Source organism: Achromobacter animicus, assembly GCF_040775605.1.
Taxonomy (GTDB): domain Bacteria; phylum Pseudomonadota; class Gammaproteobacteria; order Burkholderiales; family Burkholderiaceae_B; genus Achromobacter; species Achromobacter animicus.
Window position 1 is genome coordinate 3,172,832 of sequence record NZ_JAYGJK010000001.1, and the last position, 57,088, is coordinate 3,229,919.

At 65.1% G+C, this 57,088-nt stretch carries 54 protein-coding genes (1 of these 54 only partly in view); 33 read left to right on the top strand and 21 right to left on the bottom strand.

Annotation, left to right across the window (positions count from 1 at the left end):
* Positions 1-216: 216 nt before the first annotated feature.
* The 20 genes from kdgD (at position 217) to AB3147_RS14440 (ending at position 20,864) form a co-directional block, all read left to right on the top strand.
* Positions 217-1,131 carry a 5-dehydro-4-deoxyglucarate dehydratase gene (gene kdgD / locus AB3147_RS14345; protein ID WP_218343955.1) on the top strand — a complete coding sequence of 305 codons (915 nt, stop codon included), beginning with the start codon at positions 217-219 and terminating at the stop codon, positions 1,129-1,131.
* Positions 1,132-1,394: 263 nt separating this feature from the next.
* Complete coding sequence (locus AB3147_RS14350; RefSeq protein ID WP_175136454.1) at positions 1,395-2,120, top strand: FadR/GntR family transcriptional regulator; 726 nt, start codon at positions 1,395-1,397, stop codon at positions 2,118-2,120.
* 388 nt (positions 2,121-2,508) lie between these two features.
* Positions 2,509-3,525 carry an amino acid ABC transporter substrate-binding protein gene (locus AB3147_RS14355; protein ID WP_175121457.1) on the top strand — a complete coding sequence of 339 codons (1,017 nt, stop codon included), beginning with the start codon at positions 2,509-2,511 and terminating at the stop codon, positions 3,523-3,525.
* A gap of 96 nt (positions 3,526-3,621) precedes the next feature.
* Complete coding sequence (locus AB3147_RS14360) at positions 3,622-4,830, top strand: aminotransferase class I/II-fold pyridoxal phosphate-dependent enzyme (RefSeq protein ID WP_367352212.1); 1,209 nt, start codon at positions 3,622-3,624, stop codon at positions 4,828-4,830.
* A 30-nt stretch (positions 4,831-4,860) separates the two neighbouring features.
* Positions 4,861-6,024, top strand: a complete 1,164-nt coding sequence (locus AB3147_RS14365; protein WP_175136775.1) for an amino acid ABC transporter permease — start codon at positions 4,861-4,863, stop codon at positions 6,022-6,024.
* Position 6,025: 1 nt separating this feature from the next.
* Entirely contained in the window at positions 6,026-7,126 is a 1,101-nt protein-coding gene (locus tag AB3147_RS14370) for an amino acid ABC transporter permease (RefSeq protein ID WP_218343958.1), read from the top strand.
* A gap of 18 nt (positions 7,127-7,144) precedes the next feature.
* Complete coding sequence (locus tag AB3147_RS14375) at positions 7,145-7,885, top strand: amino acid ABC transporter ATP-binding protein (protein WP_367352213.1); 741 nt, start codon at positions 7,145-7,147, stop codon at positions 7,883-7,885.
* 292 nt (positions 7,886-8,177) lie between these two features.
* The gene (locus AB3147_RS14380) at positions 8,178-9,047 is read left to right on the top strand and encodes a VOC family protein (RefSeq protein WP_367352214.1); all 870 of its coding nucleotides are present in this window, start codon (positions 8,178-8,180) and stop codon (positions 9,045-9,047) included.
* Position 9,048: 1 nt separating this feature from the next.
* A complete protein-coding gene (locus AB3147_RS14385; protein ID WP_367352215.1) occupies positions 9,049-10,158 on the top strand; it encodes a M14 family metallopeptidase in 1,110 nt (369 codons plus the stop codon).
* 35 nt (positions 10,159-10,193) lie between these two features.
* Positions 10,194-11,207, top strand: a complete 1,014-nt coding sequence (locus AB3147_RS14390) for a quinone oxidoreductase family protein (RefSeq protein WP_367352216.1) — start codon at positions 10,194-10,196, stop codon at positions 11,205-11,207.
* Positions 11,204-11,626 (top strand): PaaI family thioesterase, encoded by a 423-nt coding sequence (locus AB3147_RS14395; protein ID WP_367352217.1) that lies wholly within the window; start codon positions 11,204-11,206, stop codon positions 11,624-11,626. The genes AB3147_RS14390 and AB3147_RS14395 overlap by 4 nt, the downstream gene beginning before the upstream one ends.
* A 29-nt stretch (positions 11,627-11,655) precedes the next feature.
* On the top strand, positions 11,656-13,302 hold the full coding sequence (locus AB3147_RS14400) for an ABC transporter substrate-binding protein (RefSeq protein WP_367352218.1): 1,647 nt from the start codon (positions 11,656-11,658) through the stop codon (positions 13,300-13,302).
* 7 nt (positions 13,303-13,309) lie between these two features.
* Complete coding sequence (locus AB3147_RS14405; protein ID WP_175121449.1) at positions 13,310-14,281, top strand: ABC transporter permease; 972 nt, start codon at positions 13,310-13,312, stop codon at positions 14,279-14,281.
* Position 14,282: 1 nt separating this feature from the next.
* Positions 14,283-15,170: an ABC transporter permease gene (locus AB3147_RS14410; protein WP_367352219.1), complete on the top strand. Its 888-nt coding sequence runs from the start codon at positions 14,283-14,285 to the stop codon at positions 15,168-15,170.
* Positions 15,171-15,196: 26 nt separating this feature from the next.
* Positions 15,197-16,738, top strand: coding sequence for a class I adenylate-forming enzyme family protein (locus AB3147_RS14415; RefSeq protein WP_367352220.1), 1,542 nt, complete (start codon positions 15,197-15,199; stop codon positions 16,736-16,738).
* A complete protein-coding gene (locus AB3147_RS14420) occupies positions 16,735-17,508 on the top strand; it encodes an SDR family oxidoreductase (protein ID WP_367352221.1) in 774 nt (257 codons plus the stop codon). The genes AB3147_RS14415 and AB3147_RS14420 overlap by 4 nt, the downstream gene beginning before the upstream one ends.
* Positions 17,509-17,649: 141 nt before the next feature.
* Entirely contained in the window at positions 17,650-18,207 is a 558-nt protein-coding gene (locus AB3147_RS14425) for a carboxymuconolactone decarboxylase family protein (protein WP_105239048.1), read from the top strand.
* A 22-nt stretch (positions 18,208-18,229) separates the two neighbouring features.
* Positions 18,230-19,027, top strand: coding sequence for an ABC transporter ATP-binding protein (locus tag AB3147_RS14430; protein WP_175136445.1), 798 nt, complete (start codon positions 18,230-18,232; stop codon positions 19,025-19,027).
* The gene (locus tag AB3147_RS14435) at positions 19,024-19,869 is read left to right on the top strand and encodes an ABC transporter permease (RefSeq protein ID WP_367352222.1); all 846 of its coding nucleotides are present in this window, start codon (positions 19,024-19,026) and stop codon (positions 19,867-19,869) included. The genes AB3147_RS14430 and AB3147_RS14435 overlap by 4 nt, the downstream gene beginning before the upstream one ends.
* A 26-nt stretch (positions 19,870-19,895) precedes the next feature.
* Complete coding sequence (locus AB3147_RS14440; protein WP_367352223.1) at positions 19,896-20,864, top strand: ABC transporter substrate-binding protein; 969 nt, start codon at positions 19,896-19,898, stop codon at positions 20,862-20,864.
* A gap of 7 nt (positions 20,865-20,871) precedes the next feature.
* Here the strand turns inward: AB3147_RS14440 and AB3147_RS14445 are convergent, their stop codons facing one another.
* From AB3147_RS14445 to AB3147_RS14480, 8 genes are all read right to left on the bottom strand, one after another.
* On the bottom strand, positions 20,872-21,960 hold the full coding sequence (locus AB3147_RS14445) for a porin (RefSeq protein WP_367352224.1): 1,089 nt from the start codon (positions 21,958-21,960) through the stop codon (positions 20,872-20,874).
* An 8-nt stretch (positions 21,961-21,968) separates the two neighbouring features.
* Complete coding sequence (locus tag AB3147_RS14450; protein WP_438860976.1) at positions 21,969-23,132, bottom strand: DUF1624 domain-containing protein; 1,164 nt, start codon at positions 23,130-23,132, stop codon at positions 21,969-21,971.
* A gap of 239 nt (positions 23,133-23,371) precedes the next feature.
* Entirely contained in the window at positions 23,372-24,349 is a 978-nt protein-coding gene (locus AB3147_RS14455; protein ID WP_367352225.1) for a Bug family tripartite tricarboxylate transporter substrate binding protein, read from the bottom strand.
* A gap of 94 nt (positions 24,350-24,443) precedes the next feature.
* Positions 24,444-25,331 (bottom strand): HpcH/HpaI aldolase/citrate lyase family protein, encoded by an 888-nt coding sequence (locus AB3147_RS14460; RefSeq protein WP_367352226.1) that lies wholly within the window; start codon positions 25,329-25,331, stop codon positions 24,444-24,446.
* A gap of 11 nt (positions 25,332-25,342) precedes the next feature.
* On the bottom strand, positions 25,343-26,116 hold the full coding sequence (locus AB3147_RS14465; protein ID WP_239213728.1) for an enoyl-CoA hydratase/isomerase family protein: 774 nt from the start codon (positions 26,114-26,116) through the stop codon (positions 25,343-25,345).
* A 1-nt stretch (position 26,117) separates the two neighbouring features.
* Positions 26,118-27,314 (bottom strand): CaiB/BaiF CoA transferase family protein, encoded by a 1,197-nt coding sequence (locus tag AB3147_RS14470; RefSeq protein ID WP_367352227.1) that lies wholly within the window; start codon positions 27,312-27,314, stop codon positions 26,118-26,120.
* Positions 27,315-27,409: 95 nt separating this feature from the next.
* Positions 27,410-28,576, bottom strand: coding sequence for an acyl-CoA dehydrogenase family protein (locus AB3147_RS14475; RefSeq protein WP_367352228.1), 1,167 nt, complete (start codon positions 28,574-28,576; stop codon positions 27,410-27,412).
* 27 nt (positions 28,577-28,603) lie between these two features.
* Positions 28,604-29,113 (bottom strand): MaoC family dehydratase, encoded by a 510-nt coding sequence (locus AB3147_RS14480; protein ID WP_367352229.1) that lies wholly within the window; start codon positions 29,111-29,113, stop codon positions 28,604-28,606.
* Between the two features lie 85 nt (positions 29,114-29,198).
* Here AB3147_RS14480 and AB3147_RS14485 point away from each other — a divergent pair, with 85 nt between their 5' ends.
* The 3 genes from AB3147_RS14485 (at position 29,199) to AB3147_RS14495 (ending at position 33,201) form a co-directional block, all read left to right on the top strand.
* Complete coding sequence (locus AB3147_RS14485; RefSeq protein WP_367352230.1) at positions 29,199-30,221, top strand: NADP-dependent oxidoreductase; 1,023 nt, start codon at positions 29,199-29,201, stop codon at positions 30,219-30,221.
* Complete coding sequence (locus AB3147_RS14490; protein WP_239213733.1) at positions 30,222-30,689, top strand: MarR family winged helix-turn-helix transcriptional regulator; 468 nt, start codon at positions 30,222-30,224, stop codon at positions 30,687-30,689.
* Positions 30,690-30,870: 181 nt separating this feature from the next.
* The gene (locus AB3147_RS14495; RefSeq protein WP_367352231.1) at positions 30,871-33,201 is read left to right on the top strand and encodes a TonB-dependent receptor; all 2,331 of its coding nucleotides are present in this window, start codon (positions 30,871-30,873) and stop codon (positions 33,199-33,201) included.
* Here the strand turns inward: AB3147_RS14495 and AB3147_RS14500 are convergent.
* A complete protein-coding gene (locus tag AB3147_RS14500) occupies positions 33,198-34,502 on the bottom strand; it encodes a sensor histidine kinase (RefSeq protein WP_367352232.1) in 1,305 nt (434 codons plus the stop codon). The genes AB3147_RS14495 and AB3147_RS14500 overlap by 4 nt on opposite strands.
* Positions 34,492-35,175, bottom strand: a complete 684-nt coding sequence (locus AB3147_RS14505; protein ID WP_175136440.1) for a response regulator transcription factor — start codon at positions 35,173-35,175, stop codon at positions 34,492-34,494. The genes AB3147_RS14500 and AB3147_RS14505 overlap by 11 nt, the downstream gene beginning before the upstream one ends.
* 196 nt (positions 35,176-35,371) lie before the next feature.
* Here AB3147_RS14505 and AB3147_RS14510 point away from each other — a divergent pair, with 196 nt between their 5' ends.
* From AB3147_RS14510 to AB3147_RS14530, 5 genes are all read left to right on the top strand, one after another.
* Positions 35,372-36,499, top strand: a complete 1,128-nt coding sequence (locus AB3147_RS14510; protein WP_367352233.1) for an ABC transporter substrate-binding protein — start codon at positions 35,372-35,374, stop codon at positions 36,497-36,499.
* Between the two features lie 6 nt (positions 36,500-36,505).
* Entirely contained in the window at positions 36,506-37,588 is a 1,083-nt protein-coding gene (locus tag AB3147_RS14515; protein WP_367352234.1) for a FecCD family ABC transporter permease, read from the top strand.
* Between the two features lie 30 nt (positions 37,589-37,618).
* Positions 37,619-38,071, top strand: a complete 453-nt coding sequence (gene azu / locus AB3147_RS14520; RefSeq protein ID WP_239213740.1) for an azurin — start codon at positions 37,619-37,621, stop codon at positions 38,069-38,071.
* Positions 38,072-38,073: 2 nt separating this feature from the next.
* On the top strand, positions 38,074-38,865 hold the full coding sequence (locus AB3147_RS14525; protein ID WP_367352235.1) for an ABC transporter ATP-binding protein: 792 nt from the start codon (positions 38,074-38,076) through the stop codon (positions 38,863-38,865).
* 186 nt (positions 38,866-39,051) lie between these two features.
* Positions 39,052-39,996, top strand: coding sequence for a hypothetical protein (locus AB3147_RS14530; RefSeq protein WP_367352236.1), 945 nt, complete (start codon positions 39,052-39,054; stop codon positions 39,994-39,996).
* A gap of 100 nt (positions 39,997-40,096) precedes the next feature.
* Here AB3147_RS14530 and ilvA read toward each other — a convergent pair whose 3' ends face one another.
* Positions 40,097-41,668 carry a threonine ammonia-lyase, biosynthetic gene (ilvA, locus tag AB3147_RS14535; protein WP_175136434.1) on the bottom strand — a complete coding sequence of 524 codons (1,572 nt, stop codon included), beginning with the start codon at positions 41,666-41,668 and terminating at the stop codon, positions 40,097-40,099.
* A gap of 554 nt (positions 41,669-42,222) precedes the next feature.
* Here ilvA and AB3147_RS14540 point away from each other — a divergent pair.
* Positions 42,223-44,451 (top strand): NADP-dependent isocitrate dehydrogenase, encoded by a 2,229-nt coding sequence (locus AB3147_RS14540; RefSeq protein WP_175136433.1) that lies wholly within the window; start codon positions 42,223-42,225, stop codon positions 44,449-44,451.
* A gap of 417 nt (positions 44,452-44,868) precedes the next feature.
* A complete protein-coding gene (locus AB3147_RS14550) occupies positions 44,869-45,171 on the top strand; it encodes a helix-turn-helix domain-containing protein (RefSeq protein WP_175121430.1) in 303 nt (100 codons plus the stop codon).
* A 7-nt stretch (positions 45,172-45,178) separates the two neighbouring features.
* Here AB3147_RS14550 and AB3147_RS14555 read toward each other — a convergent pair whose 3' ends face one another.
* From AB3147_RS14555 to AB3147_RS14585, 7 genes are all read right to left on the bottom strand, one after another.
* On the bottom strand, positions 45,179-45,991 hold the full coding sequence (locus AB3147_RS14555; protein ID WP_367352237.1) for an ABC transporter permease: 813 nt from the start codon (positions 45,989-45,991) through the stop codon (positions 45,179-45,181).
* Positions 45,982-46,626 carry an ABC transporter ATP-binding protein gene (locus AB3147_RS14560; protein WP_367352238.1) on the bottom strand — a complete coding sequence of 215 codons (645 nt, stop codon included), beginning with the start codon at positions 46,624-46,626 and terminating at the stop codon, positions 45,982-45,984. The genes AB3147_RS14555 and AB3147_RS14560 overlap by 10 nt, the downstream gene beginning before the upstream one ends.
* Positions 46,627-46,691: 65 nt before the next feature.
* Positions 46,692-47,444, bottom strand: coding sequence for an amino acid ABC transporter ATP-binding protein (locus AB3147_RS14565; protein WP_175121977.1), 753 nt, complete (start codon positions 47,442-47,444; stop codon positions 46,692-46,694).
* Between the two features lie 31 nt (positions 47,445-47,475).
* Positions 47,476-48,129, bottom strand: a complete 654-nt coding sequence (locus tag AB3147_RS14570) for an amino acid ABC transporter permease (protein WP_367352239.1) — start codon at positions 48,127-48,129, stop codon at positions 47,476-47,478.
* A 130-nt stretch (positions 48,130-48,259) separates the two neighbouring features.
* A complete protein-coding gene (locus AB3147_RS14575) occupies positions 48,260-49,051 on the bottom strand; it encodes an amino acid ABC transporter substrate-binding protein (RefSeq protein WP_218343999.1) in 792 nt (263 codons plus the stop codon).
* 395 nt (positions 49,052-49,446) lie between these two features.
* Complete coding sequence (locus AB3147_RS14580) at positions 49,447-50,316, bottom strand: hypothetical protein (protein WP_367352240.1); 870 nt, start codon at positions 50,314-50,316, stop codon at positions 49,447-49,449.
* A gap of 628 nt (positions 50,317-50,944) precedes the next feature.
* A complete protein-coding gene (locus AB3147_RS14585; RefSeq protein WP_367352241.1) occupies positions 50,945-51,664 on the bottom strand; it encodes a hypothetical protein in 720 nt (239 codons plus the stop codon).
* A 290-nt stretch (positions 51,665-51,954) separates the two neighbouring features.
* Between AB3147_RS14585 and AB3147_RS14590 the strand changes: the two genes are divergently transcribed.
* Positions 51,955-52,617, top strand: a complete 663-nt coding sequence (locus AB3147_RS14590) for a hypothetical protein (RefSeq protein WP_367352242.1) — start codon at positions 51,955-51,957, stop codon at positions 52,615-52,617.
* A gap of 81 nt (positions 52,618-52,698) precedes the next feature.
* Here the strand turns inward: AB3147_RS14590 and AB3147_RS14595 are convergent, their stop codons facing one another.
* From AB3147_RS14595 to AB3147_RS14605, 3 genes are all read right to left on the bottom strand, one after another.
* A complete protein-coding gene (locus AB3147_RS14595; protein ID WP_367352243.1) occupies positions 52,699-53,361 on the bottom strand; it encodes a hypothetical protein in 663 nt (220 codons plus the stop codon).
* 1 nt (position 53,362) lies between these two features.
* Complete coding sequence (locus tag AB3147_RS14600; protein WP_367352244.1) at positions 53,363-54,169, bottom strand: hypothetical protein; 807 nt, start codon at positions 54,167-54,169, stop codon at positions 53,363-53,365.
* 416 nt (positions 54,170-54,585) lie between these two features.
* Positions 54,586-55,764: an alpha-hydroxy acid oxidase gene (locus tag AB3147_RS14605; protein ID WP_367352245.1), complete on the bottom strand. Its 1,179-nt coding sequence runs from the start codon at positions 55,762-55,764 to the stop codon at positions 54,586-54,588.
* Between the two features lie 160 nt (positions 55,765-55,924).
* Here AB3147_RS14605 and AB3147_RS14610 point away from each other — a divergent pair, with 160 nt between their 5' ends.
* The gene (locus AB3147_RS14610) at positions 55,925-56,824 is read left to right on the top strand and encodes a LysR family transcriptional regulator (protein ID WP_367352246.1); all 900 of its coding nucleotides are present in this window, start codon (positions 55,925-55,927) and stop codon (positions 56,822-56,824) included.
* A 131-nt stretch (positions 56,825-56,955) separates the two neighbouring features.
* Positions 56,956-57,088 carry the 5' end (the start) of an RraA family protein gene (locus tag AB3147_RS14615; protein ID WP_239213756.1) on the top strand. 536 nt of this gene lie beyond the right edge of the window, so 133 of the gene's 669 nt are visible here — the first part of the coding sequence; its start codon is at positions 56,956-56,958; its stop codon lies beyond the right edge, outside the window.

Here is a 57,088-nt window from a genome sequence, read left to right on the forward strand (position 1 = left end):
GCACTGAGGATAGCGCGGCGGACTTCTCCGTTCAATATAGGGAAATTCCTAGATTCAAAAGATACATTCGGCTTGTTGTACGACAACATTTCTCCTGGGAAGTCGTTGTATGCCCGACTTATATGTTGTACGATGACTGACATCGCGGATCCAACAACGCCGCGGCCACGGCATACCGCCTTTTCAATACCCATTCCTTATATTTGGAAGACAGCCATGACGACTCCCCAGGAACTCAAAGCCATCGTCTCGGAAGGATTGCTCTCCTTCCCCGTGACCGACTTCGACCAGAACGGCGATTTCAACGCCAAGAGCTATGCGGCTCGTCTGGAATGGCTGGCCCCCTACGGCGCCACCGCCCTGTTCGCCGCGGGCGGCACCGGTGAGTTCTTCTCGCTGGCTCCCGATGAATACTCCGACGTCATCCGCACCGCCGTGCAGACCTGCAAGGGCAAGGTGCCGATCCTGGCCGGCGCCGGCGGCCCCACCCGCACCGCCATCGCTTACGCACAAGAAGCCGAACGCCAAGGCGCCAAGGGCGTCCTGCTGTTGCCCCACTACCTGACCGAAGCTTCGCAGGACGGCATCGCCGCCCACGTCGAGCAGGTCTGCAAGTCGGTCAACATCGGCGTCATCGTCTACAACCGCGCCCAGTCGCGTCTGTCGGCCGACAGTCTGGCCCGGCTGGCTGACCGCTGCCCCAACCTGGTCGGTTTCAAGGACGGTATCGGCGACATCGAATCGATGGTCCGCATCCGCCGCAAGATGGGCGACCGATTCTCGTACCTGGGCGGCCTGCCCACCGCCGAAGTCTACGCAGCCGCCTACCGCGCGCTGGGCGTGCCGGTCTACTCGTCGGCCGTCTTCAACTTCGTGCCCAAGATGGCCATGGAGTTCTACAACGCCATCGCCGCCGGCGACAGCGACACCACCAACCGCCTGCTGGACGATTTCTTCCTGCCGTATCTGGAAATCCGCAACCGCAAGGCTGGCTACGCCGTCAGCATCGTCAAGGCCGGCGCCAAGCTGGTCGGCCACGACGCGGGCCCGGTGCGCGCGCCGCTGACCGACCTGACCGGCGAAGAAATGGAAATGCTGCAAGCGCTGATCAAGAAGTCCGGCGCCGAATAGCCTGTCCGCACTTGACCGTGCGAGACTAGCCGCCAGAACGCCCTCCGCTGGAGGGCGTTTTGCTTCTTGATGCAAAGAAAAGTTGGCGGATTTCGCCCCGTATGTTGTCATATGGCCCCAGTGCATCCTTGCGGTCGCGTGCGGTTCGCGCGGCCGATCCCATCGGGCCGGACACCCGTGGGGCATCAGAGGACCGCGTACACTTGCGGCTGCGCGCCAGGCCGCCAGCCTCGCCCGCAGCGATTTTCCCTATAAGAGAGACAATGCAAACTCCCGCCCGGCCACCCCGCTCGCGCCTGACCGATTTCGTTATCGAGGAACTGACCAAGCGCCTTGATGGGCGCCAGTATCGCGCCGGCGACAAGCTGCCCTCCGAGCACGCGCTGTGCGACGAATTCGAGGTCAGCCGCACCGTCATCCGCGAAGCCGTGGCTTCCATGCGCCTGAGCGGCCGCCTGGTCAGCAAGCCCGGCATCGGTGTTTTCGTGACCGAAGACCGCGAAAAGCCCATCGATTTTGTCGTCGAACCCGCCACGGATCCGCGCTGGGCGCTGCACATCATGGAATTGCGCGCGGGCCTTGAGGTGGAAGCCTGTGGGCTAGCGGCAGAGCGCCGCAGCGCGGCGGATCTGAGCGGCATCGTCGAAGCCTTCGACGCCTTCAACCGCGCTACGCGCGACATGGAAGCCGCCGTCAAGGCCGATTATGAATTCCACCTGTCGATCGCCCGCGCGTCGAACAACCCGCATTTTCCGGCCCTGCTGAAGGCGGCGGTGCGCGACGTCATGCTTGATCTGAACATCAAGCACGGCGGCAAGACGCCCGAAGAACTGGAAACGTACGAAATCCGCAACGTACGTGAACACGAAGCGATCCTGACGGCCATCATGCGCCGCGACCCCGGCGCCGCGCGCGCCGCCATGGCCCGCCACCTGGGCGACAGCATCGCGCGGTACCGCAAGCTGCTGTCTCATCCCCCCGCGATTTAAGCCACGCTCGCGTGCCCTCCCGTAATGCCGATTACGGGAATCCCCTTACTTGTTTACTTGTATGACGGCTGCCATCATACGTCTTATTGCATAACGTAATACGACGCGGCTTCAGTACTGCCAGCGTCTTCCGCGATCCGTAAGACCTGCCGTACCTGTGCCGCCGATGAGCCCCATTCTTACCCTCCGCAGTACGTACCACCCCTACGCCACGCGCATTCACCGGCGCACCGCCTGACCGGCCCCGAGCCGGCGCTTTTCCCCCATTCCCGTACCCCGTCCGAATGCGCGACGCGCCCTCCCCGGCTTGCCGGGGCGGACCCCGCACGCTTGGCCGTTTTCGACCCCTCCGCTTTTCAATCACTTTCGATCCCCAGGAGAAATCTCCATGCGCAAGTTTCTGAGCTCCGCCGTTGCGGCAACCCTGCTGTGCGTCGCGTCCGGCGCACAGGCCGGCGTGACGTTTGACGCCGTCAAGAAAAAGGGCTTCCTGCAGTGCGGGTTTGCCGGCATTCCCGGTTTCTCGGTGCTCGACAGTAAGGGCGAATGGACCGGCCTGGACGTGGACATGTGCCGCGCCGTCGCGGCCGCCATGTTTGGCGATGCCTCCAAGGTCAAGGGCAACGTGCTGACCGCGCAGGCGAAGTTCACGGCGCTGCAGTCCGGCGAGATCGACATGCTGTCGCGCAACACCACGCAGACCCTGACCCGCGACACCACGCTGGGCCTGATCGGCGTGGGCGTGAACTTCTATGACGCCCAGGGCCTGATCGTGAAGAAGGCGATGAACGTCAAGAGCGTGAAGGAACTGGACGGCGCCACCATCTGCGTACAGCCCGGCACCACCACCGAACTGAACCTGGCCGACTACTTCCGTAGCCGCGGCCTGACGTTCAAGCCCGTGCTGGTCGAGAACTACGACGAAAACTTCCGTCTGCTGGAATCGGGCCGCTGCGACGCCTACACCAACGACAAGTCCAATACCGCCGCCAACATGCGCACGCGCCTGGCCAAGCCCGACGACTGGGAAATCCTGACCGAGAACCTGTCCAAGGAACCGCTCGGCCCCATGGTCCGCCAAGGCGACGAGCAGTGGTTCAACGTCGTGCGCTGGTCGCTGAACGCGATGCTGGAAGCCGAGGAATACGGCATCACGTCCAAGAACGTCGATGAAATGTTGAAGAGCACCAACCCGAACGTCCAGCGCATCCTGGGCGTGACGCCGGGCATGGGCAAGAACCTGGGCCTAGACGACAAGTGGGCCTACAACATCATCAAGCAAGTCGGCAATTACGGCGAAAGCTATGACCGCGCCATGGGCAAGGACAGCCCGCTGAAGCTGGACCGCGGCCTGAACAAGCTGTGGACGCAAGGCGGCCTGATGTACGGCTGGCCGGTGCGCTAAGCATCGCTTCCGCGGCTCCGCCCTGCGCGGGGCCGCGCTTCATTTCCCCGGCCTGCGGGCACGCCCGCGCCAGAACACTCTTTACGCAGCAACACCATGAACAGCATCGTCAACGCCCGTCTCAAACAGATCAAACCCTCGCCCAGCATGGCCGCCAAGATCGTCGTGGACGAACTCCGCCGCCAGGGCCGCGAAATCGCCGACTACACGCTGGGCGAGCCCGACATGCCCACGCCCGCGCACATCGCGCGCGCCGGCCAGGAAGCCATCGCGGGCGGCGACATCCGCTACACCAGCCCGAACGGCACCGTGGGTCTGCGCAAAGCCATCGCCAACAGCCTCGAACAGACCGTGGGCGTGCGCTACGGCATGGACCAGATCACCGTAGGCGCCGGCGCCAAGCAGATCATCGCCGCCGCGCTGACCGCCAGCCTGGAGCCGGGTGACGAAGTGATCGTTTGCGCGCCGTACTGGGTTTCCTATCCGGACATGGTGCTGCTGGGCGAAGGCAAGCCTGTCGTCGTCACCGGCCCCGAGTCGCAAGGCTTCAAGCTGGACGCCGCCACACTGGAAGCGGCCATCACGCCGCGCACGCGCTGGCTGATCCTGAATTCGCCCAGCAACCCCAGCGGCGCCGTCTACAGCGCCACCGAGCTGCGCGCGCTGACCGACGTGCTGCTGCGCCATCCGCACGTGTGGATTCTGAGCGACGAGATCTACGCGCCCTTCACGTACAGCGGCCAGACCCACGCCTCGCCCGTGCAGGTCGAACCCAAGCTGGTTGAGCGCACGCTCATCGTCAACGGCATGTCCAAGTCCTACGCCATGACCGGCTGGCGCGTCGGCTACGGCGCCGGCCCTGCCGATTTGATCAAGGCCATGAGCACCGTGATGTCGCAAAGCACCTCGTGCCCCAGCGCGATCTCGCAAGCGGCGGCGCAGGCAGCCCTGGAAGGCGACCAGTCCAGCGTCACGGAAATGGTCGGGATCTTCAAGAAGCGCCGCGACCTCATCGTGAGCCGCCTGAACGCCATCCCCGGCATCTCGTGCGCCATGCCGGACGGCGCGTTCTATGTGTACGCCAACGTGCAGGGCCTGATCGGCAAGAAGGGTCCCGACGGCGAGTTGAGGACGGACCTGGACGTGAGCCTGTTCTTCCTGCGCGAAGCGGGCGTGGCCGTGATCGACGGTGGTTCGTATGGCCTGTCGCCGTATGTGCGCTTCTCGTTCGCGACCTCCACCGAGGTCATCGAGCAAGGCATGGACCGTCTGGCCGTCGCGGTCAGCGCCCTGATGGCGGGCTGAACCGTGGCGCAGCACACCGCTCAACACCCGGTGCAGCGGCCGCCGCGCCGGGTTTCCTGGAACGATCCGGCCACGCGGGCGCTGGTTTACCAGGCGCTGGCCCTGGCGCTCGTCGGGGCCGCCGTCTGGTTCCTGGTCCACAACACGCTGCACAACCTGTCGCTGCGCAACATCGCGACGGGTTTCGGCTTTCTCAACCGCGAGGCCGGCTTTGCCATCGGCGAATCCGTCATCGCCTACACGCCCGCCGACACCTACGGACGGGCCATCTTCGCCGGCATCCTGAACACGCTGCGCGTGGGCCTGCTGGCGCTGATCGCCGCGACCGTCCTGGGCGTCTTCATCGGCATCGGCCGCCTGTCCAAGAACTGGCTGGTCAACAAGATCACCTCGGTGTACGTCGAGGTGATGCGCAACGTGCCGCTGCTGCTGCAGTTGTTTTTCTGGTATGCGCTGATCACCGAGAACATGCCGGGCCCGCGCCAGGCGCATAACCCGCTGCCCGGCGTCTTCATCTCCAACCGCGGCCTCAAGGTGCCGGGACTGGAAGGCGCATCGCTGGACTGGGTGCTATGCGGATTGGGGCTGGCCATCCTGGCGATCATCGCCGTGGGTCATTGGGCCACCAAGCGCCAGGAAGCGACGGGACAGCCGTTCAAACTGGGACGCACGGCGATCGGCCTGCTGGTCGCCTTCCCGGTCATCGGTTGGCTCGCCAGCGGCGCATCGCTGACGCTGGACATGCCCGCGCTCAAGGGCTTCAATTTCGTTGGCGGCCTGACGCTCTCGCCGGAGTTCGTCGCCCTCTTCCTGGGTCTGACCGTCTATACGTCTGCCTTCATAGCCGAAGTTGTGCGCTCGGGCATCCAGGCCGTCAACAACGGCCAGTGGGAAGCCGCCGGTTCGCTGGGTCTGCCGCGCCGGCTGGTGCTGCGTCTGGTGATCCTGCCGCAGGCGTTGCGCGTCATCATCCCGCCGATGACCAGCCAATACCTGAACCTGCTGAAGAACAGCTCGCTGGCGGTGGCCATCGGTTATCCGGACATCGTGTCGGTGGTGAACACCACGCTGAACCAGACGGGCCAGGCCATCGAGGGCATCCTCATCATCATGGCCGCCTATCTCACGGTCAGCCTGTCGATCTCGATATTCATGAACTGGTACAACAAGCGCATCGCGCTGGTGGAGCGTTGAGATGAGCAGCACTACGCAAACCCTGAGCGCCAATGTCGCTCCGCCCGGCGCGCAAACCGGCGCCTGGGCCTGGATGCGGTCGCGCCTGTTCTCCTCGCCGCTCAACATCCTGATCACCGTGCTTCTGGCATGGTGCCTCTTGATGGCCGTGCCGGCGCTGGTGGAATGGGCCTTCATCAAGGCGAGCTTTGACGCCACCAACGCGCAGGAATGCCGCGCCGCGGGCGGCGCCTGCTGGGCGTTCATCGTTGAAAAGCACCGGCTCATCCTGTTCGGCACCTACCCGTTCGACGAGCAATGGCGTCCGCTGATCGCCACCGGCATCCTGATCGCGGTGATCGTGGCCAGCGGCATGCGCCGTTTCTGGAACGGCAAGCTGGCGCTCATCTGGACGCTGGGACTGGCGGCCGTGTCCGTGCTGATGTGGGGCGGCGTGTTGGGCCTGACCTACGTCGAGAACGCCCGTTGGGGCGGCCTGCCGCTGACGCTGATCCTGGCGACCTTCGGCATTGCCTTCGCGTTTCCGATCGGCGTGCTGCTGGCGCTGGGACGCCGCTCGAAGATGCCGGCCATCAAGGCCCTGTGCGTCGTGTACATCGAGCTGATCCGCGGCGTGCCGCTCATCAGCCTGCTGTTCATGTCGTCGGTCATGCTGCCGCTTTTCCTGCCGGAAGGCTTCACCATCGACAAGCTGCTGCGCGCGCAGATCGCGATCATCATGTTTGCCGCGGCGTACATCGCGGAAACGGTGCGCGGCGGCCTGCAGGCGATTCCGAAGGGTCAGTATGAAGGCGCGGATTCGCTGGGCCTGAACTACTGGCAGCAGATGCGCAAGATCATCCTGCCGCAGGCGCTCAAGATCGTGATCCCGCCGCTGGTGGGCATCTTCATCAGCCTGTTCAAGGACACGTCGCTGGTCGTGATCATCGGCATCTTCGATCTGACGCTGGCGGCCAAGGCGGCTCTGTCCGACGCGGCATGGCGAGGTTTCGGGGTGGAGGCCTATCTCTTCATCTCGCTGATCTACTTCGTCTTCTGCTATTCCATGTCCAAATACAGCCGCGCGCTCGAGCAGCGCCTGGCCACCGGGCACGCCCGGTAAACCCGAAGGAGAACAGGCATGTCCGATGCCATCATTCGTCTGCAGGACGTGAACAAGTGGTACGGCCAGTTCCACGTGCTGCGCAACATCAATCTGAACGTCGCCCAGGGCGAGCGCATCGTCGTGTGCGGCCCGTCGGGCTCGGGCAAGTCCACGATGATCCGCTGCATCAACCGGCTGGAGGAACACCAGAAGGGCCAGATCATCGTCGACGGCACCGAGCTGACCAGCGACCTGAAGCACATCGAGACCATCCGCCGCGAAGTCGGCATGGTGTTCCAGCACTTCAATCTGTTCCCGCACCTGACGGTGCTGGAAAACCTGACGCTGGGCCCGATGTGGGTGCTGAAGCAGTCGCGCGCCCAGGCTGAGGCCACGGCCATGAAGTACCTGGAACGCGTCCGCATTCCCGATCAGGCCGCCAAATTCCCCGGCCAGTTGTCCGGCGGGCAGCAGCAGCGCGTGGCGATCGCGCGGTCGCTGTGCATGAATCCGAAGGTCATGCTGTTCGACGAGCCCACGTCGGCGCTGGACCCGGAAATGGTCAAGGAAGTGCTGGACGTGATGGTGACGCTGGCGCAGCAAAGCGGCATGACGATGATCTGCGTGACCCATGAAATGGGTTTTGCGCGCAAGGTGGCGAACCGCGTGATCTTCATGGACCGCGGCGAGATCATCGAGGAAAACAATCCGGACGATTTCTTTGATCATCCGCAGAGCGAACGGACGAAGCTGTTCCTGAGCCAGATCCTGCATTGACGCGGTGAAAAACCGCCAAGCAGTGCTTCAAGCCGCCTTCCTGCAAGGCGGCTTTTTCTTTTGGGGATTCCTTGGCGTCTCCGCAACAAGCGGCCGAAAGAACCAGAACGCGGCGCTGCCGCCCCGCATCCCCCCGGAATGCGTATTAGTGATTTGAATATGCCGCTGCAGCCCCGCTGCGGCCCAGGGGCGCCGAATCAGAAATCAGATATCGACATGAGAATTCAATCGTTCTAGCGCGACGGCGCATCGGCCAGACTGCGTCTTTCTCTAAGCGCATACAGGAATACCGATGTCCCTTCCCTCAGTCACGGGCCTGGACCACTACATCATCCGGGTCAACGACCTGCAGGCGGCGACCGACCGCTACGTCAAGCTGGGTTTCAGCCTGGCCCCGCAGGGCCGGCACCATCGCGGCACGCGCAACCAGACGATCATTCTGGATGCCAACTATCTTGAACTGCTGACGTTCCCCGAAGAACTCAAGGCGCAGTCGCGCTTCGGCGGGTTTGACGATGCGTACGAAGGCCCGGTGGCCACTGCCTTGCAGACCACAGACAGCACGGCCGTGCACACGGAACTGGCGAAGTTGGGCATCGATGCCGAACCGCCCATCAGCGGCGGCCGCCCGGTACATCTGCCTGAGGGCAGTGAAGACGCGGCCTGGAACAACACCCAGTTTCCGGCTGGCCTGCTTGGCGTGCCCGACTTCTTCACCTGCGGCCATCTGACGCGCCATCTGGTTTACCGCCCCCAATGGCAGGACCACGCCAACGGCGCGCGCCGCATCGAGTCCTTGATCGTCGTGCATCCCGAGCCCCGTTCGCTGCGCGCAGGCTACGAGCGCGTCTTCGGCGCCATCGCGACCAGTGATCTGCCCGACGGCGGCCTACAGGTGCGGCGCGGAAGCCTGCGCATCGACTTTCTTGCACCGGCCGCGTTCGAGCAGCGCTATCCGCAGGTTCGCGTGCCCACCGGCCTGCCCGCCGCGTCGCAGGGCGGATGGTTCGCGGGCTCCGTGATCGGCGTTCGGGATCTGGACAAGACACGCGCGCTGTTCGACGCCAACCAGGTGACGTACCGCGCCAACGCGCGCGGCGAACTGGTCGTGGCGCCGGACGACGCCAGCGGCGCGCTGCAGGTCTTCGTGCAGGAGGCGTGACATGAGCCAGCCCCTGCCCGATTACTGGGACTGCTTTGCCAACGACTATTCCTCCGCGCGGCAGGCTTTCGTAGACGATGCGGCCGCGCGCGGGGCCGCGCTGTTCCGCTATGAACACCCCACGCTCAAGGACCCGCAGGGCGACGCGTTGAGCGTGGACGTCGCGATCCTGGGCCGCCGCGATGCGCCGCGCACGCACCTCGCGATCAGCGGCACCCACGGGCTGGAAGGCGCGGCCGGGTCCGCGGTGCAGCGCGCATGGCTGGCCGCCGACGGCGCGAAGCCCCTGCCCGACGACGTGAACGTCGTCCTGGTGCACGCGCTGAACCCGTACGGCTACGCCCACGATACCCGCACCACCGAAAACAACGTCGACCTGAATCGCAACTTCGTCGACCACACGCGACCCTATCCCGCCAATCCGCATTACGCGACGCTGCATCCGCACCTGATCCCGGCGCAATGGACCGAGGCCACGCACGAGGCCGCCGCGCAGGCGCTGGACACGTTCAAGGCCACACATGGCGCGGATACCCTGTTCAACGTGACAGCCAGCGGCCAGTACACGCATCCGGACGGCCTCGTCTACGGCGGCCAGGGGCCGGAATGGTCCAACCGCACGCTGCGGCGCATTGTGGACGAGCACCTGGCGGCCAGCGAGCGTGTCGCGTTCATCGACTGGCACACCGGCATCGGCGAATACGGCGAGCCCTTCTTCCTGTGCTTCAACGACGAAGACAGCGCCGAGCAAACGCAGGCCGCGCGCTGGTGGGGTGCTGGACGCGTGCGCGATCAGCGCCCGCACGGCCTGGCACGCCCCGACTATCAGGGCCTGGTGTTCCGCGGCGTGCAGCAGGCCCTGGGCGATCGTCCGTTGGCCGGCGCGGTCGTCGAATTCGGCACGCGCGGTCTGCAGATGCGGCCCGCGCTGCGGCTGGACCAATGGCTGCGCTTCAAGGCGCCGCAGACGCCCGATGCCGCCCGCGATGCGCAACTGCGCGCGGACCTGGTGGACGCGTTTGTACCGGTATCCAGCGTGTGGCGGCGCAGCGTCGTCGCGCACGGCCTGCACATCACCCGCCAGGCCATCGACGGCGTCGCGGGCTGGTGACCTCCTTTCTCTAAATCCCCTCTTATCTGGCATTCATGAAAGCGATTGTTTTGCGTGAGCACGGCGGCAACGAAAAGCTGCGCCTGGAAACCAACTTCCCCGATCCCGTGGCCGGCCCCGATGACGTGGTGATCCGCGTCAAGGCTTCGTCCCTGAACTACCACGACGTCTTCACCCGCCGCGGCATGCCCGGCATCAAGCTGCCTTTCCCCGTCATCATCGGCCTGGACGTGGCCGGCGAGATCGTGAAGACCGGCGAGAACGTGCGCGACTGGAAGGCCGGCGACCGCGTCCTGGTCGACCCGATCGACCGCGTGGTTGGCGGACTGGTCGGCGAGACCATCCACGGCGGACTGGCCGAGCTGTGCCGCGTGCCCGCGCACCAGCTCCTGCGCCTGCCCGACGAAGTCAGCTTCGAGCAGGCCGCGGCGCTGCCGGTGGCCTATGGCACCGCGCTGCGCATGATGAACCGCATCGGCCAGGTGCAGGCCGGCGAAAAGGTGCTGATCCTGGGCGCCAGCGGCGGCGTGGGCGTGTGCGCGGTGCAGCTCGCCAAGCTGGCGGGCGCCGAAGTCATCGCCTGCGCCGGCACGCCGGAGAAAGGCGAAGCGCTCCGCGCGCTAGGCGCCGATCACATCATCCTGTACACCGAGGAAGACTTCCTGAAGGCCGTGCAGGAACGCTTCGGCAAGCCCTCGCGCCGGCGCGGCGGCAAGCCAGGCGGCGTGGACGTGGTGGTGAACTTCACGGGCGGCGATACGTGGGTCAAGTCCCTGCGATGCCTGCGCCTGGGCGGACGCCTTTTGACCTGCGGCGCGACGGCGGGCTTCGATCCCAAGGAAGACCTGCGCTACATCTGGACGTTCGAGCTGCAGATCCGCGGCTCCAACGGCTGGGACCGCGAAGACTTGCACGAGCTGCTGGCGCTGGTGCGCGATGGCCGCCTGCGCGTCGAAGTGGACCGCGTGTGGCCGCTGGAACAAGGCGCCGAGGCGCTGGCCTCGCTGGAAGATCGCAAGATCGTCGGCAAAGTGCTGGTGGCGTCATGAGCGCGCAGCTGAGCGCCGTGGATATCCAGGCCAAGTTCGACGGATCGCCCTTCATTGCGTGGCTGGACCTGTCGGTACGCAATGTCGACCACGAACAGGGTGAACTGACCGTGGTCGCCCCCTTCCGTCCGGAGTTCGAACGCGGCGCGCAGAGCGGCCAATGGCATGGCGGTCCGCTGGCCGCCGTGATCGACACGGTCGGCGACTTTGCCGTCGGCATGCTGCTGGGACGCGGCCTGCCCACCATCAACTTTCGCGTCGACTATCTGCGCCCTGCCATCAATACCTCGCTGACCGCGGTGGCACGCGTGCGCCGCAACGGCCGCAGCGTGGGTGTGGCCGACGTCGACCTCTACAACGACCAGGGCGCGCTGGTGGCCATCGGCCGCGCCACCTACGCCACGCTCAGCCAGGGCTGAGCCGCGCGCTCAAGACAAGGACTTCCGTCATGACACAAGCAACCCGCGCCGGACGGCGCGCCTTTCTGACCCGCTCCGCCGCCGGCGGTCTGGCTGCGGCCGGCCTGGGCGTCACGCCGCGCACGCTGCTCGCTGCCACGGACCGCCCCGGGTCCGACGCCGGCCCCGCCCGCCGCGGCGGCACGCTCGTCGCCACGTGGGGCGGCCTGGAGCCGCAAGCCCTATTCGTACCGGGCGGTGGCGGTTCCAGCCCGTTTCAGACGTCCACCAAGATCCTGGAACGCCTGCTCAAGCTGGACGCCGACCTGAAGTTCCAGCCCGCACTGGCCCTGTCGGTCACGCCGTCCGCGGACTTTCGCAGCTACACGATCAAGCTGCGCGAAAACGTCACCTGGCACGACGGCACGCCGTTCACGTCGGCGGACGTGGTCTACAACGTGCTGCAGCACTGGAAGCCCATTTCCGCCGGCATCGCGCTCAAGTCCCTGACAGAAGCCTCGGCGCCGGATCCGCACACGGTCGTGCTGACCTTCAACGCCCCGGTGCCCGAGTTCTTCCTGAAGTCCACCCTGTCGGGCCAGTATCAGCTGCTGGTGCCCAAGCACCTGTACGACGGCAAGGACCTCATCACCAATCCGCTGAACAACACGCCGGTGGGCACGGGCCCATGGAAGTACGGCAAATGGGTGCGCGGCAGCCATGTTGAATACCTGCGCAACGACAAATACTGGAACGCCACGCAGCCGAACCTGGACAAGTTGGTGATCCGCTGGTGGGCGGACCCGGCCTCGCGCGGAGCCGCGTTGGAAACCGGCGAATTGGGCCTGGCCTATTCCAACCCGGTGCCCGCGCGCGACATCGACCGGCTGGTCAAGACCGGCAAAGTCGTCGTGGACACGCGCGGCTACCAGAACACCGCGTGGACGGTCACCGTCGAGTTCAACCAGCGGCGCGACATCGTCAACCGCCGTGAGGTCCGCCAAGCCATTCTGCACGCGATCGACCGCCAGTTCATCGTCGACACCATCTACTACGGCCGCGGCAAGCCGGCGATTGCGCCCATCTTCAGCAGCAATCCGCTGTTCTTCACCGAGGACGTGCCGCGCTATGCCTTCGATCCGAAGAAGGCGGCCGCCCTGCTGGACGCGGCAGGCTTGCCGGTCAAGGACGGCAAGCGTTTCACCGTCAACCTGCTGGCCGCGGCCTGGTTCGAGGAAAACGCCAAGCTCGGCCAGTACCTGAAGCAGGCGCTGGAAGACGTGGGCATCGCCGTGAAGCTCGATTCCGTGGACCGCGCTACCGCGCTCAAGCGCATCTATGGCGAATACGACTACGACATCGCGGTGTCCAACTTCACGTCGCCGCTGGAGCTGGTGCCCACCGTGACGCAGTTCTTCACGACCGACGGCATCGTCAAAGGCGCCGCGTTCCGCAACGCCACGGGCTATTCCAGCCCCGAGATGGACGGCATCGTCGGCAAGCTGGCCGTCGAAACCGATCCGGAGGCCCGCCGCAAGCTAGCCGCGCAGTTCGCCCGCCTGGCGTCCACCGACGTGCCGATCGTGCCGCTGGTGGAAATCCAGTCGTTCACCCTGGCCGGCAAGAACGTGCGCAACTTCACGACCGGCGCCAACGTCCAGGGCGAGACGCTGGCCGACGTCTGGCTGCAGGCCTGAGGACGACATGGCATTGCGCCTGATCTCGCGCCGGCTGCTTCAGGCCATCCCGCTGCTGCTGGGCGTGGTGGTCCTGAACTTTGCCCTGATCCAGTCCGTGCCGGGGACCTTCCTGGACGTCATGACGGCCGAGCAGCAGGTCACCGACCCGGCGCTGATCGAGCGCCTGCGCGTGACCTACGGGCTGGACCAGCCACCGGCAGTGCAGTTGCTCAAGTACATCGGGTCGGTCGCGCAGCTGGACCTGGGCTATTCCTACCGGCATAACCTGCCGGTGCTGGACGTCATCCTGGCGCACTTGCCCGCCACGCTGGTGCTGATGCTGGCCAGCATTGCCATCGCCGTGCTGGTGGGCGTAGCGGCCGGCATCGTGTCGGCCGTCAAGGTCAACACATGGTGGGACAGCGCCGTGTCCGCCTTTGCCGTGCTGTGCTTTGCCGCGCCGAGCTTTTGGCTGGGCATCATGCTGATCATCATGTTCTCGGTGAAGCTGGGCTGGTTTCCGGTGGGCGGCATGGTCACCATCGGGCTGGACGGCGGGCTGTGGCGGCAGGCGCTGGACATCCTGCATCATCTGGCGTTGCCGGCGGTGGCACTGGGCTTGTTCTATTCGGCAGCCTACGCGCGTGTGATGCGCGCCTCAATGCTGGAAGTCAGCCGCATGGATTACGTGCGCACCGCCTACGCCAAGGGTCTGACGCGCGTCGCCGTGGTGCTGCGCCACGTGTTGCGCAACGCCGTCCTTCCCATCGTCACCCTGCTGGGCCTGCAACTGGGCGCCGTGCTGGGCGGCAGCATCGTGATCGAGTCGGTGTTCAGCTGGCCCGGCATCGGCGCGGTGCTGTTCGACAGCGTCATGAGCCGCAACTATCCCGTCGTGCTGGGCATCCTGGTGCTCAGTTCGGTCGTCGTGATCATCGCCAATATCTTCGTGGATCTGGCATATACGCGCCTGGATCCGCGCATCAAGGCCGCCTGACATGTCCGCACCTTCCGCTGCAACTATTCCTGCAGGCGCGCCGGCCGCCCGTCGGCCGGACGCATTCGCCGTGCGCTTTGCCCGCAACCGCGGCGCCGTGGCGGGCGCGCTGCTCCTGCTGCTGGTCGCGCTGGTGGCGGCCAGCGCCGACTGGCTATACCCCGTCAATCCGCTGCGCATCGTGGGCGCGCCCGAGATCTGGCCGTTCGAGTCCTGGCGTTATCCGCTGGGTACGGACTCCATGGGCCGCGACATCGCCGCACTGATTGCCCACGGCGCGCGCGCCACGCTGTTGATCGGCCTGGTGGCCGCCGCCACCGCCACGCTGATCGGCGTCACCGTCGGCGCGGCCGCTGCGTGGGCGGGCGGCTGGATCGACGAGGGGCTGATGCGCCTGACCGAGCTGTTCCAGATCATTCCCAATGTGGTGTTCGTGCTGACGGTCGTGTCGGTGCTGGGACCGCGAATCGAGAACATCACGCTCGCCGTGGGCCTGGTGTCCTGGCCCCCGATCGCCCGCCTGACCCGCGCGGAATTCCTGTCCTTCAAGGAGCGCGAGTTCGTGCAGGCCTGCCGCGCCGTCGGCATGAGCCCGTGGCGCATCGCCGCCGCCGAAGTCCTGCCGAATGCGCTGCCGCCGGTCATCGTGATGTCGTCGCTGGTCGTGGCCGGCGCCATCCTCTACGAGTCGGTGGTGTCCTTCCTGGGCCTGGGCGATCCCAACATCGCAAGCTGGGGCCGGCTGGTGGGCGAAGGCCGCAGCCTGATCCGATCCTCCTGGTACATCTGCGCCGTGCCCGGCGTGGCCATCATGCTTACCGTGCTGTCGCTGAACCTGGTCGGCGACGGCCTGAACGACGCGCTCAATCCCAAGCTGCAAAAGCGCTGAGCCGCCAACTTCTGGAAGTCCTTCTTATGACGCATTCCCTCCGAAACCTTGGCGATCTTGCCGATCCGCGCCTGCCGGCCGAGCTGCCCGCGCTCATCGACCTGCGCCTGCCTGACGCGCCGTGGCAACTGACCCATGGCGAGGCCGACCGCCTGGCCGGCGGCGTGGCCGCGTGGCTGACCGAGCGCGGCCTGCCGCCCGGCTCGCGCATCGCCATCGCCGCGCTGAACCGCGCCGAATACTTGCTGGCGTACTTCGGCATCATGCGCGCCGGTTACGTGGCCGTGCCCATCAACATCAAGCAGTCGCAAGAGAATATCGACTACGTGCTGCGCGATGCGGACATTGCGCTCGCGTTCGTGGATGGCCCCCGCCGCGCCGGCTTCGAGGCAACCGTGCCAGTGCTGGATTTCGATGACGCGGGCCCCCAGGGGTTTGCGACGCAGATCGTCCCAACCGCGTTCACCAGCGTCACGCCCGCGCCCGAAGACATCGCGCAGATGCTGTACACGTCAGGGTCCACCGGCAAACCCAAGGGCGTGCCGCTGACCCATGCCGGACAACTGTGGGCGCTGACCGCCACGTCCGGCCCCGCGAATCCGGACGCGCCGCAAGCGCGCTACCTGCTGGCGCAGCCGCTCTTTCACATGAATGGTCTCTTCATGTCCAAGCGCGCATTTGCCAGCAACAGCCTGCTGGTGATCCAGCCCGGGTTCGACGTGGCCGCCTACGCCGATGCGCTGGCGCGCTATCGCATCACCATCCTGACCGCCGTGCCCACGATGTTTGCGCGGCTGGTCAAGGATCCCGCCTTGCTGCAGGACCGCGACCTGTCGGCGCTGGAGCGCGTGATGCTGGGCTCTGCGCCGATGACGACGGCTCTGTTCGACCGCATCCAGCGCGCGCTGCCGCACGTGCGCATCACCCACGGCTATGGCACGACCGAGGCCGGTCCCGCCGTGTTCGGACCGCATCCTGATGGCCTGCCCACGCCGCCGCTGTCGGTCGGCTACCCGCTGGACGCCGCGCAGGTCCGGCTGACGGGCGGCGCCACCCCGGACGAAGGCGTGCTGGAAATGAAGAATCCCGCCGTGCTGGCCGGCTATCACAACCTGCCGGAGAAGAGCGCGCAGGTGCTGAACGACGGCTGGTACTACAGCGGCGACGTGATGCGCCGCGACCCTGACGGATTCCACTACTTTGTAGGCCGCGCGGACGACATGTTCGTCTGCGCGGGCGAGAATATCTATCCCGTTGAAGTCGAGAAGCTGCTGGAATCGCACCCCGACGTGCGACAGAGCTGCGTGGTGCCACTAGCCGACGAAGAGCGCGGCCACATCCCGGTCGCGTTCGTCGTACGGCGTGCCGGCAGCACGCTGGACGCCGACACGCTCAAGCAGCACGCTCTCGATAACGGTCCGGCTTACCAGCACCCGCGCCGCATCCGCTTCCTGGACGACCTGCCGTGGGCGGGCACCAACAAGGTCGATCGCAATGCCTTGCTGCTGCAGGCGCGGGCATTGGAAGCCCGGCAAACCTGGACACAACCCGAAAAGGAGGCCGCATGAGCGCCACACCAGATTCCCTGGCGGGTAAGACCGCCCTCGTCACCGGCGCCAGCCGGGGCATTGGCCGCGCGATCGCGCTGGCGCTGGGCCGCCGCGGCGCGCTCGTCGCCGTGCACTACAACGCGCAGGCCGACGCCGCCGATGAAGTCGCCGGCCAGATCCAGGCGGCCGGCGGCCAGGCCTGGACGTTGCAGGCCGACCTGGCGGACCCCGAGGCGGCCGAGCGGTTGGCGCAGGAAGCACGCGCCAGTTTGCGCGAACGCACCGGCGACGAGGGCCTCGACATCCTCGTCAATAACGCGGGCGTAGGCCTGCGCGCCCGCCTGCCCGAGGTGACGCCGGCGGACTTCGACCGCGTGCTGCAGGTGAACCTGAAGACGCCATTCTTTCTGATCCAGCATTGCCTGCCGTTCCTGCGCGATGGCGGCCGCATCATCAACATTTCGTCGATGGGCACGCGCGCCGCGTATCCCGAAATGAGCGTCTACGCGCCAGCCAAGGCGGGCCTGGAAGCGCTGACGCTGCTGCTGGCCAGCGAACTGGGCGCGCGCGGCATTACCGTGAATGCGGTCTTGCCCGGCGCCACCGCCACTGATCTGAACCAGCGCGCCCGCGACCCGGAACTGAGCCGCGTCATCGCACAGAGCATCGCGCTGGGCCGCGTGGGCCAGCCCGAAGACATCGCGGACATCGTCGCATTCCTGGCGTCCAACGAGGGGCGCTGGGTCACGGGACAGCGCATCGACGCGACGGGAGGACAGCGGCTGTGACAGGCGCGATGCTGGCGTGGCATGGCAGCGGAGCCGCCTGCGACGCCGGCATACCCATATACATATGTGATATCGGTATTTTTCACGCGGCCGCATGTCTCTTAGGATTTCTGCGTTCTTCTTTCCTACGCTGGAATTGCCTTGTCACGCCTCACTCCTTTGGATCCCGCCAAGCTGGATCCCGCGACCGCCCAACTCTTCAATCAGCTTCTGCAGGACTACGGCCCGTACGCGAACATGCTGAGCGCGTTCGCGCCCCGCCCGCCGGCCTTGAAGCACTTCTTTTCGTACCTGGTGCAGTCGCGCGAAGACGGGCTGATCTCGCCGCGCCACCTGGAAATCGCGCTGCTGACCGCGTCCAAGGCGCATGCCTGCCATTACTGCGTCACACTGCACACGCCCAAGCTGGCGGCGCACGGCATCTCGCAGGAAGCCATCGACCGCCTGCTGGAACCGCAGGTGCCGGGCCTGGACGAGAAAGACCTGGTGGTGCGCGACTACGCGGTGCTGGTCACGCTGACGCCGGCGCAGGTCAGCGATGCGTTCTACGCGAAGCTGCAATCGTTCTTCAGCGAAGAACAGATCGTGGAGCTGACCATCCGCATCGCACTGTGCAGCTTCTTCAAGCGCTTCAACGAGGCGCTGGAAGTGCCGCACGAAGACGTGGTGGCGCTGGAACTGGAGCATGGCGCGGCTTGAGGTGGCGTGCAGTCGTTTCGCCATGAGCCCTACCCCACCCCTGAAACTTGAGATCCGCAATCTCTCCAAACGCTTCCACACCGACACCGGCCCGGTGCAGGTCCTGGACGACATCAGCCTGAACGCCGCCAGCGGCGAGTTCGTCAGCATCATCGGCCCGTCCGGCTGCGGCAAGTCCACGCTGTTCAACATCCTGACCGGTCTTCTGGAACACGACGCCGGCACCATCGCGCTGGACGGCCGCCCGCTGCCCAACCTGCGCGGGCGCGTCGGCTACATGCTGCAGCGCGACCTGCTGATGCCGTGGCGCACCGTGCTGGACAACGTCCTGGTCGGCCTGGAAATCCGGGGCGCGCCCAAGGCCGAGTCCGTGGAACGCGCCCGCGAGTACCTGGACACCTTCGGCCTGCTGCCCTTTCAGGACAGCTATCCGAAGGCGCTGTCCGGCGGCATGCGCCAACGCGTGGCCCTGGCGCGCACGCTGCTGCCAGATCCGGACGTGCTGCTGCTGGACGAACCGTTCTCAGCGCTGGATTACCAGACCCGCCTGTTCCTCGAATCGATGCTGGCCGACACCGTCAGCAAGCAAGGCAAGACCGTGGTGCTGGTGACCCACGACATCGACGAAGCCATCGCGCTGTCCGAGCGCATCTTCGTCCTGAGCGCCCGCCCCGGCCGCCTGAAAAGCGAGCACCGCATCGAGCTGGGCACGCGCTCGCCGCTGCATGCGCGCCACGACAGCCGCTTTCCCGGCTACTTCGACCTGCTGTGCCAGGAACTCGACATACAGACCGCCCGCAAGGACGGCACCCACGCATGACCCAGACCTCCGCATCTCTTGCCCAGGGCGTCGCTCCGCCCGCACCCGCGCGCCCGCGTCCGGGTTTTCGCGTTCCTGTCCTGGCGACGCAGCTGTTCATTCTTGCCGTGCTGTTTGGCGCGTGGGAAGCCGCCGTGCGCACCGGCGCGGTGTCTGGCTTTCTGTTCGGATCCCCGGCCGGCGTGGTGCAGGCGGGTTGGAAGCTGATCGTGTCCGGCGAACTCTGGGAGCACGCCAACTACACACTGTGGGCGTCGGCGGCCGGATTCGTCGTCGGCACCGTGGTGGGCACCATTCCGGGTCTGGCGCTGTGGTATTCGCCCTATGGCGCCAAGGTGGTCGAACCCTTTCTGGTCGCGATCAACAGCGTGCCCAAGATCGCGTTCGCGCCGCTGGTCATCCTGTGGTTCGGCACGGGCCTGATTTCCAAGGTGGCGCTGTCGATTTCCCTGACGTCCATCGTCGCGCTGCTGGCCGCATTTCAGGCCGCCAAGGACGCGGACCCGGACATCCAGAAGATGCTCGTGTCGCTGGGCGCCACCAAACGGCAGATCTTCGCCAAGGTCGTCGTGCCGTCGGCGCTGCCCGCCATCATCGCCACGTTCCGCATCAACATCGGCTTCGCGCTGGTGGGCACGGTCGTGGGCGAATTCATCTCGTCCAAGTACGGCCTGGGCCACATCATCTTCGTCGCCTCGTCGCTCTATGACCTGAACACGGTCTGGGTCGGCATCTTCTCGCTGATGGCGCTGGGCTTCGTCCTGTATGCCGGCGTGGACATCGCCGAAAAGCGCCTGCTGCGCTGGAAAGACCAGACCTACGCCACTCAATTCAAACTGTGAAGCGCACATTGCGCCGCTGCAAACCCATGAAAATCCGTACCACCCTGCGCATCGCCGCCGCCGCGGCTGCCTCCCTGCTGTCCGTGTCGGCGATGGCCAAAGACAAGGCCGTCGTCTCGGCCGCGTTCAAGTCCGTGTTCTACCTGCCGGTGTATTTCGCCGAGGAACACGGCTACTTCAAGGACGAAGGCCTGGACGTGCGCATCGACGTTGCGTCGTCGTCCACCAACGCGCTGGCCGCCGTCATCTCCAAGAGTGCTGACTTCTCCCTGCACGGCCCCGAATGGACCGCAATCTCCTTCGGCCGCGGCGCGCCCGTCAAGGTGGTGGGCGGCACGCTGAACCGCCTGGGCGTGTGGCTGACCTGCAAGCCCGCCTTCGCGTTTGATGGCTTCAAGAGCCTGAAAGGCGCCACCATCGCCACAGGCGCCATGCCCACCACCAGTTCGTCCGCGTTCATCAAGCTGGTCAAGAACGCCGGCCTGGACCCCAAGCGCGACGTGAACCTGCTGGAAGTGCCCCTGGGCAACGAGATCGGCCCGCTCAGTTCCGGCCAGGCCGATTGCGCGGTCCTCTACGAGCCGGGCGCATCCCAAGCGCAGGCCCAGGGCTTCAAGGTGGTTTCCGCGTTTTCGCGCGAGATCGGTCCGTACACGTTCTCGGCCATTTCCACGCGCCAGGACATCGACCCTCAGGTCTCGCAGAAGCTCGTCTCCGGCATCGACCGCGCGCTCAAGACGATCCGCAAGGACCCGGCCGCCGCCGTGGCCAGCGGCCTGAAGCTCTTTCCCAACCTGGATCCCGCCGTCGTGCGCGCGTCGGTGCAGCGCCTGATCGACGATGGCGTCTTCGCCGATTCCGTGGCGGTGCCCGAGCAGGCCTTGAAGGACGCGCTCCAGACCCAGATCGACCTGGGCAATCTGGACCGCATCCCTGCCGATGGCAAATGGCTGGATCTCGGTTATGCGGATTCGATTGCCGGGAAGGCCTACTGATACCCCGTCAGAAGCGGTGGCGCATGCCGACCGCGTACTGGGACTGATGCCAGGACGGATCGTCCCAGGCGCCCCGCATATAGCCGTAGATGGCATACACGTTGGTGCGCTTGGACAGGTCATACACGTAGCCTGCCGAATAGATCTGCTGGGAATGCGTGGCGCCCTCGCGCTCGAGCGCCCCACCGCCCGGCAGGCTGCCCTGCCACGACGCCATCACGGTGCTCGCGCCCGTGCGCCAGGCGGCGCCCGCCATTACGCCGTGCACCGTGCTGCCCGGAAAGTACACCCGCTGCCCGGGTGACGGCACCGCCGGGATGGTCGAGCCATTGCGCATCACCGACCAGCCGGCATAGAGCGTGAACGCGTCCACCGTCGCGCGGCCTGCCAGCGTGTACGCGTACGGCCGGCGGTCTGCCCCGGCATTCGCCATGGCGGCCGATTGCACCGTCCCGTCCGCCCAGCTCGCGCCTTCGTAGGTAGCGGCAATCGAATAACCCGGCTGGTCGAACACAACGGCGGCGCTGTACAGCTTGTTGGTGGACGCGGTCTTGAATCCGCCGCCGCCGTCGTAATCCATGCTGGCATCCACACCCGCACGCAGGCCGCCCACGGATGGACTCCAGTACGACACCGTGTTGTCGGCACGATTGGCGTTGTACGGCAGAAGCGCGGTCTGCGCGCCGGTGATCAGATACGACGCCAGGAACGCATCGTAGTCCGCCAGCGTGGCGGACGAGACCGAGGTCTGCCGCCCCAGCCGCAGATCGCCGAAACCGCCCGACACGCCCACCCACGCCGCGCGGCCGAACAGGCGCCTGCCTTGCGCCGAGTTGCCGTTGTTGGCCAGGAAGCCGCTTTCCAGCTGAAAATTCGCGCGCAGGCCGTTGCCCAGGTCTTCGCGGCCGCGCAGCCCCCAGCGCGAGCCGGACTGCACGCCCGACTGCATGTTGATGGCCGTGCCGCGTTCCTGCGTGGAAAAGCCCGCGATGCTCAAGTCCACGACGCCATACAGCGTCACCGCATTCTGCTGCGCGTCGGCCGCCCATGGCGCCATCAATGCCGCGACGCCCACGGCAAACTTGCGTGCTGCCATCGCCTGCCTCACAGGTACTTGAGCCACGCGATATCGCGGCGCGCGGCCTTCAGGCGTCCGAACCAGCGCACGGGCCAGAACAGCGCCACGGCCAGCAGGATCGAAATCACCCACACCGACGCCATGCCATCAACGCCGAAGTATTTGCCCTGGTTCAGGCCCCAGATAGCTTCGCCGCCCAGGTACAGCGCCTTCAAGACGTACAGGTGCAGCAGATAGAAGAACATGGGCGCCGCGCCAAACACGCACAACGCGCGGACCCAGGCCGCCGATTGCGCGCGTTCAATCAGGACCAGCAAGCACAGTCCCAATCCCAGCGTCAGCAGCAGGAACATCAGCGACGGCGGGTATTTGGTGATGTTCACAAAGCTCATGACGGTATGGAGCGTGTCATCCTGCACTGCCCACTTCTGCGACTGCCCGTAGCCATTGATCGCACGCAGGACCACAAAGCCCGCCACCGCCGCCAGCCCGGCGGTCCACAAACGGCGCTGGCGTTCGGCGGCGTCCGAACCCGGCTGGAACCACGGTCCGGCCGCATACCCCAGCGCAATCACGCCGATCCACGGCAGCAACGGGTACGACGTGCGCAGGCGCAACGTGTCGCTGACTTCGATCCAGCCGCGATCATGCAGCACCGCCCACGGCACGTGCATCGCGTGGCCGGCGGCAAAGTGCACGGCATCCAGCGCGTTATGGCCGGCGACCAGCACCACGCCCACGACAACCAGCGCCCAGCGCGGCAACCACAGCAAGGCCGCCAGCGACAGCATGGACAGGCCGATCACCCAGATCACCTGCAGGTACACGACGGACGGCGGAAACTGGAAGGTCCACGCGAAGTTCACGACGATGACTTCGAGCGCGATCAAGAATGCGCCCCGCTTCGCCAGAAACGCCGCCGTGGCGCTGCGGTCACCCGCCTTCGCCCCATACAGCCAGGCCGACAGGCCCGTCAAAAACACGAACACCGGCGCGCACAGATGCGCCAGCAGGCGCGAGAAAAACAGGTCCGGCGGCGTGGCGGACACGTCCATCGGGTCGCCGACCTGGTGATGCAGGAAAAAGGTTTCGCGCACGTGATCGAGCAGCATGATGACGATGACCAGGCCGCGCAGCGCGTCGATGGACCGCAGCCGGGTGGTGGCGGGAGGGGAAATGAGAGAAGCCATGGAGGAATGCTGGAGATGCTTGAAATGCTGGTGGCACGCCGGGCGGCGCGCCGCGCGAAAAAAGCCAGAATAGTAATGTAATAACATTACTATTCCAAGACAATATTGGTACCGGACTGAATTGTGCCTGCGCTCGGTCGGGAGATCCGAAGCGTTCCAAATGCAAAGGGCCGTCGAAAAGAACGGCCCTCCTTGCTGCGGGTTGCAGGCTTGCCACCCGCCCTGCCCGCCGAACCCCGCTATTCCGCCTGAATCCCCGCCTGCCTGACCTTGTCGCCCCACACCTTTTCCTGTTGCACGACAAACGGTCCGAATGCCGACGCCTGCGCCGGTGTGGGCTCCGCGCCCATCTGCGTCAGCTTCTGCTTGAAGTCCGGCGCCGACACGATCTTGTAGAGTTCGTCGCCCAGCCGCTGCGCGATGGGCGCCGGAAGTTTCGCGGGGCCAAAGATGCCCACCCACGCGGCCAGGTCGAAGCCCGGTTGCGCCAGCGCTTCGGACACGCTGGGCAGATTGGGCGCAAGCGCGCTGCGCTTCTCCGTAGACACCGCCAGGGCTTTGAGCGTACCGGCCTGGATATGCGCGGCCGCCGACGCCAGATCCACGAACATGAACGTGGCGCGCCCGCCGATGATGTCCGTCATTGCCTGCGGCGTGCTCTTGTAGGGCACAGCCGTCGCCCCCAGGCCGGTCAGCTTGTCGAACGACGCGGCCGAGATCTGGCCGGTGCTGTTGCCATAGGCGTAATTCAGGCTGCCCGGATTGGCCTTGCCGTAGCGCAGCAGGTCGTCGACGCTGCTGATCGGCAGCTTGGCGCTGACGGCCAGCACGAACGGAAAATTGCACACCTGCACCAGCGGCGTGAAGTCCTTGACGGGGTTGTAGCGCAGGCTCTTGTATAGATGCGGATTGGAGGAATGCGTGGTGTTGGTGGCCAGCATGATCGTGTAGCCGTCCGGCTGGGCGCGCGCGACCAGATCCGTGGCCACCTGGCCCGAAGCGCCGGGCCTGTTCTCGACGATCACGGGCTGTCCCAGCGCGGCCTGCAACCGCTCGGCGATCAGCCGCGCGACGATGTCGCTGGCGCTGCCCGCCCCGAATGCCGTGACCAGCTTCACCGGTTGATTCGGATAATCCGCCGCCTGCGCGGCAGGCCCCGTCAGGCCGCACGCAAGCAACGCCGCCGCGCACAGCGGCTTGAACACATCACGCAACATGTCAGTCTCCTTGGTGGCGCGCCGCGCCTGTGCCGGGCGGTCGCATTAAGTGGCTGCGGCGGAACCGCCGCGGATCCTGCGGTTTTTGCGCTTGTCAGCCGCCTGCCGGCGCGCTGGCCAGTATGCGAAGGGCCTGCTTGAGATGTGGGCGATCCAGCATTTCGCCGTCGAGCTGCAAGGTGCCCACCCCCGGCGCATCCTCGAAGGCCTGCACGATGCGCCGCGCCCGCGCCACGTCGGCCGGGTCGGGCGTGAACGCCTGGTTGATGGGCGCCACCTGATCGGGGTGAATGGCGATCTTGCCCGTGAAGCCCGCGCGCCGCGCCCGCGCCGCATCCCGTTGCAGCCCTTCCGCGTCGCGAAAGTTGCCCCAGATCGTGTCAATGGCGGGCACGCCGGCCGCCGTCGCGCCGAGAAGGCACAACGAGCGCGCCAGTTCATAGGTCAGGTCGTATTCGCCATCCTCGCGCCGGTTGCTGGCCGCGCCCAGAACGGCGGCCAGATCCTCCGCGCCCCACGTCAGGCCGCGCAGCCGCGGGCTGCATCCGGCATAGCCGCCCAGGTTGAACATCGCGCCGGCCGTCTCGGTGGCGACGGGCATGATGCCGATGCCGCCGGCCGGCAGCCCCTCGCGCACTTCCAGTGCCGACAGATAGTGGTCCAGCACGACGATGTCCGGCGCCCCCTGCCCTTTGGGCAGCAGGATTGCGTCCGGACGCCCTCGGACCACTTCCGCCAGATCGTCCAGCGCCAGCCCCGAATCCAGCGGGTTGATGCGCACCCAAAGTTCGGGACCAGACGCGGGCCCCGACGCGGGACGCGCCGCCAGATACTCGCGCACCATCCCGCGCGCGATGGGCAGCCGCGCCGCGTCCACCGCGTCCTCCAGATCCAGGATCAGCGCGTCCGCGCCGCTGGCTGGGGCTTTGGCGAGCTTGCGCTCGCTGTCCCCGGGAACGAACAACAACGATCTCAACGCCATATCCTTGCTCCTCACCGTCCTTGAAATCGGGGCGCGCGCCGTTCGGCGAACGCCTGCCTGCCTTCCGTGACATCTTCCGAGTCCTGCAGCAGGCGCAAAAACAGCTGCTCCATCCGCAGGCCGGTGGCCAGGTCCGCGTCCCGGCTGCGCAACGCCAGTTCCTTGGCGGCCTGCACAGCCAACGGCGCATTGGCGGCCAGACGGCGCGCATAGGACATGGCTGCCGGCATCAGTTCATCGCGCGGCACCACCCGGTTCACCAGCCCCCACCGGTTCGCGGCATCGGCGTCGAACGCGTCGCCCAGCAGCAGCATTTCCATGGCGATGGCGTGCGGAAGCTGCTGCGCCACGCGCTGTGTGCCGCCGTTGGCCGGAAACACGCCGCGCTGCACTTCCGTCAAGCCGAACGTCGCCGTCGGCACGCACACGCGCAGGTCGGTGGCCAGCAGCAGCGTCATACCCCCGCCCAGGCAGTAGCCGTTGACGGCGGCCACCACGGGCTTCCAGACTTCGAGCCCGCGATTGAGCAGTTGGCCTTGTTGCGTGTTCATCAGCGCCCCCAGGCTGGGCGGCGCGCCGACAAAGGACTTCAGATCCGCCCCCGCGCAGAAGGATTTCTCGCCCGCGCCGGTGATCACCGCCACGCGGATCGCGTCCTCGTCACGTACCCGCTGCCAGGCCTGCGACAGCGCTTCGTAGTGCGCATGGTCGAGCGCATTGCTTTTCTCGGGCCGGTTGATGGTGATCAGCGCAATGCCGTCTTCCACATGAAAGTCGATCGACATGTCAGGCCGCCTCCCCAGCCGTGGGCGCCACCGCGTCCAGATGGCGCTGTATCGCCGCCTCGTCATAGCCGAGTTCCGTCAGGACCTGCCGCGTGTGCTGGCCGACCTTAGGCGGCGGCGATGTGGGCTTGGGCCGTTCGCCGTCAAACCGCAGCGGCTGCGACACCACGTTCAGTTCGCCGTGCGCCGAATCCGCAAAGCGGTAGATCATTTCGCTGGCGGCCATGTGTTCGTGCGCCAACACTTCGCCCACCGCCTGGATGGGCGCGCAGGGAATGCCGGCCTGCGCCAGCCGCTCGATCCATCCGTCCCGCGTGTCCTCGCGCATTATCTGCGCCACCAGTGCCAGCACCTCGGGCCGGTTGCGCACACGATCCGCGTTCGTGGCGTATCGCGGGTCCGTCGCCAGCTCAGGCTTGCCGACCTCGTCGCAGAAGGTGCGCCACAGGGAATCGTTCGCCACGCCCAGCAGCAAGGGACGGTCGCTGGCGTCGAAGACCTGATACGGACACAGCGATTCGTGCGCGGAGCCCCAACGACGGGGTTCAGTGCCGCGCTCCCAGTAGCTCTGCATGACGTAGCCCATGAAGCCCACGGACGTGTCGAACAGCGACGCCTCGACCTGGCAGCCCTTGCCTGTGCGCAGCCGCCGCACCACAGCGGCCAGAATGCCGGTGGCGGCGTGCATGCCCGTGGCCTGGTCGATGGGCGAGATGGGGCTGCGGATGGCGGGTCCGTCCTCCTCGCCGGTGATCGACATCATGCCGCAGAACGCCTGCAGGATGACGTCGTAGCCCTTGCCGCGGCGCAGCGGCCCCTTGCTGCCAAAGCCCGAGATGCTGCAATAGACCACGTCGGGTCGCAGCGCGACCGCGCTGGCGTAGTCGATGCCCAGGCGGCCGGCGACGCCCGGCCCGAAACTCTCGACCACGATGTCGGCGGTGGCGATCAGTCTTTGCGCGGCCTCGCGTCCTTCCGGCGACTTCAGGTCCAGCGCGATGCTGCGTTTGTTGCGATTCACGCTCAGGAACACGGTGCCGTCGTCCTGGCGAAACGGCGGCCAGCGCCGCGTGTCGTCGCCCTTGAGCGACTCCACCTTGATGACCTCCGCGCCCATGTCGCCCAGGTACTGCGTGCACAACGGCCCGGCCAGCACCTTGGAAAAGTCCACCACCCGCAAACCTTGCAACGCATCCATCGCGTCCGTCTCCCGTGTGTATGTGTTTGCCGCACCTCGGTGCGCGGCACTGGCGCGGACCTTGGACCGGGTCCTGCCCGCGCGCGGTGCGACGTTCAGTACGACTTTGGCAATCCCAGTACCTTCTCGGCGATGTAGCAGAGGATCAGTTGCGGCGACACCGGCGCAATCCGCGGCAGCATGGCTTCGCGGAAATAGCGTTCCACGTGGTATTCCTTCGCGTAGCCCATGCCGCCGTGCGTCAGCACCGCGGTCTCGCACGCCCGAAAGCCCGCCTCGGCGCAGAAGAACTTTGCCGCGTTGGCCTCGGCGCCGCAGGGCAGGCCCTGGTCGTACATCCACGCGGCGCGTCGGTACAGCAGTTCGGCCGCTTCCAGCTCCACCCAGCGCTCGGCCAGCGGATGCTGCACGCCCTGGTTCTGGCCGATGGGCCGGTCGAACACGACGCGCTCGCCCGCATAGGCCGCGGCCCGCCTCAAGCCCGCACGGCCCAGACCGGTGGCCTCGGCCGCCAGCAGCACCCGCTCTGGATTCAGGCCATGCAGGATGTACGAGAACCCCTTGCCCTCCTCGCCGATGCGGTCTTCGACCGGCACTTCCAGCCCATCGATGAAGAGCTCGTTGGAATCCACGGCCTTGCGCCCCAGCTTTTCGATCTCGCGCACGCTGATGCGGGTGCGGTCCAGATCGGTATAGAAGAGGCTCAGGCCCTGCGTCGGCTCCTTGACCTGATCCAGCGGCGTGGTGCGCGCCAGCAGCAGGATCTTGCTGGCCACCTGCGCCGTGGAAATCCAGATCTTCTGGCCATTGACGACGTAGCGGTCGCCCTGGCGCACGGCCAGCGTGCGCAGTTTGAGAGTATTGAGGCCCGTGTTGGGCTCGGTGACGCCGAAGCACGCCTTCTGCTCGCCGCTGATGATGGGGGGCAACCAGCGAGCGCGCTGCGCGTCGCTGCCATGCACCACCACCGGGTGCAGGCCGAACACGTTCATGTGGATGGCCGACGCGCCGGACATGCCCGCGCCGGACGCCGCCACCGTCTCCATCATCAGCGCCGCTTCCAGGATGCCCAGGCCCGCGCCACCGTATTCGGTAGGCATCGCCACGCCCAGCCAGCCGGCGCCCGCCATGGCGGCATAGAAATCCTCGGGAAAGCCGCCCTCCTTGTCCTTGCGGGTCCAGTAATCGTCGTCAAACCCGGCGCACAGGTCCTGCACCGCATGGCGGATGGCCGCCTGATCGTCAGTCAGCGAAAAGTCCATGGGCTAACTCTCGGAAAAATGGAAGGGTCAAGCGGCGCGCACGGCCGGCTGGCGCAGCATCAGGGCCACGCGCCGGCAGGTCGCCACCAGTTCGTTGCGCTGATTGAAGGCGCGATGACCGAAGACGACGATGCCGTTCTCCGGCCGTGACCGGCTCTCGCGCAGTTCCAGCACCTCGGATTCCACGCGCAAGGTGTCGCCGGCGAATACCGGCCCCGGAAAGCGCACCTCATCCCAACCCAGATTTCCGACCGTCGTGCCCAGCGTGGTGTCGCCCACCGAGATCCCGACCATCAACCCCAGCGTGAAGGCGCTGTTGACCAGCGGCCGGCCAAACTCGGTGGTCTTCGCGTACTCCGCATCCAGGTGGATTGCTGCGGGGTTCAAGGTCATGGTGGTGAACAGCACGTTGTCGGTCTCGGTGACCGTGCGCCGCACGTCGTGCGTGAAGTGCTGTCCGACGTGGAATTGCTCGAAATACAACCCGGCCATCGTTGTCTCCTTGCGCGCTCGCGGGATACTGTCCCGTCTTGGCATGGGGACCATGCCGGTTGCGTTAAACTGAACGCTAACATACTGTATGTGTGCATACAATATTGGGAACAACCCGAGGAGACACCCCGTGCCCGCCAGCCCCGCCATCAACCGGCAAGTCGTCCTGAAAGCCCGCCCGCTGGGCATTCCTCAGGCCGAACATTTCGAGATCCGCAGCGCGCCCCTGCCCGAACTCAAGGACGGCGAAGTGCTGGTGCGCAATCAGTTCCTGTCGGTGGACCCCGCGATGCGCGGGTGGGTGAACGCCGCGGCCAATTACTCGGAGCCGGTCGGGATCGGCGAGGTCATGCGCGCGTTTTCCGCGGGCCGGGTCGTGGCCTCGCGCAATCCGCGCTATACGGAAGGCAGCCTGGTCATGGGCCTGCTCGGCTGGCAGGACTACGCCGTCACGGACGGCAAGGCGATTCGCCGCCAGGTCCGGGAAACCGACCTGCCGCTTTCGCTGTCGCTCGGCGTGCTGGGCCTGAATGGCATCACCGCCTATTTCGCGTTGAATGCCTGCGGTGAACCCAAGGCCGGCGAGACCGTCGTCGTGTCCACCGCAGCGGGTGCCGTGGGTTCTGTCGTCGGCCAACTGGCGCGATATCAGGGCTGCCGCGCCGTGGGCATCGCCGGCGGCGAAGACAAGGCGCGTCTGTGCGTGGAGGCCTTCGGGTACGACGCCGCACTGGATTATCATGCGCCCGGCCTTGAACAAGCGTTGTCCGACGCCTGCCCCGGCGGCGTCGACGTGTACTTCGACAACACGGCCGGGCGCATCAGCGACGCGGTCCATCCGCTGATCAACCGGCACGCGCGCGTCGTGATCTGCGGCACGGCGTCCGTCAGCAGTTGGGACCCCTGGCCCCAAGGCCCGCGCATCGAACGGCACCTGCTCAACAAGGCCGCGCGCATGCAGGGCTTCCTGGTGTGGGACTATGAGCACCGCTACGAGGAAGCCGTAGCCGCGCTCGCCCCGCTGGTGCGCGAGGGCAAGCTGCGGTATCGCGAGGAGATCCTGGACGGCATTGAGGCCGCGCCGGGGTCGATCGCCGATCTGTACCAGGGCAAGAACATGGGTAAACGCCTGATCCGGCTGGAGGATGCCTGAATGGCCAAGAAGGTCGCAACACACGCGGAAAACTGGGACCAGCGCCTGGGTTTTCTGATGCACGACGTCTCGCGGCTGCGCCGCAAGGTGTTCGACGAGGTCATGAAGCCCGAGGGCATCACGCGGTCGCAGTGGTGGGTCATGGCGCACCTGTCGCGCCATGACGGCATGTCCCAAAGCGATCTGGCCGACGTGCTGGATTTAGGACGCGCGGCGTTGGGCGGGCTGGTCGACCGGCTTGAGGCGCTTGGTTTCGTGCGGCGTGGCGCCGACGATCAGGACCGCCGCACGAAGCTCGTGCTGCTGACGCCCGAAGGCCGCGCCATGATCGAGCGCATGCGGGTCAAGAGCGACGTCATGAGCGAAGCGATCCTGCAGGGGCTCAATGCCGAACAGCGTCACCAGCTTGCCGACATGCTGGGCATCGTCAAACGCAATCTGCTCGCCTTCGATACATCGCGCATGTAAGCGACGCGCATATTCCGTGCGGTTGGCGCGCAGCGCGCCGCCGCCCTTCACGCTTGCGCCTCTTCGCCGCCGCGCCACGATCGCAATTGCAGGATTGTCTTATCAGCGCCGTCTTAACAGGATCTTGAGACACGCCTCCCTAGAATCCGGAACGATTCTCATTGAGGCACTCAAGATCGCCATGGCGCAACAACAAAAAACACACACCCAGGGCGCGTTTGCCCTGAAAACCTTGGGCATGGCGCTGGGCGCCGCCGCCTCCACGCAGGCCCACGGCGAGACGCCCCCGGCGGACAACGCCGTACTGCTGGCGCCCGTCACCGTGCAGGCCGATGCCCCGCCCTTCAAGGCGGATCGCGTGCAGTCCGGCAAGTTCACCGAGCCGCTGCTCGACACCCCGCAAAGCATCATCGTCGTGCCGCGCGCGGTGCTCGAAGAGCAGCAGGCCAAGAGCCTGCAGGATGTGCTGCGCAACGTGCCGGGCATCACGTTCAGTTCGGGCGAAGGCAATCTCGGCTGGGGCGACATGTTCACGATCCGCGGGTTTTCGGCGGAGCAAAGCATTACCGTGGACGGCATCCGCGACGCGGGCCTGTCCAGCCGCACTGACATCTTCAACCTGGAGCAGGCCGAGGTCTTCAAGGGCACGGGCTCCATCGAATCCGGCATCTCGGCCGTGGGCGGGAGCGTCAACCTGGCCAGCAAGGAAGCGCGGCTGGGCTCGTTCTACAAGCTGTCCGGCGGACTGGGCACGGATCATTACCGGCGCATCACCGCGGACCTGAACCAGGAACTGACTGACAGCGCCGCCCTGCGCGTCAACCTCATGCGCCATCACAACGGCGTGGCCGAGCGCGACGTGACGGAGTTTGACCGGTCTGGGGTCGCGGCCTCGCTGGCAATGGGCCTGGGTTCGCCCACCCGTGTCACCGTGAACTACCTGCATCAGGAAGACGACAACATCCCCGACGGCGGCGTGCCGATCCAGCGCGGCACGGGCGGCAAGCGCATGCCCAACGTGGCACGCAATGCCTGGTACGGCGACCCCGGCCTGTACACGGAGCAGACGCGCACCGATCAGGCAACGATGAAGGTCGAGCATGACTTCACCCACTCGGCGCGCGTAACCAACATCAGCCGATGGCAACAGACCGACCGCATCGGCGTGCTGGCCCCCGCGCGCTTCAATTCCACGTCGCGCACGTCGTACGGCTATGTGGGCGCCGGCCCGTTGGTGCAGAGCGCGGACGGCATTGCCTCGTATAGCGGTTTCACGCCGCTGCGCGATCCCTCGCCCTATGCCCAGTTGCGCGGCAACGACTTCGGCACGTCCAAGCGCTACACCATCCTGGCCAACCAGACCAACCTGAACCTTGACTTCCATACCGGCGGCATCAAGCATGCCGTGGTGACGGGCGTGGAGTTCTACAAGGAAACGTACGGCGACCATGCGCGTACGATCCGCGCCCCGTCCGCGAATCCCGTGCTCGGCCTGCGCAACACCGGCGGCGTGGACATGGGCGGCGTGGATACGCTGAAGGGCGATTCGGGAAACAAGGCCGAAGTCTTCAATGCCGGCCTGTACGCCGCGGACACTGTGACCTTCAACCCGCAATGGATGCTGCAAGGCGCCTTGCGTTACGACCGCTACCGCGTCACGCAAACGGCAGGCGCCGCCACGCAACGCGTCACCGACGGCGCCTTCAGCGGCCGCATCGGCCTGACGTACAAGCCCGTGGAGAACGGCAGCGTCTACGTGTCATACAGCCAGGCCGCGCAACCGTCGGCGATGGGCGCGTCCACCAACAACAACATCTATGGCGCCACCGGGTCCGACACCTATAAGCCGGCCGTCGCCCGCACGTGGGAACTAGGCACAAAGTGGGACGTGGCGGGCGGTGACCTGTCGTTGACGGGCGCCATCTTCCGCACGGAACTGACGGATTCATGGGAATACGGCGACGACGCCACCGATGTCGTGCGCGCCCTGCCCGCCAAGCGCGTGGACGGCATCGAGCTGGGCCTGTCGGGCAACATCACGCCGCGCTGGTCCGCCTTTGCCGGCGTCAGCGCCATGAAGAGCCGCATCACTAAGGGCGCGAACCAGGGCGAAGAAGCCAAGAACGTGCCGGACCTGACGTTCAACCTGTGGGCCACCTACGCGGCCACGGAAGACCTGTCGCTGAGCTATGGTGCGCAGTACGTGGGCAAGCGGCGCTACACGGACAACAAGTACGTCGGCGGCAAGAACAACAACAGTTCCACCGTATCCGGTCCGTACGGCACGCATCCGGTCTGGGTCCGCGACAACGAGAAGGCGCCCTCTTATTGGCTGCATTCTGTGGCGGCGCGCTACCGGCTGAACAAGAACGTGACGCTGGGGGTGAACGTGGACAACCTGTTCAACAAGTTCTATTACAGCCGCATCGGGGCCTCGCTGGATGGCTTCCAGCTGTACGGGGTGCCGGGCGCGGGACGCACGGCATTGTTCACGGCCGACGTCGCGTTCTAACCCGCAGGGGCCGGCGCGGGGCCGGCCAGGTCCACCCGGAACTGGCTCCCCTGCCCGGGGCGCGACTGAAGCGACACGCGCCAGCCCTGGTGCTCGCAGATGCGCTGCACCAACGACAAGCCCAGCCCCAGATTGCCGTCGTCCGGCTGATCGCCACGTACGAAGGGGTTGAAGATGGAAGCCTGCCGTTCCACCGGAATGCCGGGACCGTTGTCGTTCACCTGAACGTAATCGGGCCCTGCCGTGACGACGATGTTGGCCTGCGGGCCAGCGTACTGAAGCGAATTGCGAATCAGGTTGGACAGCACCGCGCGCAGCAGCGGCGCGGGAAACAGCAAGGCCGCTTCCGGCGCACCCGATGCGTTCAGCGTCAACTGCATGCCGCGCCGCTGCGCCACCGGCGACCAGGCGGCCAACTGACCGCGCGCGATGTCCGCGGCGCTTTCGCGCGGAAACAGGCCGGCCGCGTCGCCGCCGCGCGCCAGCATCAGGTAGGTGTCCAGCCGCTCGCCCATGTCGGCCGCCGCCGCCTCGATGCGGGCAAGGCGCGCCTGTCCCGCCTCGTCCAGCGTCTGCTCCTCGCGCAGAAGTTCGCAGGAACTGGAGATCACCATCAGCGGCGTACGCAACTCGTGCCCCACGTCGGCCGTGAAGAGCTGCTCGCGCCTGAGCGCCTGTTCGAGCTGGTTGTAGGTCGAGTCGAAGGCCGCCGCAAGCTGGCCGATCTCGTCCGGCGGATAGTCTTCAGCCAGCCGGGTCTGCGGCGGCTGCGCGCCGCGCGTATTGACCTGGGCGGCCAGCCGCGCAAGCGGACGCAGCAGACGCCGCGTGGCCAGGATGCCCAGGACGAACGCCAGCGCCAGGCTGGCCGCCAGTCCCGTCACTGCGGTCCAGTGCGACGCCGACTGGTTCTGCTCGTATTCGGTGTAGTCGCGCAGCAGCATGTAGCGCTGGCCCTCGAAGTCGTCGACCATCACGTGCCACACGCGATCGTTGCGCTCGATCTTGTGAAAGCCCGGCGCCAGCGGCCGCAGCCAATCGGGAAACGCCCTGCTTGCCGGATCGCCATGAAAGAAGCGGTTGGGCCGCCCGGGGTCGATGCCCGCCAGGAAATCGCCCCGCACCCGCTCCACCGCCATGCCCATGTCGATGCGCTGAAGATGCGCCTCCAGCTTGCCGACGCTCCACACCGACAACCAGGTCAGCAGGCCCGCCACCAGCAGCGCCAGCGCGACATAGGTCAACACAAGATGGCGCGCCAGCCCGCGCCGCGCCGCGCGTCGGCCCCGGTCAACCATCATTCGCGGCCCGCAACTGGTAGCCGATGCCATGTACGGTGTGCAGCAGCGGCGTGTCGTAGGGCTTGTCGACCACATGGCGGATCTGGTGGATGTGGGTGCGCAGGCTGTCGCTGTCAGGCGGCGAGTCGCGCCACAGCGCCTCTTCCAGCCGCGCGCGATGCACCACCGACGGACTGGCGCGCATCAGCAGGGTCAGCAGTTGCAGCGGAGACGGCGGCAGGCGCAGCGGCTGGCCCGCGCGCGCCAGCGCCAAGGTGCCGGTGTCCAGCGTCAGGTCGCCCACACGCAGCACGCGGGCCGCGCCCGCCCCGCTGGCGCGATGCAGCAGCGCCTTGACCCGCGCGGCCAGCTCGGCCAACGCAAAGGGCTTGACCAGGTAATCGTCGGCGCCCGCGTCAAAGCCGGTCAGCCGGTTGTCCAGCGTATCGCGGGCCGTGACCATGATGACGGGGGTGTTGCACGCGGCCTCGGTGCGCAGCCGGCGGCACAGCTCGTAGCCGTCCAGCCGCGGCAGCATCAGGTCCAGCACGATCAGGTCGAACTCGCCGGACGCCGCCATCGCATAGCCGCGCTGGCCGTCTTCGGCGCAATCGACGATGTAACCGCGTCGCGTCAGGTGATGGGTGATGTTGGCAAGAATGTCGGGGTCGTCTTCGATGACGAGAACGCGCATGGCGGGACCGCTCGGCGAATAACAATCAATCTCACATTGTAGGGGCGCGGCCAAGAGCGCGGCGGCGTTGCGGCGCCATTGCCACAGCCGCTGCGCGTCTTAACGAATTCTTGAGGAGGGTTGGCGGACACTGCCCGGCGATAAGAATGGTTCGCGTTACCTGCACCCCGCGGCTGACGCCCCTGAAGGATTCGCCATGCGTTCGATTGCCCTTTTCCGTGCGGCCGTGACCGCCGCCGCCCTGATCTGCGCCCTGCCCGGCGCCCATGCCCGCGAGGTCACCGACCTGGCCGGCCGCGTCGTGACGGTGCCCGACCACCCGAAACGCATTCTGCTGGGCGAAGGCCGCTTCGCCTTTGCGATGGCGCTGCTGGACCGGCACGATCCGGTGGCGCGTGTAGTCGGCTGGCAGGGAGAGCTGAAGCAACAGGATCCCTACTCCTGGAACCAGCTCGTCAAACGCTTCCCCCAGGCGGCCGACGTACCCCTGATCGGCAAGACGTCGGAAGCCAGCGTCAGCCCCGAAAAGATCGTCTCGCTGCGGCCCGACGTGGCGATTTTCAGTGTCAGCGGCCACGGCCCGGGCCGCAACAATCCGATGATCCCGGCTTTGCAGGAAGCCGGCATCCCGATCGTCTTCATCGACTTCCGCCAGCACCCCGTGCGCAACACGGTGCCCAGCATGCGCATCCTGGGCCAGGCCCTCGATCGCGAAGCCGAGGCGGAAAGCTACATCGCCTTCTATGAAGACCACCTGGCCCGCGTGCGCAAGGTCGTGGAACCGGTGCCGCCCGCGCAGCGGCCGCGCGTCTTCGTGGAGATGCTGGCGGGCGTGTGGCCGGCCTGCTGCCACACCACCGGCAACGGCAGCTTCGGCGACCTGCTGGAAGCCGCGGGCGGCGTGAACGTCGCGGCGCCCGTCCTGCCCGGCGCGATCGGCGACGTGAGCCTGGAGTTCGTCATCGACGCCAAGCCGGATGTCTACATCGCCACCGGCAGCCGTTCCGAACCCGGCCGTCCAGGCCTCTTGGCCGGTCCCGGCGCCGATCCGAAGGTATCCGCCGACAGCCTGACCACGCTGCTGGACCGCGACGGCATCCGCGATCTGGACGCCGTCAAGCAGCATCGCGCCTACGGCATCTGGCACGCGTTCTACAACTCGCCCTATAACGTTGCCGCCATCGAGGCGATGGCGAAATGGCTGTATCCCGAACGCGCCGCCGCGCTGGATCCGCAAGGTACGCTGGACGCGCTGTACGGCCAGTTCCTGGATCTGGACAACGTGGGCGCCTTCTGGACGTCTCCGGCCGCACCTGCAAAGTAGTCCGCCATGACCGGATTCGCCCCCGCAGCCGCATCGCCCGCGGCGTCTGTTCCCGACGATCCCATCGCCGCCTACCGGCGCGCGGTGCGCAAGCGCGTGCTGCTGACCGCCGTGCTGGTGCTGGCCATCGTCGCCAGCCTGCTGGCCGACATCGCCAGCGGGCCGGCTTCGCTGTCCCTACCGGAGCTGCTGCGCACGCTGCTGCATCCCGAGGTGTCAGACACCGGCACGCGCGTCATCGTCTGGCAATTCCGGTTGCCCTATGCGCTGATGGCGTTGCTGGTCGGCGTGGCGCTGGGCCTGGGCGGCGCCGAGATGCAGACCATGCTGGACAACCCGCTCGCCAGCCCCTACACCCTGGGCGTCTCGGCCGCCGCGGCGTTCGGCGCGTCGCTTGCCATCACGCTGGACTGGCATCTGCCCGCGCTGCCGGCCGGCATGACGGTTTCCGTATCGGCCTTCGCCTGCACCCTGCTGTCCGTGCTGATGCTGGAACGCGTGGCGCGCTGGCGTGGCGGCTCGACGCTGGGCGTGGTGCTGTTCGGCATCGCACTGGTGTATTCGTTCCAGGCGCTGGTGATGCTGCTGCAATTCGTCGCCAGCGAGGAGGCCCTGCAAGGCATCGTCTTCTGGACGATGGGCAGCCTGGCGCGCGCCAACTGGACCACCGTCGGCGTCATGGCGGCGGCGCTGGTCCTTGCCATTCCGTTTTCGATGCGCGACGCGTGGAAGCTCACCGCCGTCCGGCTGGGCGAGGAACGCGCTGCCAGCTTCGGCATCGACGTCAAGCGGCTGCGGCTTATCAGCCTGCTGCGCGTGAGCGCGCTGGCCGCGCTTGCCGTGTCGTTCGTCGGCACGATCGGCTTCGTCGGCCTCGTCGCGCCGCACATCGCCCGGCTGCTCTTGGGCGAAGACCACCGCTACTACCTGCCGGGCAGCGCGCTGGCCGGCGCGCTGATCCTGTCGCTGGCGTCCGTGGCGTCCAAGACCGTGCTGCCCGGCGCGCTCATCCCGGTCGGCATCGTGACCTCTCTGGTCGGCATTCCCTTCTTTCTCACCATCGTCGTGCGCGCCCTCAAGCGCGCCTGACGGCATCAACCGCAACAAGGAGACACCCCGATGAAATTCCGCCTGACGCTGACGCTCGCGGCCCTGACGATCGCCGGCACCGCCCATGCCGCGCCCGCTTGCTCCATCGACGTCGAAGGCCGTCCCGGCAAGCAATTCGGCCCCGACCACATCGTCGTGCCCGCGACCTGCCAGGACTTCACCGTGCGCCTGATCCACACGGGCAAGAACAGCAAGGAAAAGGCGGGCCACAACTGGGTGCTGACCAAGACGGAAGACATCGATGCCGTGATGGTCGACGGGATCAAGGCCGGCGCCAGCAGCGACTTCCTGGCGCCGGGCGACGCCCGCATCCTTGCCAAGACGCCCATGCTGGGCGGTGGCGAAACGGCCACCGTCACCTTCCCCGTCAGCCGCCTGCGCGCGGGCCAGTCGTACACCTACTACTGCTCGTTCCCCGCGCACGCGCAGCACATGCGCGGCACGCTGGTGCTGCAACCCTGACGATGACGCAGCTACGCATCCAGGCCCTGTCCGCCGGCTACGGCGGGCGGCCGGTGCTGCGCAACGCCAGCGCTGGCCCCATGGCCGAAGGCGCCGTCACCGCGCTGCTGGGACCGAACGGCAGCGGGAAATCGACGCTGCTCAAGACGCTGGCCGGTTTGCACCCGGTAATGCAAGGCGCGATCTGGCTGGACGGCGAGGACCTGGCCAACGCCAGCCCGTCCCGCCGCGCCGAATGCGCGATGTACATGCCACAGGCCCTGCCGAAGGGCGTGCACATGACCGTCTTCGAATCCGTGCTCGTGGCGGCGCGATCCGGCCGTCACGGACAGCCTGGCCATGCGCTGATGGAAGACGCCATGGCGGTCATCACCGAACTGGGCATCGCGCCGCTGGCCAGCCGCCACCTGGACGAACTGTCCGGCGGACAGAAGCAGCTGGCGTCGCTGGCGCAGGCGCTGGTGCGGCGTCCGCGCCTGCTGCTGCTTGATGAGCCCTTGTCGGCGTTGGATCTGAACTATCAATTCCACGTCATGGACGTGCTGCGCCGCCAGACGCGACAGCATCGCCTGATCACGTTGGTGGTGCTGCACGACTTGAACATCGCGCTGCGTCACGCTGACCACGCGCTGCTGCTGCACGCTGGCGCGATCGAAGCCGAGGGGCTGCCGGGCGATGTGGTGACGCCCGATACGCTGCGCCGCGTATACCGAGTGCGGGCGCGCGTCGAGCATTGTCCGCAGGGCCAGGCGCAGATCCACGTGGATGGGCTGGCTGATCGCTCAGCTTCCTGAGTGCCTGACGCCCGTCTCAGCATCGTAGGTGTCTGACACCCCTGCCGCAGCGGTGCAAGGTGCAGACCGTCTCACACGGGTGTCAGACACCGGGCGAAACTGCACCGGCCTTCATCATCAATGTCAGACACCCAGCGCAGGCGCACCGGTATATAGTCATCCCTTGTGCCATTCAGGGAGTCCGCCGTGAGGAGCCGCCGCGCCTTTGCATTTTTGCTCAGCCTGCTTGCCGCGCCCTCTGGCGCCGCCATCGTCTACGACAATCACGGCCTGGTCGTCGACGTGAAAACCGGCAGCCGCAGCGACTGGAACACCGGTCAGCGCCAGACCACGCGCGCCACCTCCATCACCTTCCAAGGCAAGCCCTTGTGCGGCACCGACGTCGGCGCGCTGCTCTATCCTGGCAGCAATGCGCGGGAGGCTCGCGCGTTCTTCTGCCCTGGTCCGGTCGCCATGCTGGAAACCGATGCGGTGCTGGCGTTCTTTACCAGTTCCAGCGCCAGCACCGTGCTCGCGCATCTGCAGGTCGTCAACGGCTCCCTACGTGTGCAGCGCCTGCCGCTTTCCGACAAGCCGGACCGCGACAGCATCCACGGCACGCGGTTCGAGGACGCCCGCCTGCCCGGCTGGACGCGCGTGGACTCGGCCTGGAACGAAACCGTGATGATCCGCCATGCGCCGCTGAAGGCGCTGAATCTCGGCCCCGGAAAGTTGCTGGACATTGCCGGCGACGTGGCCTATCTGGCTATCCCGCCGGGCCGGAAGGTCGTCGTGCTGCAGCCGGCCACCCGCGTGAAGGACGCGCATGGTTATCTGCAATACGTGCCCGAGATCACCAAATTCGTGGATGCGCCGCTGGCGTTCCGCGCGGTGCGCATGAGCGATGGGCGCGAGGTGGCGCGGCTGGATTTCGACGACACATGTGTGGGCCTGCCAGCCTTGCAATTCGAACGGTCCGACGCGAAATCCGCTTCCAGCGCCACGCCCGCCATCGCGTTCGACGACGTCCCGGCGTGGCGCGCGAGCGCGTTGGAACTGATCCAGACGCAGGGCCGCGCGACGCTGCGCTTGAAGCCGGGCGTGGAATTACCGCGCAAGCCGGGCTGCAAAGGTGGCGGGACATCCACTTAACGCCCAGATAGCGCCGCCGAAGTAGCGCCCGAGTACACAGCGGATTGGACGCCCGTTTGGAAGCCCGGCTGATCATCCGGCTGCATGCCCAGCCGAACATTCAAATCAGGAACTGCCGGTAAGCCTCGTTATCCGTTTCCTCGGCGTGCGCATACCCAAGCTGCCGCAAGAACCCATCCAGCGCCGCATCATCGGCCACCGGCGCCTGAATGCCCACCAGCGCCGAACTGAAGTCAGTGCCTTGATTGCGGTAGTGGAACAGGCTGATGTTCCAGTTGGGCGCCATCGCCGACAGGAACTTCATCAGCGCGCCCGGCCGCTCCGGAAACTCAAAGCGGAAAAGGCGCTCGCCACCAGCCAGCGGCGAACGTCCTCCCACCATGTAGCGGATGTGCTGCTTCGAGACTTCATTGTTCGTCAGGTCGGAGGCCGAGAATCCTTCTGCCTGCAGCGCGGCCAGGATTTCCGCGGACTCACCGCGGCGCGCGATCTGCACGCTGACAAAGATGCGGGCGGTACGCGCGTCCGCGATCCGGTAATTGAACTCCGTCACGCTGCGCTGCCCGATCACCCGGCAGAACCGGCGGAAGCTGCCGCGTTCTTCGGGGATGGTGACCGCGAACACCGCCTCGCGCGCCTCGCCCACTTCGGCGCGGTCCGCCACAAAGCGCATGCGGTCAAAATTCATGTTCGCGCCCGACGTGATCGCCACCAGCGACTGCCCGCGCGCGCCTTCGCGCTCCACGTACTTCTTCAACCCCGCCACCGCCAACGCACCCGCGGGTTCCAGCACGCTGCGCGTATCCAGAAACACATCCTTGATCGCCGCGCAGACCGCATCCGTGTCCACCAGAATGACCTCATCCAGATACTCGCGGCACAGACGGAAGGTTTCCTCGCCCACCAGCTTGACGGCCGTCCCGTCCGAAAACAGGCCGACATCGGCCAGGATGACCCGCTCGCCCACGCGCAGCGATTGCGCCATCGCGCAGGAATCCTCGGTCTGCACGCCGATGACCTTCACGCCGGGATGCACCGCCTTTACATAGGTCGACACGCCCGCCGCCAGACTGCCGCCGCCGATCGGCACGAAAATCGCGTGCAGCGGCTCGGGATGCTGGCGCAGAATCTCCATGCCCACCGTGCCCTGCCCCGCGATCACGTAGGGATCGTCGAACGCAGGCACGAACGTCAGGCCCTGCTCCTGCGCCAGCGTCTGCGCATGCGCATAAGCGTCGTTGTACGAATCGCCGGCCTGCACCACCGTCACGGTCGGTCCGCCATGCGCGCGCACCGCGTCCACCTTCACCTGCGGCGCCGTCTGCGGCACGACGATGATGGCCCGCACGCCCAGCTTGGCCGCCGAAATCGCGACGCCCTGCGCATGGTTGCCCGCCGACGCCGTGATGACTCCGCGCTCCAGCGCGGCGCGCGGCGTGTTGCGCATCTTGTTGTAGGCGCCGCGCACCTTGAACGAGAACACCGGCTGGTTGTCTTCGCGCTTGAAATGAACGGTGTTGCCCAGCCGGGCGGATAGCCCACGCGCCAGATCCAGCTCGGTTTCACGGGCAATGTCGTATACCCGGGCGGTCAGGATCTGCCGCAGGTACTCCATCGGCGTGGCGGAGCCAGCCTGGAATGCCGAGGGTGCGTGGGAGGATGAATCGGACATGGTTTCTCTGCTTTGGGTTGCTTGCCCGGCAGAGGCGGCCACAAAAAACCCGCCTCGTGGGGCGGGTGGCTTGTGACTGTTGCGGTCGCGCGCTAACCCACCATTCCAGGAATGATGGTAATAATCAGCGAAATGCGGACGGCGCGGAAATTCATGGGGCGTACTTTCCTCCTATCGCCCGCCTTTGTCAAACGGCGATTGCAGACGCTTTGATGCCAAATTCCGCCCGCCCCGCCCGATGCGTCCCCTAAAAACTGTCATAAGCATATTGCGTCGCCATCAAGAAACAGAACCATTTCCCGGCGCAATGCGTAGCACGGTATTACAATGGAAGGTTCGTGGCGGTCGCACCTTCCAAGGCGGACCCGGATACGGCCCATTTATCGGCCGGCCGGTCCAGCCAAACAATAGGACGGGCGGCAGTCATGTTGGTGGGACGGCTTGCCTGCGCGTCCCGCCATACGAACCCACTCTCGACAACATCTACCGGCGTACGCCGCATAGCATGTTCGGGTTTGCGCGTTAATCGCCTGAGCCGAACAGATTCAAGGATCATGTCTCTTACTCCGAAGATTATCTATACCCTCACCGACGAAGCTCCGGCACTGGCAACCCGTTCGCTGCTGCCCATCGTCCAGGCATTCGCCAAACCCGCAGGCATCACGGTCGAGACCCGCGACATTTCGCTGGCAGGCCGCATCATCGCCCTGTTCCCGGATTACCTCGACGACAGCCAGAAGCTGTCCGACGCCCTGGCTGAGCTGGGCGCCCTCGCGGTCAAGCCCGAAGCCAACATCATCAAGCTGCCCAACATCAGCGCCTCGATGCCCCAACTGAAGGCGGCCATCAAGGAACTGCAAGACCAGGGCTACAAGCTGCCGGACTACCCGGACGCCCCCGCCAACGACACCGAGCGCGACGTCAAGGCCCGCTACGACAAGGTCAAGGGCAGCGCCGTCAACCCGGTCCTGCGCGAAGGCAACTCCGACCGCCGCGCCCCGCTGTCGGTCAAGAACTACGCCCGCAAGCACCCGCACAAGATGGGCGCCTGGACGTCCGACTCCAAGTCGCACGTCGCCCACATGAGCGAAGGCGACTTCTACGGCACCGAAAAGTCGGCTCTCATCGCCGATGCCGGCGACGTCAAGATCGAACTGACCGCCGCTGACGGCACCAAGACCGTCCTGAAGGAAAAGACCCCGGTCAAGGCCGGCGAGATCATCGACGCCGCCGTGCTGTCGACCGCCAAGCTCAAGTCCTTCCTGCAGGCCCAGATCGACGACGCGCGCGCCAACGGCGTGCTGTTCTCGGTCCACCTGAAGGCCACCATGATGAAGGTCTCCGACCCCGTCATCTTCGGCCACGTGGTCTCCGTGTTCTACAAGGACGTCCTGGCCAAGCACGCCGATGCCCTCAAGCAGGCCGGTTTCGACCCCAACAACGGCATTGGCGACCTGTACGCCAAGATCCAGTCGCTGCCCGCTGACCAGCAGGCCGCGATCACCGCCGACATCGACGCCGCCTACAAGACGCTGCCGCAACTGGCCATGGTGAATTCCGACAAGGGCATCACCAACCTGCACGTGCCCAGCGACGTCATCGTCGACGCGTCCATGCCCGCCATGATCCGCGACTCCGGCAAGATGTGGAACGCCGAAGGCAAGCTGCAGGACACCAAGGCCGTCATCCCCGACCGCAGCTACGCCGGCGTCTACCAGGCCGTCATCGACGACTGCAAGCGCAACGGCGCCTTCAATCCGGTCACGATGGGCAGCGTGCCCAACGTCGGCCTGATGGCCCAGGCTGCTGAAGAATACGGTTCGCACAACAAGACCTTCGTCATCCCGGCTGCCGGCACCGTGCGTGTCACCGACGCCGCTGGCGCCGTGCTGCTGGAACAGGCCGTCGAAGCCGGCGACCTCTGGCGCATGTGCCAGACCAAGGACGCCGCGATCCAGGACTGGGTCAAGCTGGCCGTCACCCGCGCCCGCGCCACCAAGACGCCCGCCGTCTTCTGGCTGGACGAAAAGCGCGCCCACGACGCCCAGGTCATCGCCAAGGTCAAGCAGTACCTCAAGGACCACGACACCAGCGGCCTGGACCTGCGCATCCTCGACCCCGTCGAAGCCACCAAGTTCTCGGTCAAGCGCATCCGCGAAGGCCTGGACACCATCTCGGTCACCGGCAACGTGCTGCGCGACTACCTGACCGACCTGTTCCCCATCATGGAACTGGGCACCAGCGCCAAGATGCTGTCGATCGTGCCGCTGGTCGCCGGCGGCGGCCTGTTTGAAACGGGCGCGGGCGGTTCGGCCCCCAAGCACGTGCAACAGTTCCTGGAAGAAGGCTTCCTGCGCTGGGATTCGCTGGGCGAATTCATGGCGCTGGCCGAGTCCCTCGACCACCTGGGCCGCACGTACAAGAACCCCACCGCCCAGATCCTCGCCAAGACGCTGGATCAGGCCACGGCCAAGTTCCTGGACGAAAACAAGTCGCCCGAGCGCAAGGTCGGCGGCCTGGACAACCGCGGCAGCCACTTCTACCTGGCGATGTACTGGGCCCAAGCCCTGGCCGCCCAGACCGAAGACCGCGCCCTGGCCGCCCAGTTCGCCCCCGCCGCGATTGCGTTCTCCGAAGGCGAGAACAAGATCCTGGACGAGCTCAAGGCCGCCCAAGGCAAGCCCGTGGACATCGGCGGCTACTACCAGCCGAACGAAGCCAAGGCCAGCCAGGCCATGCGCCCTAGCGCCACGCTGAACAAGGTGCTGGCCTCGATCGGCTAAGCCCACTGCCCTTGCTGGCTGGCGTTAGCCGGCTGGCGGGCATGTGAAAAACCGGCAGTCCCGTTGGGGCTGCCGGTTTTTTTTTATGGGGCGCTCTCTGGATGCCTGCGTCCTCGGATGGGTGTCTGACACCCTATGAGATGCCGTTACAAGTTGGCGGCTGTCTCCCGAGGGTGTCAGACACCTAGACCACCATTCTGCCGTTATCCAAAATCCGACTGACTTACGGCCCACTGGATAGCCTCTTTCGCCTCTTTCAAACGTATGCTTTAGCGAATGCCTGCGTAAAAAATACACGGCATAAACATGCCCGTTACGGGTACAAGGCCCTGCAATTCGCCGGCAAGGTCTTTCTTGGCTTGACGGAATCCGCCCTTTTGAGCGCACTACAGGCAGGCGTGTTACTTGAGGTGAGCTGTGACCAAACTCATTGAATCTTTGCGCGACGATCTCGCCGCGCTTTACCGGGCCGGGTCGATAGACAAAGTCACAATGCGAGACTTTGACGCCATCTGCCCCGCACCTGTCCGAAGTTTTAGTCCTGGCGACATCAAGCGGCTTCGCGAAGATTTACGGTTCAGCCAGCCCGTATTCGCCCTGCATCTGCATACCAGCGCTTCGACCGTCCGAAAGTGGGAGCAAGGCGACACCCGCCCGACAGGGCCGGCCCTTAAACTGCTGAACATCCTGGCGGACAAAGGCCTGCAAGCCATCCTCTGACGCCCTGCTATCGCTTCGCAGCAACTCCCGACATCAGCCTGTCCAACCGCAGCCTCCCCCGCTCATCCGTCAGACGGCGCATTGCCCCATAAGCCGCGCCCATCGCCGCCATGCCGCTCGCGCCGCACAGCAGAAACATCAACAAGATCTGATACTTGGCCGCGTCCACCGGATCCATGCCCGCAATGATCTGCCCGGTCATGATGCCCGGCAACGTGATGATCCCGGCCGCCGACATCTGGTTGATGCTGGGCACGATGCCACGCCGAACCGATTCGCGCAGCAAGGCCGAAAACGCCTGATGCACGGTCGCGCCCAGCGCCAGGCGCGCTTCGATGCCCAGCCTTTCGCGGCGCACGCCCGACAGCATTCCGTCCAATGCCAGACTGGCCGCATTCAAGACGCTGCCCAGCACGATGCCAACCAGTGCAATCGTGTACCGCGGATCAAACCACGGGTCCGGGCGCAGGGCCGTGTTCAAAATGAACATCGCAGTGACGAGCGTGGTGCTGACTACCGCCAACGTCCCGACCCAACCATTGCCATGCCCGGTCAAACGCGCCTTGGGTCGGGCCGCGACCTCGCGCGCGGCCAGCGCCATCATCACCGCCACCACCAGCGCCGTCAGCCACGGCGCGGCATGGGCGAACACAATGCGCAGGATCTGACCGACCAGCAGCAATTGCACTACCGTGCGCACCGCCGCCCAGAGCACCTGCCGTTGCAGGTTCAACCGCAGTGCGAAGGAAATACCAGCGCTCAGCAGCACCAGCAGCGACGCGATCACCAGATCCAGCGCCTGCAGCTTGATCACGTCCATAGCGGCTCCATGTGGCCTTGCGTCATCCGCCAGCGCCGGCGCGCCAGGCGCTCGGCCTGTTCCGGGCTATGCGTCACCAGCAGAATGGCAGCGCCGGCAGCCAGGACGCGTGACAGTTCCGCCTCGACTAACGCCGTCGCCTCCTGATCCAGCGCGGCGGTCGGCTCATCCAGCAGCAGCACGCGTGGGTTCTGCATCAGCGCGCGCACCAAGCCCATCCGCTGGCGCTCGCCCGTGGACAGTTCATGAACCAACGCGTCGAACTTGACCTCAGCCAGCCCGAGGCGCGCCATGATGGCGATCGCGCCCGCGCGGTCCGCGTAGTGCGCGGAAACATGGTCATCCCACCATCCGGCCTCGGCCTGGCAATAAACCACCAGACGCCGCCACTCGAAACCACGCATGGCCGACCGGCGACGCCCGTCGAGTTCCGCTTCACCATGTCCGGGGTCCAGATCCGCAATCTGCCGCAACAGCAGCGACTTGCCCGATCCCGACGCGCCGACCACAGCCGCGCACTCGCCCGCCGCCAGATCCAGGCTAACGGGCGCCAGGCGCTCGCTGTACAGGCCTCGAAGCCTGAGCAACGGCGGCGCGTCAGAAACAACTTGCGAGGGAATCGGCGCGGACTGCATGGGTAGGCATCATATAGAAAAGCCCGCGGCAAGGCGGGCTTCACGGTATGCGGCGGCGGCTCGGATCAGAGCATATGCGCCAGGAACTCACGGCTGCGCGCATGCTGAGGCGCGGCAAAGAACTCGGCGGACGGCGCTTCCTCGACGATGCGGCCGTCGTCCATGAAAATGACCCGGTGCGCCACTTCACGGGCAAACCCCATTTCGTGCGTCACGACCAGCATCGTCATGCGCTCGTCAGCCAGCTGCTTCATGGTGCGCAGCACTTCGCCGGTCAGCTCCGGGTCCAGGGCCGAGGTCGGCTCGTCAAACAGCATGATGTCCGGCTCCATCGCCAGCGCGCGCGCGATCGCCACGCGCTGCTTCTGGCCGCCTGACAGCCGCGTCGGATAGTTGTCGCGCTTGTTCGACAGGCCCACCTTGCGCAGCAGCTCTTCGGCCTTCGGCACGATCTCGGCGCGCGACATGCCCTTCACGGTAATCGGCGCCTCGATGATGTTCTGCAGCACCGTCATGTGCGGGAACAGATTGAACGACTGAAACACCATGCCCATCTTGCGGCAGATGCGCCGCACGTCGCCGTCGCTTGCGTACTGGCTGCGGCCACCCGGTACGGACGCAGCCATCGTCTCGCCTTCGATCTGGATGCTGCCTTCGTCGATGGTCTCAAGATGATTCAAGCAGCGCAAAAATGTGCTCTTACCCGACCCCGACGGGCCGATCACCGCCACGACCTCGCCCTGCTCCAGGTTCAGCGACACGTTGTCGAGCACGCGATTGGAACCGAACGATTTGACGATATTGCGGGCTTCGATCATGACCGGACGCTGGCTAAGCCCGGCCGGGGAATTATTGGTCATATTTTGCATAGCGCTTTTCCATGTGCTGGAAGAACCACGTCAGGAGCAGCGTCATCAACAGATAGAAGGCCGCGGCGACGAGGAACGGCGTGGTCGTGAAATCGCGCTGCACGATGCCGCGCGCGGTACGCAGGATGTCGTTCAGCGCCAGCACGTAAATCAGCGAAGTGTCCTTGACCAGCGTAATGGTCTCGTTGCTCATGGGCGGCAGCACGCGCTGCACCATCTGCGGCAGCACGATGCGGCGCAGGGTCTGCAGGTACGTCATGCCCAGCACCTTGCTGCCCTCGTACTGCCCCCGGTCCACCGACTGGATACCGGCACGGAAAATCTCGGCAAAATACGCCGCGTAGTTCAGCGCAAACGCCACCACCGCCGCCGGAAAATCCGGCAGCCGGATGCCGATCACCGGCACGAACGGCAGCGCGAAGTAGATGAACAGCATCTGGAGCATCAACGGCGTGCCGCGCATCAGCCAGATATAGCCATTGACCGCGCGGCTCAGCAGCGGCCACTTCGAGATGCGCGCTAGGGCCAGCACCAGCCCCAGCGGCACGGCCAGCGCCAGCGTGATGAAAAACAGCGTCAAGGTCACTTTCGCGCCTTCCGCCAAGGGCCCCAGAAGGGAGATTACGTAGTCCATGCAGTGGGTTCGCGCCGCGAGGGCAAGAGAGAATCATGGGCAAGCCCGCCTGGCCTTGCGGCGCTGCGGCGGGCTGCGAACTGCAACGTCAAAGACGCCCCGGCCGGTTAGGCCGCGGGCGCCCTTGCGCTTACTTGATGATGTTGGCGCCGAACCACTGGGTGGCGATGCGGCCGGCGGTGCCGTCCTGCTTCATCGAATCCAGCGTCTTGTCCAGCTTGGCCAGCAACTCGGTGTCGTCCTTGCGCACGCCGACGCCGTAATCTTCCGTACCGAAGTTCTCTTCCAGCACGCGATACTCGCCCGCACGCTTGCTGATCAGGTAACGGCCAACCACTTCGTCCACCACGATGGCGTCCAGACGGCCAGCAGCCAGATCCATCAGCGCGGTCACGTTGTCGCCGAACTTCTTAACTTCCTTGATCTGCGCGGCAACCGGGTCCTTGGCGATGGCGTCGGTGGCACTGCTGCCGTCCTGCGCGCCGATGACCTTGCCAGCCAGATCATTCTTGACCTTCACCGGCGACGTGTTGCCCACGATGATGATCTGATGGTTGGCCATGTACGGCGCGGTGAAGCTGATGTTCTTCTTGCGCTCTTCGGTAATGGTCAGACCGTTCCATAGCACGTCGACGCGCTTGCCGTTCAATTCGGCTTCCTTGGCGCTCCAGTCGATCGGCTTGAATTCCACTTCAATGCCCAGACGCTTGCTGGCTTCCTTGGCCATGTCGATGTCAAAACCGACGATCTGGTTGTTAGCGTCGCGGAATCCCATGGGCGGGAAATTGTCGTCCAGGCCAACGACGACCTTCTTGGGCGTCGCCGGCGCTTGGGCGCCAGCGGCAGGCGCGTTGTCGCTGGGACCGCAGGCCGTGAGCAGAGCGGTGGCGGACACAAGAAGTACAGCAGTCAGTTTTTTCATCGTTGTGAGGGCGCGAGGCGCAGGATTGAAGAAAGCCGGGAAAGCGGGCGGTATGCCGCGAGGCGGTATTTTAGCGTTGTTGGGGGGATTTGCTGGCGGGGTTGATTTCCCAAGCCCGGCTCGCTACCGAATGGGACCGCCGTGGCGAATGGGGCGACCTGCCCTCCATTGGTAGGACGACGAAAGTCTCCAGGTGTCTCGTGGGGTGTCGGCGTCTTATGTGCCGGCAACCTTTGACTTCGCATCCAAAACGGACATTAACCAATGACGGCTGTCTGCAAGGAGCAGACGGGGGCGGTACCCAAAAACCGGCGCCCTACGTTTGACATACTTGGCAGTGTGGAGACATATGAAGTACGTCGGAAACCCTCCGCGCAATGGAGGGGTTATACGTCTCAGTCTCCGACTGATAGGAGCCATTGGGTACCTGAAAGCTCCCGGAAAATTTTCATGGAAATGAACGAGAAAAGGAGCTCGTGCTGTTCCAGGCCAATCCTGGTGAATGGCTGTAAAGATGCCAGATAAGACCTTCCGAGGTACTGATCTTCAGCGGCGACGTCTCGCACGACCTTTGAGAAAAACCGGATAGTTTCTAAATTAGTTGTGCCAGATTGACTATCCCTTACCCGCTCTAAGGTTGCGAGGAGATCAGTCGACTGTATTTGCTCGGGCTTGCTGCATGCGACGGAGTGCAGGCCAGCTTTAATGTAAGTGTTGCGATGATGCCCCTGCAGCGCAGTGACCGAGCAGAAATTCGTATCCTCAATAATCGTTCTGGCCAATTTTGATCTGACGAGTTCGTTAACATCAACGAGTGCAGGAGACGCATAAAGGATGAGAGCTTGGCTTCCGAACTTGGCGTGCAAATGCATAAGGAGAGCCTGTTGCTCGTCATAGATTTCATAGCGGAAATACCGTTGCAGCCAATATGACCACTCCGATCCATTCGCAGTGGTAATTACCTCGGGACGCTTGTACTGAAACAGAAGGTTGGCCTTGATCGGCGGAATGTTCCTGATCTCGTGTTGAAGGTGTTGTTCCATTTCATCTGCGACCGCACGCAGGTCTGCTCCCAAGAAACTCGGGCTGTACCGGAACGGAAATCCAAGCTTTTGCCACAGCCAGCGACATTCAGACTGCGCAGCGGAATCTGCCCCAATGCTCCCTTCCTGAACTTGGCCGAAGGGGAAATAGATGGATGCCCTTTGATCAAGCTCGGAGTTAAAGTAACTCTCAAAAGTCTTCTCTTCGTATTTGGGTTGCATACCTGCGGGCTACGGTTGTGTCAATATAAAACTCAATGTAACCCAAAAACTTGCCGGATACAGAAGTAAGCCGGCAATCTGAGCACGCCGATAGTCTTAAAGCGATTCTGACGACCGAGAACATCGCGATAGCAGGACGAGAAAGGGGTCGAAAAACGCTAGCGCATGGGCTCAGCGGCGCCCAAGGCCAAATTAATACTGGATGCCGTTCATGCCAACGAGGCGCTGGTCAAGCTGGCTAAGCTGCATGCCGTGACCTTGAGTTTGAGCTTTAAGCGGAGCCACTTACTGGGTTGGGGACGTAGCACTCACAGTCACCTTTGGGTCGGACGCCGCCCGTCATCGGCGGCGGCTAGCAGCCAGGAGCGGTCATTCATACACCAGGCGTGAATACCAACACGCAGCGGAAATTGCAGCATGGGGTGAGGCACATTACCAACGCATCGGAAGCTTACGGAGTAGGCTGCGAACCCCATCCGTCGAGGCTGCGAATCAACTCCCCGCTGTCACAGCCCACGACGATACGGAAATGACTGCCGCCGCCTCCAAGACGCACCAGCCGTCCCGTGGAATGGCTGATCTTCAACGATGGTGGATATGGAAGACCGTTGCGTCAATGCACAATGCGCTACCGGCGGAGCCGGCAACGATACCACCAGGTTAGCCCTGCCCACACTAGTGCCCAAACGCCCAGGATCGCGGCGATGAAGGGCCAAAAAATGAAGGTGGAGACGTCGTCCCAGCCGGGCGCGGTACGCTTGAGGCCGATGGGGGTGCTGACTTCCAGTTCGATCTGCTCGCCAGAAAGCGTCGGCCCGATTTCTTCCACCGTGAAGGTAAGCGACGAAGTCCCCTTCGCCAGCTTTGGAAAGGACGGCACGGTCTCGGGCAGCACACCATCTATATGACTTTCAGGCCACAGCTTGCGATAGAAATGCGTCGAGCTGGCGCTGCTGCGCGCAGCCGCGACCATTACTACGTCTAGTCCCCTACCATCTCGTACACGAATCCGCACCGGCTCTCCAGGGTCTGCGAAGCCCGGCGCCGCATCAGGCTCGCCCACACGCGTCTTAGATTCTCCCAATTCGGGCCGCTGCTGTCTGCCCATCGGTCCGCCGAAACGCGCCTCCATCCATAGTGGCGCCTCGCGAATGCGGTATACCTCGGCGTGTGCCGTCTGCCCTGGCGTAAGGGCAATCGGCGTCAGCGTCGCATCCGCGGATGGTACATACCGCAGCATGCCCACCGCGAACCACGCCATGGCAGCCAACCAAAGCGCCCAACCCACCAGCAGAGACATCTTGCCTAACTTGCGCCACATATCGTGTTGTCCCGAATTTTCCAGCATCGGAGCGTACCCGATTTCGAGTGGGCGATTGGCAGCCCTGCAGGCTCATTCACGCATCAATATCCCCAAGAGCGCCAGACTTCGGCAAGGAGGATTGCCGTACGAGCTAAAGACAGCTACGCCTTCATATCAGCGATGCGATAATCCCGCCTTCGGCGCAGCGATCGCGGATGATTCGTTCACTCGTCGTTGAATAGGCCTTCAATATCAATAACTAGAAGGGGAACGTCGCTTTGCCGCACACTTTTCGATTTTTCTCGGCGCCGGCCTTGCGCCTCGCATTACCCGCCTTGACGCTGCTTGCCGCTGTGCATTGCGAGACGAGCTATGCCGATACTCAGGCCGAGGTTGGCACTAACTCCACGGCGCCCAAGCCAGCGCTGCGCAAGCTGAACCCCGCTCCTGCGCACGCGTATGAAGTACGGCTGATCCTTGACAATGCATCGGACCTCGCGAGTGCAGCCGACGGCAAATCAGCATTTAGCGTGGTAGAAGGTACCGCACAGTTCGACGTCAGCAACGCGCCCCGCTGCGCTGCATCGAACGCCGTATCTGGTCACGTGCCGACAATATCCAGCCACGAACCATTCCGCATGGTCCGCATATCGCCTACCGAATACGTGGGCATCGTATATGCCGACATGCTGCTTGACGAAGAGTATTACGGAAGGGGGCTATGTCATTGGAAATTGGCCGAAGCACGTGTCGCATTGCGCGCGCGGCAGGATGCTGCTGACACGCGCTTCGTGGCCGGATTGCCGGCTCAAAAGGTGTTCGCTGGCGGAACACAGGCACGCTATTTTTGGAAGGGGTATTACCCCCGTTTCGAGCAGGGGAAACACACCGACTTTGGGCGTGACAAAATGGACCGCGTTCCGGCCGATAAGCGTGGGGAGTTCTTGACCGTGATCCTGACGGCCAAGAGAATCGCGAGCGACGTGCAAGTCAGGTGAGTAATAAGCTTGCTGCAAGCACGGCCCGTTTTAGACGACGGGTGTATGGAAAGCGAACAGGCTAGTCTGCCTGTTCAAGCCTTACTCAATACCGGAAAAAAAGGCGCACTGCCCCGGAAACCCAGGTCGTGCGTCACATGCCTTCAAGCATCCCGCCTTTCCCCCTGGAAACGTAGCCGCAACCGACATACCAAACCCATAAGTCGGCGTAGTCACATCAAACCGGCTCTCGCAAACTTTCTTCGCACTATAAGCAAACGTCATCCCCTCGCGCCGACCGTTGACCGCGAACGACACCTGGAAGCTGTTCATACTGCTCCACCCTGCCCTAGGCAAAACCACGAACCGGTATTGCGTAGCATCCAGGCGCTCACCAAAGATCTTCAATTGCGCGGACGTGGTCCGCGTCGTAGGCGATGGATACGGCAAGGCCAGCAACGTCCGCGGATCCCCTACCACGCCCAAGTCGAAACCCACGCCCTTCTGATAGAACGGAACCTCGATACTGGGATAGCCGGAATATTCCACGCGCTTCACCGTCGACCCGTACTCCAGCGTACGAGGCTCGTAGTCCGGTGCCCGTGCGAACGTCACGTCCAGCGACATCACCACGTCCGCCGGATTGGCTTCTTCGGTGCGGACATGTTTTTCATACACGTCGGCGTTGCTTGCGCAGCCCGCGAGGGCCACCACGAGCGAGAGGGCCAGCCAACGCAACCCACTGACCGCGGAAATCGGCGTCATCTCATTGCTCCTTTCGCGGTTGAACCGGCAACGGCACTGGCTTCAACCCCTGCCCACTAAATTGCCAGCCGCCCTTCCCTTCTTGCCATCGAAAATTCCGGTTGATCCATTCCGCCTTCAGGTTGTCGTAGAGCCGCCGCTTGTCGATATGCTTACCTTCGTCGAGCGCCTTGCGCGCACGTGCGGCGCTTTGGTCCCACGCCGTTTTGAAAGCATCGCGCTGCATTGCCTTGGTCAATGGGACGCTGGCGTACGGACCGTCGTCCGCCACGCTAAGGCGGATCTCGTTGTCGAGCAGCACGGCGCCGTGGCGATTGTCTGGCGACACCGACACCAGTAGCGGGGTCGACTGCAGGCGCTCCTTGGGTTGCAGATGTTCAAACCACAGCACCTTTCCCGTCGACGTCACGAGCGCCCGCGAACCGGCAGTGAACAGCAGCAAGTCCTGACGTCCGGGCTGCGCCAGACCCGGGTCCGGGTCGCGCGCATCTACAGAGGGACTCAGCACTCGCGCGAGCGGCGTGTCGTTCTGCACCGCGATCAGGATGGTGCCCACGCCCATGAAATCGTTCGAGACCGCCAGGAGGATCGGCTGGCCGCCTTGGGTTGGACCCAGCGCCCTGACGTGCGCGAACTTGTACGCGTTCAGAGGCCGGTATGGCTTGTCGCGGAATGTGAGCTGGTGGAGGGTCGAAGCCGGCTCGCCTACCAATTCGAAATCGCCGCCTAGCGGCTGCAAGGTGTTCGGGGAGGAATCAGTGACCGTTGCTGGCCTCGCCTGCGCGTGCGCCAGTATCGGCAGCGTCATGAATAGCGACAGCCCTAGCGCGACGGTCGTGCATATCCGCGCAAGGCGGGGATCCGGTGGAACTGTTTTCGTAGGAGGCAGCAAAACGGCATCGGCGGCGGCGCCGCACATGAGAGTGATGCGGGCATTCTAGGTCAAATGCACTATTCGCAGAAGGATCGCCGCCCAATGCCCCCCGCGTCACCTTCCACCCAATCTATATGACCAGGTGTCCGAATCGGCTGGACGCGCTGCGGTACGCCAAACCCATTTCGGAACAGGCAACGCCAAGCGATTTACCTGTTGGCGATCTCGCGCACATATCAACGCCTGGGCGACATATCAGCGCCCACGCGACACATCATCGCCCGCGCGACACATCAGCACCCGCGCAACATATCAGCACCCGCGCAACACATCAGCACCCGCGCAACATATCAGCGCCCGCGCGACACACCATCCCCCGCGCGCTGCAGAAACTCCACGCCCAACTCCTTCAAATCAACCACCCCCAATAGCCCCATGTTGCGCCGAACTTCTTCCGTGATCAGTGCTATCGCGTGCGCCACGCCGCGTTGACCGGCCACAGTCGCGGCATAGTTGAACGGACGGCCGACGAACACGCAGCGCGCGCCCAGGGCCATCGCCTTCAACACGTCCGTGCCTCGACGCACGCCGCTGTCCAGCATCACTTCCATGGAACCCGCGGCATCCAGGATGGCGGGCAAGGCGTGCAGGGGCGACACACTACCGTCCAGTTGGCGCCCGCCGTGGTTGGAGACGATGATCGCGTCTATGCCCATCTCGCGCGCGGCGCGCGCGTCGTCCGGATGAAGAATTCCCTTCAGCACCATGTGCCCTTTCCAGCGACGGCGGATGGCCGATACATGCTGCCAGTTCAGGTGGCCTCGGTCGGAGAAGTCCCGCAGCACGCTGGACGACATGATGGGCGCGCCGCGTGTGGCGTAGTTGTTCTCGAAGTGCGGCATGCCGTGGCGCGCAAGCGTTCGCAGGAACGTGCCGAACAGCCATCGCGGATGCGTCACGCCCTGCCAGGCGAGGCCAAGACTGGGCCGTAGCGGCGTGGAGAAGCCGGCCCGCACATTGTTCTCGCGGTTGGCGGCGACGGGCGTGTCTACCGTCAGCACCAGCGTGTTGACGCCGGCGGCAGCCACGCGGTCGATCAGCGCGGCGATCTGCGCTTCGTCGCCGGGAAGATACGCCTGAAACCAGGTGTCGGGCGCCGCTTCCATCACGGTCTCCAGGCGGATGAGCGACGAGCCGCTCATGATGCAGGGCACGCCGGCCTCGGCTGCCGCGCGCGCCAGGACAACATCGCCGCGATAGCTGGAGATCGCGGAGATGCCCATCGGGGCAACGCCCACGGGCGCCGCATAGTCGCGGCCGAGCACCGTGCACCGCGTGCTGCGCGCGGACACGTCCACCAGCACCTTCGGCCGGAAAGCAAATTCCGCAAACGCGTCGCGATTGGCGCGTTCCGATTGGCCGTCTTCGACAGCGCCCGACACATAAGCGTAGATGGGTGCGGGCAGAAGCGCTTTGGCTGCGGGTTCGAAGTCGTGCAGGCTGAGCATGCGGCGCAGGGGATCGGACATGTCTGGCTCCTCCGGCGGCCACTGCGGCGAGTGGCCGTCTATTGTTTTTTCGATATCGCCGGGGACTATAGGCGCGCGTGGCGTTTGAATAAAGTGACTTTATCGAGCGCCTTTCATACACTTTTGTTCACTCTCGATGTCGTCCAGCCTACCGCCCCCCATGACGCTAAAGCAACTCGAGGCCTTCTACTGGGCCGCCACGTGCAAGAATTTTGCGATCGCCGCGAATCGCCTGAATATTTCGGTTTCGTCATTGTCCAAGCGCATTGGCGAACTGGAATCATCGATCGGCGCTGAGCTCTTCAGCCGCAGCGCGCGCAGCGCGACGTTGACAGCGCTGGGCGAACAACTTGTGCCGCACGCCAAGGATCTGCTTCGAAACGCCGACCAGTTCATGCAGCAGGCCAGCAACAACCTCAGCTACTCGGGCCGCTGCCGGTTTGGCGCGGGCGAACTGACGTCGCTGACCTGGATGGCCAAGCTGATCGAAGTCATCCAGCGGGCCCACCCCAACCTGCTCGTCGAGCCATTCGTGGGCGTCGGCGAATTGGTCGAGCGCGGTCTGGAGGAAGGCGAACTGGACTTCGCCGTGATCGCCGGCCCTTCGTCCCGCCCCGCCATCGCGTCCCGCGTTATCGGCAGCGCGCAATTCGAATGGGTCGCTGCGCCAAGCGCCGTGACGAATCCCGCGGCGGTCACCCCGGCCGACCTGCCAGGCCTGACGCTGATCACGCTCCCGCAAAGCTCGGGCGCCATCCGCATTCTCGATGACTGGCTCACCGAGCAGCGCGTGTCGCCCGGCCGCAACCAGTGTTGCAACGGCTGGGGCGGCATTGCAGCCATGTTGCAGCAAGGCCTGGGCGTGGGCTTCCTGCCATCAGCGTGGGCCGGCATTCTGATCGAAAGGGGCCATTTGCGACCCCTGCCTGCATTTCCGCCGTTGCGCCCCCTCACCTACACCTTCCAATGGCGCCGTGACGATACCCGGCCAATGCTTGAAACCCTGCGCGCGCATGCCGAGGCGTGCCTGGATTTCCACGCGCCCGCCGGCATGATCTGACGGCGAAGCACGCTGCCCCCACTAGCCACCGTTTCTAAAAAGCGTTGTTTCCGCAGTCAAATTATTCGCTTTATCTCCGGAATATGCGGGCGTAGAGTCGCCACAAACAACCACTCTGGAGACGAGGCGACATGCCGGATTTTGGATTCACCCTGCACGACTGCCCGCCCGGTCCCAGCCGCGAGACGCTCGCGGCTTACCAAGACCTGGCGGTGGCAAACATCAGCGATGCGATGAGCCGCAGCACGGGCACGTCGTCCTTGC

Bases quoted from the DNA above. Each gene is read 5' to 3' on its own strand.
- azu (WP_239213740.1), top strand. From the start codon at position 37,619: ATGAAATTCCGCCTGACGCTGACGCTCGCGGCCCTGACGATCGCCGGC.
- AB3147_RS14350 (WP_175136454.1), top strand. From the start codon at position 1,395: ATGCAAACTCCCGCCCGGCCACCCCGCTCGCGCCTGACCGATTTCGTT.
- kdgD (WP_218343955.1), top strand. From the start codon at position 217: ATGACGACTCCCCAGGAACTCAAAGCCATCGTCTCGGAAGGATTGCTC.
- AB3147_RS14380 (WP_367352214.1), top strand. From the start codon at position 8,178: ATGTCCCTTCCCTCAGTCACGGGCCTGGACCACTACATCATCCGGGTC.
- AB3147_RS14445 (WP_367352224.1), bottom strand. From the start codon at position 21,960: ATGGCAGCACGCAAGTTTGCCGTGGGCGTCGCGGCATTGATGGCGCCA.
- AB3147_RS14475 (WP_367352228.1), bottom strand. From the start codon at position 28,576: ATGGACTTTTCGCTGACTGACGATCAGGCGGCCATCCGCCATGCGGTG.
- AB3147_RS14375 (WP_367352213.1), top strand. From the start codon at position 7,145: ATGTCCGATGCCATCATTCGTCTGCAGGACGTGAACAAGTGGTACGGC.
- AB3147_RS14595 (WP_367352243.1), bottom strand. From the start codon at position 53,361: ATGACGCCGATTTCCGCGGTCAGTGGGTTGCGTTGGCTGGCCCTCTCG.
- AB3147_RS14355 (WP_175121457.1), top strand. From the start codon at position 2,509: ATGCGCAAGTTTCTGAGCTCCGCCGTTGCGGCAACCCTGCTGTGCGTC.
- AB3147_RS14400 (WP_367352218.1), top strand. From the start codon at position 11,656: ATGACACAAGCAACCCGCGCCGGACGGCGCGCCTTTCTGACCCGCTCC.
- AB3147_RS14560 (WP_367352238.1), bottom strand. From the start codon at position 46,626: ATGCAGTCCGCGCCGATTCCCTCGCAAGTTGTTTCTGACGCGCCGCCG.
- AB3147_RS14395 (WP_367352217.1), top strand. From the start codon at position 11,204: ATGAGCGCGCAGCTGAGCGCCGTGGATATCCAGGCCAAGTTCGACGGA.
- AB3147_RS14435 (WP_367352222.1), top strand. From the start codon at position 19,024: ATGACCCAGACCTCCGCATCTCTTGCCCAGGGCGTCGCTCCGCCCGCA.
- AB3147_RS14605 (WP_367352245.1), bottom strand. From the start codon at position 55,764: ATGTCCGATCCCCTGCGCCGCATGCTCAGCCTGCACGACTTCGAACCC.
- AB3147_RS14390 (WP_367352216.1), top strand. From the start codon at position 10,194: ATGAAAGCGATTGTTTTGCGTGAGCACGGCGGCAACGAAAAGCTGCGC.
- AB3147_RS14525 (WP_367352235.1), top strand. From the start codon at position 38,074: ATGACGCAGCTACGCATCCAGGCCCTGTCCGCCGGCTACGGCGGGCGG.
- AB3147_RS14585 (WP_367352241.1), bottom strand. From the start codon at position 51,664: ATGCTGGAAAATTCGGGACAACACGATATGTGGCGCAAGTTAGGCAAG.
- AB3147_RS14460 (WP_367352226.1), bottom strand. From the start codon at position 25,331: ATGGCGTTGAGATCGTTGTTGTTCGTTCCCGGGGACAGCGAGCGCAAG.
- AB3147_RS14575 (WP_218343999.1), bottom strand. From the start codon at position 49,051: ATGAAAAAACTGACTGCTGTACTTCTTGTGTCCGCCACCGCTCTGCTC.
- AB3147_RS14490 (WP_239213733.1), top strand. From the start codon at position 30,222: ATGGCCAAGAAGGTCGCAACACACGCGGAAAACTGGGACCAGCGCCTG.
- AB3147_RS14455 (WP_367352225.1), bottom strand. From the start codon at position 24,349: ATGTTGCGTGATGTGTTCAAGCCGCTGTGCGCGGCGGCGTTGCTTGCG.
- AB3147_RS14440 (WP_367352223.1), top strand. From the start codon at position 19,896: ATGAAAATCCGTACCACCCTGCGCATCGCCGCCGCCGCGGCTGCCTCC.
- AB3147_RS14430 (WP_175136445.1), top strand. From the start codon at position 18,230: ATGAGCCCTACCCCACCCCTGAAACTTGAGATCCGCAATCTCTCCAAA.
- AB3147_RS14360 (WP_367352212.1), top strand. From the start codon at position 3,622: ATGAACAGCATCGTCAACGCCCGTCTCAAACAGATCAAACCCTCGCCC.
- AB3147_RS14450 (WP_438860976.1), bottom strand. From the start codon at position 23,132: ATGGCTTCTCTCATTTCCCCTCCCGCCACCACCCGGCTGCGGTCCATC.
- AB3147_RS14495 (WP_367352231.1), top strand. From the start codon at position 30,871: ATGGCGCAACAACAAAAAACACACACCCAGGGCGCGTTTGCCCTGAAA.
- AB3147_RS14370 (WP_218343958.1), top strand. From the start codon at position 6,026: ATGAGCAGCACTACGCAAACCCTGAGCGCCAATGTCGCTCCGCCCGGC.
- AB3147_RS14580 (WP_367352240.1), bottom strand. From the start codon at position 50,316: ATGCAACCCAAATACGAAGAGAAGACTTTTGAGAGTTACTTTAACTCC.
- ilvA (WP_175136434.1), bottom strand. From the start codon at position 41,668: ATGTCCGATTCATCCTCCCACGCACCCTCGGCATTCCAGGCTGGCTCC.
- AB3147_RS14415 (WP_367352220.1), top strand. From the start codon at position 15,197: ATGACGCATTCCCTCCGAAACCTTGGCGATCTTGCCGATCCGCGCCTG.
- AB3147_RS14600 (WP_367352244.1), bottom strand. From the start codon at position 54,169: ATGACGCTGCCGATACTGGCGCACGCGCAGGCGAGGCCAGCAACGGTC.
- AB3147_RS14470 (WP_367352227.1), bottom strand. From the start codon at position 27,314: ATGGATGCGTTGCAAGGTTTGCGGGTGGTGGACTTTTCCAAGGTGCTG.
- AB3147_RS14385 (WP_367352215.1), top strand. From the start codon at position 9,049: ATGAGCCAGCCCCTGCCCGATTACTGGGACTGCTTTGCCAACGACTAT.
- AB3147_RS14410 (WP_367352219.1), top strand. From the start codon at position 14,283: ATGTCCGCACCTTCCGCTGCAACTATTCCTGCAGGCGCGCCGGCCGCC.
- AB3147_RS14610 (WP_367352246.1), top strand. From the start codon at position 55,925: ATGACGCTAAAGCAACTCGAGGCCTTCTACTGGGCCGCCACGTGCAAG.
- AB3147_RS14540 (WP_175136433.1), top strand. From the start codon at position 42,223: ATGTCTCTTACTCCGAAGATTATCTATACCCTCACCGACGAAGCTCCG.
- AB3147_RS14465 (WP_239213728.1), bottom strand. From the start codon at position 26,116: ATGTCGATCGACTTTCATGTGGAAGACGGCATTGCGCTGATCACCATC.
- AB3147_RS14570 (WP_367352239.1), bottom strand. From the start codon at position 48,129: ATGGACTACGTAATCTCCCTTCTGGGGCCCTTGGCGGAAGGCGCGAAA.
- AB3147_RS14405 (WP_175121449.1), top strand. From the start codon at position 13,310: ATGGCATTGCGCCTGATCTCGCGCCGGCTGCTTCAGGCCATCCCGCTG.
- AB3147_RS14500 (WP_367352232.1), bottom strand. From the start codon at position 34,502: ATGATGGTTGACCGGGGCCGACGCGCGGCGCGGCGCGGGCTGGCGCGC.
- AB3147_RS14505 (WP_175136440.1), bottom strand. From the start codon at position 35,175: ATGCGCGTTCTCGTCATCGAAGACGACCCCGACATTCTTGCCAACATC.
- AB3147_RS14480 (WP_367352229.1), bottom strand. From the start codon at position 29,113: ATGCCAAGACGGGACAGTATCCCGCGAGCGCGCAAGGAGACAACGATG.
- AB3147_RS14515 (WP_367352234.1), top strand. From the start codon at position 36,506: ATGACCGGATTCGCCCCCGCAGCCGCATCGCCCGCGGCGTCTGTTCCC.
- AB3147_RS14565 (WP_175121977.1), bottom strand. From the start codon at position 47,444: ATGATCGAAGCCCGCAATATCGTCAAATCGTTCGGTTCCAATCGCGTG.
- AB3147_RS14420 (WP_367352221.1), top strand. From the start codon at position 16,735: ATGAGCGCCACACCAGATTCCCTGGCGGGTAAGACCGCCCTCGTCACC.
- AB3147_RS14510 (WP_367352233.1), top strand. From the start codon at position 35,372: ATGCGTTCGATTGCCCTTTTCCGTGCGGCCGTGACCGCCGCCGCCCTG.
- AB3147_RS14555 (WP_367352237.1), bottom strand. From the start codon at position 45,991: ATGGACGTGATCAAGCTGCAGGCGCTGGATCTGGTGATCGCGTCGCTG.